The organism is Agromyces ramosus, from assembly GCF_030817175.1.
Taxonomy (GTDB): Bacteria; Actinomycetota; Actinomycetes; order Actinomycetales; family Microbacteriaceae; genus Agromyces; species Agromyces ramosus_A.
Genome location: NZ_JAUSYY010000001.1, coordinates 1,750,302 through 1,805,730 on the forward strand (window position 1 = coordinate 1,750,302; position 55,429 = coordinate 1,805,730).

The window sequence follows — 55,429 nt, forward strand, 5'->3', positions numbered from 1 at the left end:
TTCTCAGCCCATCGAGCGCCTCATGTTTCACGTGAAACATCGGCGACGTATGGGTGCCAACCGGCCAGCATCACGCGCACGTTGAGCGCGTCGTGCCGAACTCAGTCGACGGTCGCGCGGAAGACCCTGGTGACCTCTGACAGGATGCCCTCGCCGAGCACGAGCACCTCGATGTCGTGCACGTGATGCTTGCGGAGGACCTTCTCCGCAGCGTCGACCTCGCGCTCGACGCTGGCGCCCTTCATGAGCACCAGCTCGCCAGCGGGGCGGAGCAGGGGAGCGGTCAGGGGAATCAACGTGCGAAGAGCGCTCACCGCTCGTGCCGTCACCTGGTCGAGCGAGTCGAAGAGCTTCGAGTCCTCAGCCCTGGCCCGCACCACCGTCACGTTCGAGAGCTCGAGTTCGGCCGCCTGTCGCTCGAGCCATGCGACTCGGCGTTCCATCGGCTCGATCAGCGTGAACGAGACATCCGGCCGGATGATCGCGAGTACGAGTCCCGGCAACCCGGCACCTGAGCCGACGTCGCCCACGCGGCCCGGACGGAGGAGTGGTGCGACGAGTGCGCTGTTCAGCACGTGTCGCGTCCAGAGGCGCGGGAGCTCGAGCGGACCGATCAGGCCCAGCTCCTCACCGTGCCGTGCGAGGGCGGCGGTGAAGGCGCGCCCCGCATCGAGGTGGTCACCGAAGAGCTGTGCCGCGGCGGCCGGCTCGGGCTCGAGTCCGTCGGTCATCGTCTCAGGTGACGGGTCAGCCGCGGGTGATGACCGTGTGACGGTCAGCACCTTCGCCGCGAGACTCCGAGTGGAAGCCGTGTTCGGCGACGAGGTCGTGCACGAGCTTGCGTTCGTACGACGACATCGGCGGCAGGGATGCTTCGGCGGCGCCGCCCTCGATGCGCTCGACCGCGCGGGTCACGAGACCCGCGAGCTCATTGCGCCGGGTGTCGCGCGAACCCCCGATGTCGAGGATCAGGCGGGAGAACACGCCCGTCTTCGTCTGCACCGCGAGGCGAGTGAGCTCCTGAAGCGCGCTGACCGTCTCGGGCTTGGAGAGCAGGTTCAGGTTTGCGCCGTCGCCGGCGTTCACCGATACATACGCGCGACCGTTGCGGGCGTCGATGTCGATGTCACCATCGAGATCGGTGATGTCGAGCAGCTCCTCGATGTAGTCGGCGGCGATATCGCCCTCCTCCTCGAGTTGGGCGTTCGATCGGAGCTCTGGTTCGTGCTGCACGTCGGTCATGGTCTACTTCCCGCTCTGCTTCTTCGCGCGCGCCTTGCTGACAGGCTGCTGGCGCTGGGTCTTCTTGGGTTCTTCGACAGCGACGGCGCTGTCCTGCTTCTCGTCGACGACGAGCTTGCCCTTCTTCGCGAGGCGGGCCTCGCGGGCCTTCGCAGCCTCACTCCCGGGAGTCGGCATGTTGCGGATCACGACGAACTGCTGCCCCATGGTCCAGAAGTTCGAAACGAGCCAGTAGAACATCACGCCGATCGGGAAGGCGACACCCGAGAACGCGAAGACGAGCGGGAGCAGGTAGAGGAGGATGCGCTGCTGACGGAACATCGGGCTCGCCTTGGTCTCGGGCGACATGTTCTTCGAGACGATCTGCAGCTGAGTGATGAACTGCGATGCCGTCATCAGCACGATCATGACCGATGCGACGACCATGGTCTGCCACGGCTGTCCGCCGTTGTTCCACGCCTCGATGAAGGTGGAGCTCAGTGGTGCTCCGAGGAACACCGCATGCGCGAACGAGTCGGCGAGTTCCTGGCTGAGCGCGCCCACGCCGGGCTTGTCGTGCACTGAGGCGTCGTTGAGCACCGAGAACAGGCCGAAGAAGATCGGCATCTGCAACAGCAGCGGCAGGCACGAGGAGAGTGGGTTCGTGCCGGTCTTCTTGTAGAGCTCCATCGTCTCGCGAGACATCGCCTCGCGAGAGAACTGGTCCTTCTTGCCCTTGTACTTGTCCTGGATCTTCTTGAGCTGCGGCGCCACCTCGAGCATGCGGCGCTGGTTCTTGATCTGGCGAACGAAGATCGGGATGAGCGCCGCGCGCACCACGATCACGAGGCCGACGATCGAGAGGACCCACGTGATGCCCGAGTCGGGATCGAGCCCGACGAACGTCCACAGCGAGTGGAAGGCGACGAGGATCAGTTCGATGACCCACTTGATGGGCCAGAGGAGCGTGCCGATGAGATCCATTGGGGCGGGTCAGTCCTTTCGGGACACGGTGGGGGAGGAGAACGTGAGCACCGCGTCGTCGCGGTGCGAGCTTGCGGGGGATGATGCGGCGGTGGCATCCGCGGCTCGAAGGCCGGCGGGAACGACCCAGCCGAATGGGGTGACGCGGTAGCGGTTGTGCTTCGGTGCACGAACCTCGTCGATGCCGCCCGCCGACCATGGGTTGCACCGAAGGATGCGCCAGGCGGTGAGCAGTGCGCCGACCAGCAGCCCGCGTTGCTGCACGGAGCCGAGGCCGTATGCCGAGCACGACGGGTGATAGCGGCAGACGTCGCCATAGAGGGGAGAGATCACGCTGCGATAGCCGCGGATGACCAGGACTCCGAGATTGCGGGGGATGAGCGCGATGAACAGCAGGGAGCCGAGCACGTCAGGCGCCCTTCGTCGCGGCGGGCGAGTCGGGTGAATACGCGTCTGCCGCGCCCGGCGCCTTCGACCGCCGGTGCAGCACAGCACCCAGCACGTCGGCACGGAGCGCCGGCCAGTCGGCGATCGCCGCTGACGGCAGTGCTCGCACGACCACGTCGACCCCGCCGACGCCTTCGCCGAGCGCCTCATGGCACGCGGCCTTGAGTCGACGTCGAACCAGGTTGCGGCGCACGGCGCCACCGACCTTCTTCGAAACGATGAAGCCGAAGCGTGCCTCGGAACCCGACTCCCGTGAACGCAGATAGCTCACGGTGTGGGCACCGACGACCTTCGCACCTCGGCGCACGATGACTCGATAGTCGTCGGCGCTCGTGATGCGATTCGCTTTGGCGAGCACCGAGAGACTATGCGGAGAGTTCGGTGCGACCCTTGCCGCGACGTGCCGACAGGATGGCGCGGCCCGCGCGAGTACGCATGCGAAGGCGGAAGCCGTGCTTCTTGGAGCGACGACGGTTGTTCGGCTGGAAGGTGCGCTTGCTCATTCTTCTTCTCCGGCTGTCGGATCTCCTCGGCCGGCTGAAGGTTGCAGCGCGACGTCGGGAAAACTGGGTGCCCGCAAGGGGCTGGGGTCAACTGATTAAAACTACGGCCTCGCGGCCTCCGGGTCAAACCGAACAGGGTCCGGACCCGTCGCAGTCCAAACGACACAGTATCCTCCGAAGCTCGGCGTCCCCTGTGGAACGACACGCCGGCGTCATCGAATCCCCGAATCGGCATTTGTCGGAAGGGCCTTCATTGGATAGCGTTTGAGACCAGTTATCCCCAGCCTCGCTCGCGGAATCTCGGGCCTCTTGCCGAATCTGCCCACAGGGGTGGATAACACTGTGAACTCTCGCCTCGCGCCGCTTGCTCCGTCGATCGGGGGATCGATGAGCGGCAGACCTGGCACCGGATTTGAATCGGGGAACGATGACAGAACAGCCCATATCCGACACGTGGGCGACGATCCTCGATCGACTGTCAGACGACGAAGCGATCACTCCGATGCTCCAGGGGTTCCTGAGCCTGGTCGAGCCGAAGGGCATCGCGGCGGGCACCTTCTACCTCGAGGTCCCGAACGACTTCACTGCGAGCATGCTCAACCAGCGAATGCGGGTCTCGCTGCTCTCCGCGATGAGCGTCGTCGAGGCACCGTCGCCCGTGACCTCCTTCTACGTCGTCGTGAATCCCGAGCTCGAAGAGGCGCGCACGCTCGAACCGCAGGCGGGGTTCGCCGACGGGCTCGACCCGGTCGAGCTGCCGGCCTCTCCACAGTCGGTGTTCGAGAACACGAATCCCGTGGCATCGCGCGATACGCGCCTCAACCCGAAGTACGGCTTCGACAGCTTCGTCATCGGCCAGTCCAACCGCTTCGCGCACGCCGCCGCGGTCGCCGTCGCCGAGGCGCCGGCGAAGGCGTACAACCCCCTCTTCATCTACGGCGACTCCGGCCTCGGCAAGACGCACCTCCTGCACGCCATCGGCCACTACGCCATGAGCCTGTATCCCGGCATCCGGGTGCGGTACGTCTCCTCCGAGGAGTTCACGAACGACTTCATCAACTCGATCGCCAACAACCGCGGCTCGCTCTTCCAGCAGCGCTACCGCAACATCGACATCCTCCTGATCGACGACATCCAGTTCCTGCAGGGCAAGGCCGAGACGCAGGAGGCGTTCTTCCATACCTTCAACACCCTGCACGACCACAACAAGCAGGTCGTGATCACGAGCGACGTGCCGCCGAAGCACCTCACCGGCTTCGAGGACCGCATGCGCAGCCGTTTCGAATGGGGCCTGATCACCGACGTGCAGGCGCCCGACCTCGAGACCCGCATCGCCATCCTCCGTAAGAAGGCGCAATCCGAGCGGCTCCAGGTGCCTGACGAAATCCTCGAGTACATGGCCTCGAAGGTCTCGAGCAACATCCGTGAGCTCGAGGGCACATTGATCCGGGTCACCGCGTTCGCGAGCCTGAACCGCACGCCGGTCGACATGCCGCTCGTGCAGACGGTGCTGAAAGACCTGATCACGGATGACTCCGACAACGTCGTCTCACCCGTCGACATCATCACGGCAACGGCCGACTACTTCAAGCTGACCGTCGACGACCTCTACGGCTCGAGCCGCTCGCAGGCGGTCGCCACGGCCCGCCAGATCGCGATGTACCTCTGCCGTGAGCTGACGAGCCTCTCCCTGCCCAAGATCGGCCAGCTCTTCGGCAACCGCGACCACACCACGGTGATGTACGCCAACAAGAAGATCTCGGAGCTCATGAAGGAACGCCGATCGATCTACAACCAGGTCACCGAGCTCACCGCCCGGATCAAGCAGACGAGCCGCTACCGCTGAGCCGCCACCTTCGCCGGAGCGCGTCTCCGGTCGCATTCACGTGCCCGCGAACGGCCTGCAGCGGCCATGCACGACGATCTCAGGTCGATTCCCACAGTTGTGGAGAACCTGTGGATTGTTAACGAGCAACCAGCCTCTGCCTGTTGAGACGGAGCCCCAGCCTGTGCAGAACGCTGTCAGGTGATCGAGTCGCGCTCGAGGCATCCGACCGCATCCCCACACACTGTGCACAGGTCGGATGCCGCGCCATCGGCGTCGTTCCGCGGATCGCATGACGCCATCCACAGTTTCCACAATGGTTAACACTGTTAAGAGAGAACTGTTTAACTGGGGAATCCAAGAACCTCGACGATCGCAGCGTCTCGGAGGGCCTTCGTGCCACTCGACGAGAGAATCGCTCGTCGCCGGAATCCGCTCTGCGGATAGCATGGGAGCCACCCAGCGACATCCACGACGGGAGAACCGTGAAGTTCCAGGTCAACCGCGACGTTTTCAGCGAGGCTGTTTCCTTCGCCGTGAAGCTGCTACCGCAGCGCACGACCCTTCCCATCCTGTCGGGGGTGCTCATCCGGGCGAACGACGACGGCCTCGTGCTCTCCTCGTTCGACTACGAGGTGTCATCGCAGACCGAGATCCAGGCCGACGTCGAAGAGCCCGGAACGGTCCTCGTGTCGGGGCGCCTCCTCGCCGAGATCGCAGGCCGCCTGCCGAACGCGCCCGTGCGCGTGGCCACCGAAGAGAGCCGCATCTCGGTGACCTGCGGGTCTGCGAGCTTCACGCTCCTCTCGATGCCGGTCGAGGAATACCCGTCGATCCCCGAGATCGGGGCCGAGTCCGGAGTCGTGCCGGCCGAGGAGTTCGCCGCGGCCGTCGCGCAGGTCGCGGTCGCGGCATCCCGCGACGATGTCACCCCGGTCATTACGGGCGTGCAGCTCGAAGTGCGGGAGAACAACCTGAGCCTCGTCGCCACCGACCGTTACCGGGTGGCCGTGCGCGAGCTCGACTGGGACGGCGGCAGCGTCGCGAGTGAAGAGACGATCACCGCACTCGTACCCGCGCGCACGCTGCAGGAGGTCGGCAAGACATTCGGCCACTCCGGCAACATCTCGGTGGCCATCACGAGCCGCGACGACCGCGAGCTCATCGCGTTCAGCGCCGAGAAGAAGACCGTGACGTCGCTGCTCATCAAGGGAAACTTCCCGCCCGTGCGCCGGCTCTTCCCCGAGACCGTCGACAACTACGCGGTGATGAACACGGCCGAGCTCATCGAGGCGACCCGCCGCGTGTCGCTCGTTCTCGAGCGCGAGGCGGCGCTGCGTTACAGCTTCTCGGCCGATGGGCTCATCCTCGAGGCGATCGGCAGCGAGCAGGCCCAGGCATCCGAGACCATCGACGCGATCCTCACGGGCGACGACACGGTCGTCTCGCTGAAGCCGCAGTTCCTCCTCGACGGGCTCGGGGCGGTGCATTCCGAGTTCGTGCGCATCTCGTTCACGAAGACCGAGAACCCGAACAAGCCGGGCCCCGTGCTCATCACGAGTCAGTCGTCGCGAGAGCAGGCGGGAGCCGACAGCTACCGCTACCTGCTGCAGCCCAACCTGCTGCTCCGCTGACTCCGAACCGTCCACGCGCGGTGGTGTTCATCGAGCGGATGCCCCGCACTCGCGAGGCCCGCTGCAAGGTCGGTGGCACGGGGTAGCGTTGATCGGGTTCGAGTGTCGAAGGGAGCCCAGCGTGCACGTCGCCCGCCTCTCGCTCATCGACTATCGCAACTACGAGCGCGCCGACCTCGACCTCGGTCCCGGCGCCACGGTGTTCGTCGGCCGAAACGGCCAGGGCAAGACCAACCTGGTCGAGTCCATCGGCTACCTCGCCACACTCGGCTCCCACCGCGTCACGGGTGATCAGGCGCTGATCCGCGCCGGAGCCGATGCCGCGATCGTGCGCGCACTGCTCTCGCACGGCGACCGTGAGCTGCTCGTGGAGCTCCAGCTCAACCGGCAGGGCGCGAACCGGGCGCAGCTCAACCGTTCACCGGTGAAGACGCGAGAGCTGCCGCGGTATGCGCATAGTGTGCTGTTCGCGCCCGAAGACCTCGCGATCGTGCGCGGCGAGCCATCGGTGCGGCGTCGGATGCTCGACGAACTGCTCGTGCAGCGCACCCCGCGACTCTCGGGGGTCATGGCCGATTACGACCCGCGTGCTTCGGCAACGCAATTCGCTGTTGAAGAGTGCACGTGCTCGAGGGCTCGCCGCCGACAAGCTCTCGACGCTCGACATCTGGGACGAGCGTCTCGTTGCGCTCGGTTCCGAACTCATCGACCAGCGCCTCGCCCTGGTGGCCGAGCTCACCGATCCGCTCGCCGCGGCCTACCGTTCGATCGTCGACGCCGACCACGCCCCGGGGTTGCGGCCGCTGCTCTCCATCGACGGCGCCGACCCCGACGAGGAACCCGGCGGCCCCGTGGCCGCGCAGCGCACCGACGCGGGCGACACCCGTACCCGCTTCATCGAGGCGCTCCGGCAGCTCCGACCGAAAGAGCTCGAGCGCGGCGTCACCCTCGCCGGTCCGCATCGCGACGACGTCGTGCTGCTCCTCAACGGGCTTCCGGCGAAGGGATACGCGAGCCACGGCGAATCCTGGTCGTTCGCACTGGCGCTCCGGCTCGCCTCCGCCGAGCTCCTGCGCCGCGATTCGACCACCGGAGACCCGGTGCTCGTGCTCGACGACGTGTTCGCCGAGCTCGACCGGTTGCGTCGCGAGCGGCTCGCCGTCGCAATCGCCGGCTTCGAGCAGGTGCTCGTCACCGCCGCTGTGCTCGAAGACGTGCCCACGCCGCTCACGGCGCGAGTCGTGCACATCGAGGCGGGCGAGATCGTCGACGGATTGGTCGCTGCGAACGGGGCATCCGATGCCTGAGGCGTCCCGGTCCGAGGCGGCCCGCGTCTACCAGCACTTCCGTGAGATCTTCGGCGGAGAGCCGCGCGTTCGCTCCGGTCGCGCGAGCCGCGTTCGCGCGCGTGAGATCTCGGGGAGCGAGCCGTTCAGCCCCGGGCGTGATCCGAAGCCGCTCGCCGACACGATCGATGTGCTCAGCCACCAGCTCGGCTGGAGCGGCCCGCTCTCGCAGCACGAGGTGCTCGCCTCGTGGGCCGACATCGCCGGCGAGGAGACCGCGAAGCACTCGGAGCCCATCGCCATCGAGGGCGGTGTGCTGCAAGTGCGCTGCGAGTCGACGGCATGGGCGACCCAGCTCCGCATGATGCGGACGCAACTCGTCACCGAGATCACCCTGAGGTTCCCCGGCGCGGCCATCGAGACGATCCGCTTCCAAGGCCCCGACGCTCCCACTTGGAAAAGGGGCCCCAGATCGGTTCCAGGGCGTGGCCCACGCGATACCTACGGTTAACCAGACGAAAACGGTCACTCCCACTGTGTCATCGCCTGAGATCGGCGATTTCCGGCAGAGTCGACCTCCCGGTTTGATAGGATCAAGGGTCGCCAGAATGACGGTCAGGAGCCCGATTCACACATGACAGCGGAACCCACGAAGGCCCAGCAGTCGCCGGCATACGGTGCTGATGAGATCCAAGTACTCGAGGGCCTCGAAGCGGTTCGCAAGCGGCCGGGCATGTACATCGGCTCGACGGGGCCACGAGGCCTCCACCATCTCGTCTACGAGATCGTCGACAACTCCGTCGACGAGGCGCTTGCGGGTCACGCCACCCAGATCGACGTGACGATCCTGCCCGACGGCGGAGTGCGCGTCATCGACGACGGCCGCGGCATCCCTGTCGACATCCACAAGACCGAGGGGCGCTCCACGGTCGAGGTCGTGCTCACCGTGCTGCACGCCGGCGGCAAGTTCGGCGGCGGCGGCTACGCCGTCTCGGGCGGGCTGCACGGCGTCGGGTCATCCGTCGTCAACGCCCTCTCCTCGCGCCTCGATGTCGAGGTCCGACGCCAGGGCTCGGTGTGGACCCAGTCGTACACCGTCGGCGTGCCCGACGCCCCGCTCATCGAGGCGGGCCCGAGCGACGAGACCGGCACGACCATCACGTTCTGGCCGAGCCCCGACGTCTTCGAGACGGTCGAGTTCGACTACGAGACGCTCCGCGCCCGGTTCCAGCAGTACGCGTTCCTCAACAAGGGCCTGCGCATCACGCTCACCGACGAGCGCAGCGGCCACACTGAGATCGATCCCGAAGACACTGCGGCGTCCGAGACCGTTCCTGCCGGACCCCGCACCAATTCCTACCTCTATGAGCGCGGCCTGGTCGACTACGTCGAGTACCTGAACCGCTCGAAGAAGAACGACGTCGTCAACGACGAGATCATCTCCTTCGAAACCGAGGACACCGAGCGCAAGATCGCGCTCGAGGTCGCGATGCAGTGGACGACGTCGTACACCGAATCGGTGCACACCTACGCGAACACGATCAACACGCACGAGGGCGGCACGCACGAAGAGGGCTTCCGCGCCGCGCTCACGACGCTCGTGAACAAGTACGCCCGCGAGAAGGGCATCATCAAGGAGAAAGACGACAACCTCTCGGGCGATGACGTGCGTGAGGGGCTCACCGCCGTCATCTCCGTGAAGCTCGCCGAGCCGCAGTTCGAGGGCCAGACGAAGACGAAGCTCGGCAACACCGAGGCGAAGTCGTTCGTGCAGAAGGTCACCGCCGACCAGCTCGGCGACTGGTTCGCGCGCAACCCCACGCAGGCGCGCGACATCATCCGCAAGGCGATCCAGGCGGCGACGGCCCGCATCGCGGCCCGTAAGGCCCGCGAGGCGACCCGCCGCAAGGGGCTTCTCGAGTCGGGCGGAATGCCCGGCAAGCTCAAGGACTGCTCGTCGAAGGATCCCTCGCTGTCCGAGATCTTCATCGTCGAGGGCGACTCGGCCGGCGGCTCCGCCGTGCAGGGCCGAAACCCCGAGACTCAGGCGATCCTCCCGCTGCGCGGCAAGATCCTGAACGTCGAGAAGGCCCGACTCGACCGTGCACTCGCCAACAACGAGGTCCAGGCCATGATCACGGCGTTCGGTGCCGGCATCGGTGAGGACTTCAACACGGAGAAGGCCAGGTACCACAAGATCGTGCTCATGGCCGACGCCGACGTCGACGGGCAGCACATCACCACGCTCCTGCTCACGCTGCTCTTCCGGTACATGCGGCCGCTCATCGAGCTCGGCTACGTCTACCTCGCGCAGCCGCCGCTGTACCGCCTGAAGTGGTCGAACGCCGATCACGAGTACGTCTACTCCGACAAGGAGCGCGACGCGCTCTACGAAGCCGGAGTCGCGTCGGGCAAGCGAATCCCGAAAGACAACGGCGTGCAGCGCTACAAGGGTCTCGGCGAGATGAACCACCAGGAACTCTGGGAGACCACGATGAACCCCGAGACCCGCACGCTGCTGCAGGTCACCATGGACGATGCGGCAGCCGCCGACGAGATCTTCTCCACCCTGATGGGCGAAGACGTCGAGAGCCGCCGCAACTTCATCCAGAAGAACGCGAAGGACGTGCGTTTCCTTGACATCTGATGTGATCAACCCCGGCGAAGAGGGCTACGAGGGCCCCGGCGTGCACGGCAGGATCGACCAGGTCGACCTGCAGCTCGAGATGCAGCGCTCGTACCTCGACTACGCCATGAGCGTGATCGTGGGCCGTGCCCTGCCCGAGGTGCGCGACGGCCTCAAGCCCGTGCACCGACGCGTGATCTACGCCATGTACGACGGCGGCTACCGGCCCGACAAGGCGTTCTCGAAGTGCGCACGCGTCGTCGGCGACGTCATGGGGCAGTTCCACCCCCACGGAGACACGGCGATCTACGACGCGCTCGTCCGCCTCGTGCAGCCGTGGAGCCTGCGATACCCGCTCGCGCTCGGCCAGGGCAACTTCGGCTCGCCGGGCAACGACGGCGCGGCCGCCCCCCGGTACACCGAGACCAAGATGGCCCCCCTCGCCCTCGAGATGGTCCGTGACATCGATGAAGACACCGTCGACTTCCAGGACAACTACGACGGCCGCACCCGCGAGCCGGCGATCCTGCCGGCGCGGTTCCCGAACCTCCTCGTCAACGGCTCGGTCGGCATCGCCGTGGGCATGGCCACCAACATCCCGCCGCACAATCTCCGCGAAGTGGCATCCGGTGCCCAGTGGTACCTCGAGCACCCCGAGGCCAGCCGCGAAGAGCTGCAAGAGGCTCTCATCCAGCGCATCAAGGGCCCCGACTTCCCGACGGGCGCTCAGATCCTCGGCGTCAAGGGCATCAACGACGCCTACCGCACGGGCCGCGGTTCGATCACGATGCGCGCCGTCGTCGCCGTCGAGGAGCTGCAGGGTCGCACCTGCCTCGTCGTCACCGAACTGCCGTACCAGGTGAACCCCGACAACCTCGCGATCAAGATCGCCGATCTCGTGAAAGACGGGAAGATCGGCGGCATCGCCGACATCCGCGACGAGACTTCCGGTCGCACCGGACAGCGCCTCGTGATCGTGCTGAAGCGCGACGCGGTCGCGAAGGTCGTGCTCAACAACCTCTACAAGCACACACAGCTGCAAGACAACTTCGGCGCGAACATGCTCGCGATCGTCGACGGCATCCCGCGCACCCTCTCGATCGACGGCTTCATCGCGCACTGGGTCGATCACCAGATCGACGTCATCGTGCGACGCACGCAGTTCCGCCTGAAGAAGGCCGAAGAGCGCATGCACATCCTGCGCGGCTACCTCAAGGCGCTCGACGCGCTCGACGAGGTCATCGCGCTCATCCGTGCCTCGGCCACCGTCGACGACGCACGCGACGGCCTCAGGGGGCTCCTCGAGATCGACGACCTGCAGGCCGACGCCATCCTGGCCATGCAGCTGCGCCGCCTCGCTGCGCTCGAGCGACAGAAGATCATCGACGAAGCCCTCGAGCTCGAGTCCCAGATCACCGACTTCCAGGACATCCTCGCGCGCCCCGAGCGCCAGCGCGCGATCGTCTCGGAAGAGCTCGCCGACATCGTCGCGAAGTACGGCGACGAGCGCCGCACCCACATCATGCCCGGCTACGACGGCGACATGGCCGTCGAAGACCTCATCCCCGAAGAGGAGATGGTGGTCACGGTCACGCGCGGCGGCTACGTGAAGCGCACGCGCAGCGACAACTACCGCTCGCAGCACCGCGGTGGCAAGGGCGTGAAGGGTGCGCAGTTGCGCGCCGACGACGTGGTCGAGCACTTCTTCGTCACGACCACCCACCACTGGCTCCTCTTCTTCACGAACATGGGCCGGGTGTACCGCGCGAAGGCGTACGAGATCCAGGAGGCCGGCCGCGACGCGAAGGGCCAGCACGTCGCGAACCTGCTCGAGATGCAACCCGACGAGCAGATCGCCGAGATCCTCGACATCCGCGACTACGGCGTGGCGCAGTACCTCGTGCTCGCCACCCGCGACGGCCTCGTGAAGAAGACCTCGCTCGAGGAGTACGACACCAACCGCTCGCGCGGCGTCATCGCGATCAAGCTCCGCGAGGGCGATGAGCTCGTCTCGGCGATGCTCATCGACGAGCACGATGAGATCCTGCTCGTCTCGAAGAAGGGCATGTCGCTCCGCTTCGAGGCGACGGATGCCGCGTTGCGGCCCATGGGCCGGTCGACGTCGGGTGTCATCGGCATGCATTTCCGTGCGGGCGACGCGCTGCTCGAGGCATCCGTCGTGCCCGGTACCGGTCCCGACGCGGCCGACGCAGCTGAGATCACGACGGACCCCGCGACCGGGGCCGAGGCGGAGGCCGACGACCGGCGCTACGTGTTCGTCGTGACCGAGGGCGGCTACGCCAAGCGCACCGCCGTGGCCCAGTACCGCTTGCAGAACCGCGGCGGCCTCGGCATCAAGGTGGCGAAGCTCAACGAGGATCGTGGCGACCTCGCGGGCGCCCTCATCGTCGGCCACGACGACGAGGTGCTGGTGGTTCTTGCCAGCGGCAAGGTGGTACGCTCTGACGTCGCCGAGGTTCCCGCCAAGGGCAGGGACACGATGGGTGTCGTGTTCGCGAAGTTCGCGGACGACGACCGGATCATCGCCATCGCGAAGAATTCCGAACGGAATCTCGTGGAGGAGGCCGCCGAGAACGAAGCGGCCGAGCCCGCCGGAGAGGAGTAACCGTCTATGAGTAGCGTTGCCGAGAAGCTGGCCCGCAAGTCGAACCGGAAGCCGCCTGCCAAGCAGGTGCGTCTGCGGCTCGTCTACATCGACTTCTGGTCGGCGGTGAAGCTGTCGTTCCTCGTGGCCGTGTGCCTCTCCGTCATCACCATCGTCGCGACGTTCCTGATCTGGACGGTGCTGAATTCCACCGACATCTTCAACCAGCTCAACTCGCTCGTGCGCGACATCGCCGGCACCGGCGGAGACCTCTCCGCGATCCTCTCGCTCGGCAACGTCATGGGCTTCGCGGTCGTATCCGCGCTCCTCAACCTCGTCGTGACGACCGCACTCGGCGCCATCATCGCGGTGCTCTACAACCTCAGCGTGAAGATCACCGGTGGCATCCTCGTCGGCTTCACCAACAACTGAGGTTCAGGGCGGCTCGATTCGGAGAATCGTGCCCGGTCGGGTAGTCTGACTCTCGGCCAAATTCGGGGATATAGCTCAGGCGGTTAGAGCGCTTCGCTGATAACGAAGAGGTCCGAGGTTCAAGTCCTCGTATCCCCACACCGACAACTCCACACAACCAAACGGATGCCCCAGGCATCCGCACGGGGCCTTAGCTCAGTTGGTAGAGCGCCTGCTTTGCAAGCAGGATGTCAGGAGTTCGAATCTCCTAGGCTCCACAGTTCACGGTCCTACGGCGTCTGATCGCCGCACCCGCGCGAGTAAGGTGACGGGATGGATATCCGCATCGGCGCGTACGGGGTGATCATCCGCGAGGGTGAGATCCTGCTGTCCCATTGGAACGAGTACGGGCGCTCCGGCTGGACCCTGCCGGGTGGTGGTATCGAGGGTGCCGAGCACCCGGCGGTCGCCGCGCGACGTGAGATCTTCGAGGAGACCGGATACGAGGCATCCGTCGACCGCCTGCTCGGCATCGACACGATGGTGGTGCCGGCGGCGAAACGGCATACCGGCGCGTCACCGCTCTACGCGATGCGGGTCATCTATCGCGCGAGCGTCGTCGGCGGCGAGCTGCGCAATGAGGTCGGCGGTTCGAGCGACGAGGCGAGGTGGGTGCCGCTCTCAGAGGTGTCGGGGCTCAAGCGAGTGAGCCTGCTCGACATCGCGTTGCGAATGAATGACGCTGAGCCTGCCGACGGCGTGCCCCCCGCGGCGCCCTGACCGAGCGACGGCGGCGTCGACAACGCACCGGCCGCAGTGGCCGGTGCGCTCTCGACGCCGCCGTGCACAGCCGAGGCCTCCGCGGTTCGCTCGCCCATCGTCGACGGGGTCGCGATCCGCGGAGGCTCGGTGATATGGGTGCCCATGCCGATCACACCAGCGGCGTGGCGAGGGCGACGCGTCGCTGCACGTCGTCGCGCGCCAGGGTGGCGAGCTGGGCGGCCTGGCGACGGAGCTGTACCGCCTCTGCGGTGCGTCGTTCGTCTTGACGACGGCTCCACGCGAGGAGCGCGAGGCCGGTGCGCAGCGCCAGACGCTGGCGCAGTTGGCGTGCCTGGGCACTGAGAGCGGTGGCCTGACCCTGTTGAGTCGAGCCGGCGGTGAGCGTACTCGTATTCATTTCACTTGCTTTCATGTGTTGTGTGACGGTGCACCGGGCGGTGCGGGGATGCGCGCACGTCGGCCGTGGCCTGCGGAGCGCGCGGAGGTGAGATGCACGGGGCTCGAGCAGAGGAGTGAGCACCGTTGGTGCGCGACCGAAGCCGCGGGCCGCTGTCGCGTGACCGGTTCATCCGAGCGCCCGCGGGGCGGGTGACGAGGATCGTCGACGGATGTCGCGGCAACTGCCGCAGGGTCACGCCACGAGGGCGACGATGGCCGTCAGACGCGCGAAGGCGTGCGGCCGGGGCGGAGAACTAGCAGGCCCGGGAGGCGAGGAGGATCGCCGACTCGGCTGCAGTGAATGCTGGGACGAAGATGTGCTTCATCATTTGGGGATCAACTCCTCTCTCTGTTTCGGTGGGTTTGACACCGAAAAATGACACTAGCGGTGTTCTCACGTCAACCGCAAGGTGAATTCACAGATTCATCGAAAATCAGTGCGAGCACTGAGTGACGCGACCTTCGCCCGGCTCGATCGACGTCGCCGGAGACGACGAATGGCCCCGCCGTCTGGCGGGGCCATTCGAGAAACCTGAGGATCAGGTCGCAGTCGGTGTTACAGCGGCGGCGTCGTGCCCGCAGTCGTCGACGGCATCGGCTCATCGTCGGCGACCCACAGCTCGTCGTCGGCGCGGAACGTCTGCCACACGGCGTACGCCACGCCGGCTGCAGCGACGACGCCGGCGCCGATCGCCAGATAGGTGCCCACGCCGGGACCCTTCTTGCGCTCGACCACAGCGGCAGCACGCGGCGAGACGCGCTCGACCGCCCGGCGAACGCGCGCGTCGTTGGCGATGTCGCCGATCGACAGCACCGAGCCGAGCACGTTGCCCACCGAGCGCTCGACCGTGTCGCCCGCGCTTCGTGCGAAGCGACCGGCCTGTTCGACCCCAGGTCGTACGTAGCTCTCATAACCCGTGCGAACACGCGGGACGACCTCTTCGCGAGTGAGCTGGCCGAGCTGACGGCTGGCCTCCCGAGCGACAGCGTTTGCATTCTCGAGCACGTGCTGCTGGTTCCCCCAGAGTTCCTCCGCCGCGCTCTGCAGTCGCTTGAGTTCCTTCCGGCGCTTGCGTGACAGACTCATCTCGACCTCCATCGTTGTGCAGCGAACTCCTCCATCTTGCCACCGAACGGGCTGGAAACGGGGTGGGAGTCGGAATCCCGCATGCCGGTTGACGAATCCGCCCGTGACAGAATAAGGACATGCCGATTCACACCGCTGTCGCGACGCTCAACACCAACCACGGCCCGATCAAGGTCGACCTCTACGGGCACCACGCTCCGAAGACCGTGAAGAACTTCGTCGGCCTCGCGACCGGAGAGATCGAGTGGACGCACCCGGCGACCGGCGAGAAGTCGAACGACCCGCTCTACGAGAACATCGTCTTCCACCGCATCATCCCCGGGTTCATGATCCAGGGCGGCGACCCGCTCGGACAGGGCACGGGCGGCCCCGGCTACCAGTTCGACGACGAGATCAACTCCGAGCTCGACTTCACCGAGCCCTACGTGCTCGCCATGGCGAACGCCGGCATCCAGATGGGTCGCGGCACCAACGGATCGCAGTTCTTCATCACCGTGGGCCCCACCACGTGGCTGCAGGGCAAGCACACCATCTTCGGCAAGGTGACGGATGCCGCCAGCCAGGCCGTGGTCGACAAGCTCGCGTCCGTTGCCACCGACGGTCGCGACCGGCCTCTCGAAGACGTCGTCCTCGAGAGCGTCACCGTCGAGCAGGTCTGATCCGTCGGTGAGCGACGCCGGGCCTGATCGCGCGAACTTCTGCTACCGGCATCCCGATCGGCAGAGCTTCATCCTGTGCCAGCGGTGCGGGCGCACGGTCTGCCCCGAGTGCCAAACCCAGGCACCCGTCGGGGTCATCTGCCCCGAGTGCATGCGTGAGCAGCGGGCCTCGGCGCCGCGTACCAAGCCGGCCGTCGTCACGCGCATGCGGTCGGCGACCGAGCGCGGCGCGCCGGTGGTGACGTATTCCCTCATCGGCATCACCGTGTTCGTCTACCTGCTGCAGTGGGTCATCCCAGGCCAGGTGGTCACCAATGAGCTGTTCTTCAGCCCGGTCTTCATGACCGAGCTGGCGTTCGAGCCCTGGCGCGCCCTCACGTCGGTGTTCCTCCACTCGACGTCGCTGATCTTCCACATCCTGCTGAACATGTACACGCTGTGGATATTCGGGCGACTGCTCGAGCCGATGCTCGGTCGCGCCCGATTCGTCGCGCTGTACCTGATCAGCGGGCTCGCGGGCTCGGTGGGCGTCGTGGCCTTCGCCGTGCCCAACTCGCCGGTGCTCGGGGCATCCGGTGCCATCTTCGGCCTCATGGGCGCGTTCGTGGTGATCCAGCGGCGACTCGGTGGCAACATGACGCAGCTGTACATCCTGCTCGCCATCAACCTCGCCATCGGGTTCATCCCGAACGCGAACATCTCGTGGCAGGCGCACCTCGGCGGCCTCATCGGCGGCGCGCTCGTGGGCCTCATCCTCGTCGAGACGCGCGAGCGTTCGCGGCGGGGCGTGCAGATCGGCCTGCTCATCGGGCTGACCATCGCGCTCATCGCCATCGGCATCTTCGTCGCACGCTGGAAGATCGGTGCGTTCTGAGTTATCCACAGGACTCTCCACAGCTGGGGAGAGTTACACGCCTGTAGTTGTGGCCAGTTCAGGGGACACGGGCCGCAGCTGATTGTCGACACCTGTGGAAAACCGCGCGTCGAACGCGGCGCCAGCGCCGGACATGCGAATGGGCGGATGCCGCAGCATCCGCCCATTCGTGCGTGTCAACCGGAGTCGGTCAGCGCCAGCGGGTGGTCATGAGGAAGCCGATGAAGGCGATGCCGAAGCCGATGAGGATGTTCCACGAGCCGAGATCGGCGATGGGGAAGCGACCCTGGCTCACGTAGAAGACGATGATCCAGGCGAGTCCGAGCAGCATGAAGCCGAACATGACGGGCTTGAACCACACGGGGTTCGGGGCCTCTTCGCCGCTCACCTGTTCTGCGCGCGCGGGCTTCGATGATTTCGTACGTGCCATGCGGGCGATTCTATCCGAGTGCGGCGGGCTCGCACACCGCGGCCGAAGATGCGCCGAGTAGAATCGCGGATATGTCCGAGTCGCTGCCCGAAGCCCACCGCGCGCGCGGTCGCGGGCCGAGGGCGCCGCACGAACCAGGTGAGCACCCGCGAGTGAGTGTGGTGGGAGTGCTGGGCGAGCTGCTGCTCACGGCCGGCGTGCTCATCCTGCTGTTCCTCGGCTGGCAGCTCTGGTGGAACGACGCCATCATGGCCGGGCAGCAATCGAGCGCGGCATCCGACCTCAGCGCGAAGTGGACGGAAGAGGAGCGGGCCGCTCGCGGCGACGCGCCGCCCCCGGCGCCGGCCGATTACGGCGAACCACTCGTCGACACGACCCGGTACGACAACGGCGACGCGTTCGCCGTCATGTACGTGCCACGCTTCGGCGAAGACAGCCAACGGAACATCGCCGAAGGCTACGGTCTCGACGTGCTCAACAGCTTCGACCTCGGCGTGGGTCACTACCCCGACACGCAGATGCCGGGCGAGGTCGGCAACTTCGCCATCGCAGCGCACCGCAGCGCGTACGGCGGCGGCATGCACGAGATCGAGCAGCTGCAGCTCGGCGACGCGATCTACATCCAGACGAGGGACGGCTGGTACACCTACCGGTTCCGCGACTTCGAGTACGTCACGCCCGACACGGTCGATGTGCTCGCGGCAGTGCCTCACCATCCCGAATTACAGCCCACCGATCGCATCGTGACGCTCACGAGCTGCAACCCCCTGTATTCGACGGCCGAGCGCATCATCGCCTACGGCGTGCTCGAGTCGTGGCAGCCGATCGCCGCGGGCCCGCCGGCCGAGATCGCCCCCATCGTCGCAACCTGGGAGAGCTGACATGTACGGTGCCCTCTGGCGTGTACTGCCGGGCCCGGTGTGGCTGCGCATCATCCTGCTGTTGCTGCTCATCGCTGCCATGGTCTTCGCGCTGTTCACCTGGGTGTTCCCTTGGGTCGACGGCGTCCTCAATCCGATCAACGTCACGGTGGAGTGAATGACCCGCGTCCTCGTCATCGACAACTACGACAGCTTCGTCTACACCCTGAACGGCTACCTCCAGGAACTCGGCGCTGAGACCGAGGTCGTGCGCAACGATGCGATCGCGGTTGCCGACGTGCCGTCGCGCATCGGCGAGTACGACGCGGTGCTCATCTCGCCCGGACCCGGCAAGCCGGCCGACGCGGGCGTCTCGATCCCCGTCGTGGAGGCGGCGCTCGCATCGGGCCAGCCGATCCTCGGCGTGTGCCTCGGGCATCAGGCGATCGCCGAGGCGTTCGGCGCCGTGGTCACCAACGCCGATGAGCTCATGCACGGCAAGACCTCGAGCATCACGCACGACCAGAGCGCGTTCTACGACGGCGTGCCGCAGCCGTTCACCGCGACCAGGTACCACTCGCTCGCGGTGGTCGACGGCACCGTGCCGTCGGAGCTGGTCATCACGAGCCGAACGCAGGGCGGCGTGATCATGGGCCTCCGACACGAGCGCGCGCCCATCTACGGGGTGCAGTTCCATCCCGAGTCCGTGCTCACCGAGGGGGGCTACCGCATGCTCGGCAACTGGCTGGCGGTCGCCGGCCTGCCTGAAGCCCGCGAACGGGCGATGCACCTGAACCCGCTCGTGCGCACGACTCAGCCGGCGCAGTAACTCAGCTCGACCTCGGACCGCTGCGGCACGTCGCCGGGTGCCAGCGACTGCCGGATGACCGGAGAGCCCTGTTGCGCCTTGCACGAGGCGTCGGGCTTCGGAATCGCGGTCAGCTGCAGGTTCTCGGCGGAGAGGTACGACGTCGCCGCCGCCAGCGTCTGGCCGGTGAGGTCGGGCAGCGTGACCTTTCCGCTGGAGATCAGGAAGTCGACCGTGGAGCCCACGGGCACCGAGGCGCTCGCCTCAGGCGTGGTCGTGAGCACGGTGTCAGCCGGGACGGTGGGCGAGTTCTCGCGGGTCTCGAGACCTGGCACCAATCCGACCGCCTCGAGATCGGCCTTCGCCTGGTCGAGGGCCTTGTTGCGCACGTCGGGCACGACGACCGGCTGGCGGCCGGTGGAGACGTAGACGCTCACCGTGGTGCCGACGTCGACGATCTCGGCCGCGGGCGGATCGGTGCGGATGACCTCGCCGCTCGGCACGGTGTCGTCGGTCGCCTCGATCGGCGTGGCAGGCAGCCCGAGCTCTTGGAGCTGCCCCGCGGCCTGCTCGTAGGTGAGTCCGGTCAGGGTCGGGATCTCGCGTGCATTCGACGGGAGGTCATCGCTCGGCTGCAGGTTGAACGCCCAGTACATGACCGCGATGACGATGACGATGACGGCGACGATGCCTGACCAGATCCAGATGGCCGGCGGGCGGCGCTGGGTGCGGGTCATGGTCTCGTCTTCGGTGAGCTGGCGAAGTGCGAGCTCCGAGGTCGAGATCGAACCGGTCGGGGTGCCGAAGAGCAGGGTGGCCTGGTCTGGTTCGCGCCGGGCCGGGATGCGACCGGATGCCGCGGTGTCCACGTCGCCGCGGAACTCCGCCGCGGTCTGGTACCGCTGGTTGCGGTCCTTCGCGAGGGCATGCAGCACGACCGAGTCGAGTGCGGGCGAGACCTTCGGGTTGATGACGCTCGGCTTGACCGGGCGCTCGCTCACGTGCTGGTAGGCCACGGCGACCGGCGTCTCGCCGCGGAACGGCGGCCGGCCGGTGAGCATCTCGAACAGCACGACCCCGGTGGAGTAGAGGTCGGTGCGGGCGTCGACGGTCTCGCCCTTCGCCTGCTCGGGCGAGAAGTACGAGGCGGTGCCGAGGATGGCGGTGGTCTGCGCCACTGTCGTCGACGAGTCTGAAACCGCCCGCGCGATGCCGAAGTCCATGACCTTCACCTGCCCGGTGGTGGTGATCATGATGTTGCCCGGCTTGATGTCGCGGTGGACGACACCGGCGCGGTGCGAGTACTCGAGTGCCGTGAGCACGCCGTCGATGACGCGCACGGCGGCCGCCGCCTCGAGCGGACCGTCATGGATGATGTCCTTGAGGAGACGGCCCTCGACGTGCTCCATGACGATGAAGGGCAGTTGCACCTCTTGACCGGCGGGATCGATGACGGTCTCTTCGCCCGCGTCGAAGACCCGCACGATGGTGGGATGCGCCATGCGCGCGGCCGACTGCGCCTCTTGACGGAAGCGCATGCGGAACGCAGGATCGGTCGCCAGTTGCGGCTTCAGCAGCTTTATCGCGACCTGGCGGCCGAGGCGGGTGTCGGAGCCGAGGTGAACGTCGGACATCCCGCCGCGCCCGATGAGCGCGCCCACGCGGTACCGTCCGGCGAGCACGCGTCCTTCATCGGTCACTGCAGCTCCGTCCTCATGGTCGTCTCGTCTCAGCTCCGCCCCGTGCTCACTGTTCGATGGTCACCGAAGCGGCGGGCGAGAACGGTGAGTCGAATGGGCCGCAGAAGTAGCGGTACGTGACGTCGAACGGCTGCGTCCCCGCCTGCACGTTCACCGTCGTCGTTCCGGCCCCGACTGGGCTAGGCGGCGTGGCATCGCCGGTGACCGCCACCTCGTAGCCCGTGACCGACAGGCCTGAGGGGCAGCTCGCCGCCGGCCAGCTCACCTTGACGAGACCACCGGCAGCGACCTCGGCCGGGTCGACCGTGGGCGCTGCACCCGGCGCACTCGGAGGGATGGGCGCGCCGAGATAGGTCAGCTCGATCGTCGTGCCCGGAGGAACGGGGCCGCTCGGGTTGACGTCGGAGACGGTGTTCGCGAGGGCCGGCTCGGTCGCGGCGGCACCCTCGACGCGGGTCGTGGGCAGGCCGAGGGCCTCGATCGCCGCGGCCGCTTCGTCGACGTTCATGCCGATGTACGTATTGCGGTCGATCTGGATCGTCTCGGGTGCGTCGCTCGTGGGGGCGACGCTCGGCGACGAGGGCGGCGGGCTAGCGGGAGTCGACCGAGTCGCCGGCGAGCCCGCTGACGACGATGGCGACCCGTTGTTGCCCGAGTTCAGCGCGAGCGCGATGATCGTGCCGATGAGCACGATCGCCAGGATCGCGATGAGCACGATCAGCGGCCACGTCCACGGGCTGCGCTTCTTCGGCTCGGGCTCGTCGACGACCGTCTCGGTCGTCATGCCCCCCGCCGATGGCAACACCGTGGTCGCGGCGGTGGCACCCTGCTGCGGCATGAGCATCGTCGCGGCGGTGGCGCCGGCCGCGCCCAGGACGGCGGGCACGGCAGCGGCAGCGGCCTGCACGTCGCCGCGACGCAGGGCCGTTGCGGCTCGGGCGAGGTGCGCTGCCGAGGGCGGACGGTCGGCAGGGTTCTTCGCGATGCACGCGTACACGAGGTTGCGCACGGGCTCGGAAACGGTGACCGGGAGATCGGGCGGCGTCTCGTTGATCTGGGCCATCGCGATGGCGACCTGCGACTCACCCGTGAAGGGGCGGCGGCCGGCGAGCGCCTCGTAGGCGACGATGCCGAGGGAGTAGATGTCGGTCGTCGGCGACGCGGGGTGGCCCGAGGCCTGCTCGGGTGAGAGGTACTGCACCGTGCCCATCACCTGGCCGGTTGCCGTGAGGGGTACCTGGTCGGCGATGCGTGCGATGCCGAAGTCGGTGATCTTCACCCGCCCGTCGGGGGTGATGAGGAGGTTGCCGGGCTTGATGTCGCGGTGCACGAGGCCTGCGGCGTGCGCCGCCTGCAGGGCCGCGGCGGTCTGCGCGACGATGTCGAGGACCTTGTCGGTCGAGAGCACGTGCTCGCGCTCGAGGATCGTCGAGAGCGCTTCGCCGGGCACGAGCTCCATGACGAGATAGGCGCTGCCCTCCTCCTCGCCGTAGTCGAAGACGTTGGCGATGCCCTCGTGGTTCACGAGGGCGGCATGGCGCGCTTCGGCGCGGAAGCGCTCGAGGAAGCCGGGGTCGCCGAGGTACTCGTCTTTCAAGATCTTGATGGCGACCTGTCGGCCGATCACGAGGTCGGTGGCTGCCCACACCTCGCCCATCCCGCCGATCGCGATGCGGGATTGCAGTTCGTAGCGCCCCCCGAAGGTGAGCCCTGCGCTCGGTCTCATTTGTTCAGCACCGCCTCTAGTACCTGCTTTGCGACGGGTGCGGCGATGAGATTGCCGTACCCCTCCTGACCAAGTCCCCCGCCGTCTTCCACGAGTACCGTGATTGCATACTGAGGGTCGTCGGCGGGGGCAAAACCTGTGAACCAGAGAGTGTACGGGTCACTCTCGCCGTTCTCTGCTGTACCCGTCTTACCGGCCACGCTGACGCCGTCTATTCTTGCATTACTCGCGGCCCCGTTTTCGACGCCGTTGACCATCATCTGCACCATCGTGTTCGCCGTCTCCTCGCTGATCGCGCGGCCGAACTCCCTCGGCTCGAACTCCTGCAACGGAGCGAAGTCGGGGGCCGTGATCTCGTCGACGAGATTCGGGTGGAGCACGATGCCGCCGTTCGCGATCGCCGCCGACACCATGGCCATCTGCATCGGTGTGGCGCGAAGCCCCTCGCCCTGGCCGAAGGCGCTGAGCCCGGTCTGCGGCTCGTCGAGCACGCGCGGGTAGGTGCTCACCTCGGTGGCGGTGGGGATCTCGAACTCGGAGTTGAACCCGAACTTCTCCGCCTGCTCGCGGATCGCCGTGTCACCGAGCTCCATGCCCAGCTCGGCCATCGGGATGTTGCACGAGAGTCGCAGGGCGTCGGCGAGCGTCACCACGGCGCCCGGCCCGCACGTGCCGCCGCCGGAATTGCGAACGATCGTGTCGGTGCCGGGCAGCTGGAGGGTCGGCGGATTCGGGAACGTCGACTCGGGAGTGTACCGGCCGGACTCGAGCGCCGCCGCGACGACGACGAGCTTGAAGGTGGATCCGGGCGGATTCATGTCGCCACCGGTCGCCCGGTTGAACAGCGGGTCCGTCGGATCAGCGAGGAGCCCCTCGTACGTCGCCTGCACCTGGGCGCTGTCGTGCACCACGAGTGCGTTGGGGTCGTAGGTGGGCTTCGTGACCATCGCGAGAATGCGTCCGGTCGACGGCTCGCTGACGTAGACCGCGCCGGCGTAGTCGCCGAGCGCGTCCCACGCGGCTTGCTGGAGCACCGGGTCGATGGCGACGTCGACGGATGCCCCCATCGGGTCCTGCCCGGAGATCAGCCGGTTGATCTGGTCGAAGAACTGGCTCGAGGACTGCCCGCTCAGGTAGTCGTTCAAGGATCGCTCGAGCCCGGTCGCCTCGCCGTTCACGGGGATGTAGCCCGTGAGCCCCGCGTAGAGCGGGCCATTCGCGTAGATGCGCTGGAATTTGTAGTTGTCGTCGGACGGCTGGGAGTAGGCGATCGGCTCGCCGCCGACGAGGATCGGTCCCCGCTCCACCGAGTAGCTCTCGAAGAGCGTGCGGGAGTTGCGAGGATCGGCCGACAGCGCCTCGGCCTGCACGTACTGGATGATCGTCGACGAGACGAACAGGGTGACGAACATGAGGAGCGCGAGGATCGAGACCCGCTTGAGTTCACGATTCATCCGTCGATCACCAGCCTCGGATGGTTGCGGACGGTATCGGACAGGCGCAGCAGCAACGCCACGATGATCCAGTTCGCCACGAGCGACGAGCCGCCCGCGGCGAGGAACGGGGTGGTGAGGCCGGTGAGCGGGATGACCCGCGTCACGCCGCCGACCACGATGAACACCTGCAGTGCCACGACGAAGGCGAGGCCCACGCCGAGGAGCTTGCCGAAGTCGTCCTGGCCCGCGAATCCGATGCGGAATCCCCGCGCGACGAACAGCAGGTAGAGCGCGAGGATCGCGAAGATGCCGGCGAGCCCGAGTTCTTCGCCGAGACTCGCGATGATGTAGTCGCTCTGCGGTACGGGAGTGATGTCCGGCCGCCCCTGCCCCCAGCCCGTGCCGATGAGCCCGCCGTTGGCGAGCCCGAAGAGACCCTGCACGACCTGGTAGCTGCCGCCGAACTCCTGGTCGAACCGCTCGGCGTTGAAGGGGTCGAGCCAGTTCGCGAAGCGATTGCCCACGTAGTCGAGGGTCTGGCTCGCGATGATGGCACCGCCGAGGAACAGGCTCAGGCCGAGCACGACCCACGAGAGCCGGCTCGTTGCCACGTAGAGCATCACGAGGAAGAGCCCGAAGTACAGGAGTGCGGTGCCGAGGTCCCGCTGGAACACGATGACGGCCATCGACAACGCCCAGACCACGACCAGCGGGCCGAGGTCGCGGGCCCGGGGGAACTGCATGCCGAGGAACTTCGTGCCGACCATCGACAGGGAGTCGCGGTTGCGCACGAGGTAGCCCGCGAAGAACACGGCGAGGGCGATCTTCGCGATCTCGCCGGGCTGGAAGGTGGCGATATCGCCGAATCCGATCCACACGCGGGCACCGCCCAGCTCGCGGCCGATGCCGGGCACGAGGGGGAGCAGCAGCAGCACGATCGCCACGAGACCCGCGAGGTAGGTGTAGCGGAACAGCACGCGGTGGTTGCGGATGACGACGATCGTCGCGATCGCGCAGATGATCGCGATGGCGCTCCACGCGATCTGCCGAACCGCGGCGCTCTCCCAGCCGACGTCGCCCTCGGCGATGTCGATGCGGTAGATCATCGCGATGCCGAGCCCGTTGAGCACGGTGGCGATGGGCAGCAGGAACGGGTCGGCGTCGCGGGCGACGAAGCGCATGGCGATGTGCAGGCCATAGACGAGCGCCGAGAGGCCGGCGCCGAGCAGCACGAGCTGCGTGTCGACGCGTCCGAGTGCCCCGAGCTGCACGAGCACGATCGCGCCGGCGTTGATGAAGCAGGCCACGAGCAGCAGCCAGAACTCGAGATTGCGCAGCCGCTGCGGCATCCGGATGCGTCGGACGCCGGTTGGGGGCGTGCCGGTGGCGACCGGCGTGCCGGTCAGGTCACTCAAGGGAGTCCTCCAGTCGTTGCACGATGCGGTAGGCCTCGGAGAACGATCCCGCGCTGATCGTCTGCTCCACCCGCTGCTGGTCGTACGTGCGGAGGTCGGCCACGTCGACGTCGGTCTCGGTGTGCAGTTCGTGCAGCGACATCGGGCCCAGGTTCTGCTGGATGCCCTGGAAGATGGCGACTCGCCCGTTCGACTCGCCGACGTAGTAGCGGGTCTGCGTCCACTGGTAGCCGAGCACGAACACGGCGACGATGGCCGCGATGAGCAGCACGATCCAGAACGTCCACACGAAGCGGCGCCGTCGGCGTCGGCGCGCGTCCTCTTCGATCAGCTCGTCGAAGTAGTCGGCCGAGTCGGGCTCGAAATGCGTCTCCTGCACGGGGTGCGGCCGGAAGGGGGTGAGGCGGATGCCGCGGGCGCGCACCGGCTCGAGCTGGCCGATCGCGAGCGGCGCCGCCGCGGAGCCGACGATCAGCGGCGGCGTCGCCGGTGCCGGCGGCTCGCCGATGTCGACGACGACCACGGTCACGTTGTCGGGGGCGCCGCCGTCGAGCGACGCCTTCACGAGCCGGTCGGCCACCTGCTTCGCGCCGGCGTCGGCCGACATGAGCTCGAGGATCTCGTCGAACGCGACGACCCCGGAGAGCCCGTCGGAACAGAGCATCCAGCGATCGCCCGCTCGGGTGTCGAGCACCATCGAGTCGATCTCGGGCGACGCCTCGACATCGCCCAGGACTCGCATCAGCACCGAGCGCCGGGGGTGCACCATCGCCTCCTCGGCGGTGATGCGTCCGGCGTCGACGAGTCGCTGCACGAAGGTGTGGTCGGTCGAGATTTGGCTCAACTCGCCCGAGCGAAGCAGGTAGATGCGCGAATCGCCGATGTGCGAGATGACCACGCGGTCGCCCTGCAGGATCATCGCGCTCACCGTGGTGCCCATGCCGGTGAGCTCGGAGTGGTCGGCGACGGTCGCCGCGAGCTGGCGGTTCGCCGCGACGAGTGCGCCCTCGAGAGCGGCGGCCGCCTCGGTCGTGCTGTCGTAGTCGGAGTCGGCCTCGGCGATGCGGCGGGTCGCTATCGCACTCGCGACATCGCCGCCGGCGTGGCCGCCCATGCCGTCGGCGACGAGGAACAACGTGCGGCCGGCATAACCGGAATCCTGGTTGTTCGAGCGGATCCGGCCGACGTGCGAGACCGCGGCGCTCGCCTTGACAGTCGCCACCGGGCTACCGTCGCAGCTCGAACGTGGTCGCCCCGACCTTGACGGTGGCTCCGAGCGGGATGGGGGTCGGCACGGTCACTCGGGAGCCGTTGAGGAAGGTGCCGTTCGTCGAGTCGAGGTCTTGGATCATCCAGCGCCCGTTCCACAGCATGAGACGGGCGTGGTGCGTCGACGTGTAATCGTCTCGGATGATGATGGCCGAGTCGCTCGACCGGCCGATCGTGATCTCATCGTGGCCGAGCGGGAACTCCGCCCCGGCCTTGGTGCCGCTCGTGATGACGAGCCGGGTGGCATTCTCGGTGGAGGCGAGCTCGCCGGTTCCGCCGCCGTGCGAGGCCGCCGGGCGCGCGACGGGCGCGGTCGGCGGCGCAGGCGAGGCCGCGGCCGGGGAGGCGGGGAACGCGGATGCCGGGACCTGCGCCGCGGCCGGGGCATCCGGCTGCAGCTTGCGGACGCGCTGGCCGAACAAGTCGCTGCGGAGCGCGTACACGATGGCGAATATGAAGACCCAGAGCAGCAGCAGGAAGCCGATCTGGAGGGCGAGCAGCGTGAGCTCGGATGGGGTCGTCATTCGGCCGGCCCCCAGAATCCACCCATGTCGTGGCGCTCGGTGGCTGGGTCGACGCGTCGGGGCGACTCGCCGGCCGGGGCCTGCGCGAGCACGCGGAACACGATGCGCGAGCGGCCGATGGTGATGACCGAGTCGGGTTCGAGGACGGCCTCCTTCACGGGGGCGCCGTTCAACTGGGTGCCGTTCGTGGAACCGAGGTCGCGCACGCGCGCCCGGCTGCCGTCCCACTGCACCTCGGCGTGGCGACGTGAGGCGCCCGTGTCGTCGAGCGTGACGTCGGCCTCGCTGCCACGGCCGAGGACCGTGCGGCCCTTGAGGATCGGGTACCGCTTGCCGTTCACGTCGAGCACCGGGGTCCAGGCGACCTGGCCCTTGACGTTGCGCGAATCGACCTGCACTATGCCCACCGTGAGCGCGGGGTCGGCCTGCAGGTCGATGGTGATGCCGCCGGCGAACTGGAAGCGCTGGCTCGCCGCATGCTTCTGCACGAGGTCGACGAGCTCGTCGATCAGGGCCGGGCCGAGGCTCGCCATGCGATCGTGGTCGGCCGGCGCCATGCGCACCCTGAACGTGTTCGGCACCAGCACGCGGTCGCGTGAGACGACCGCCGCCTTGGTGTCGATCTCGCGCTTCAGGGCCGCAGTGATCTCGACGGGCTGCAGCCCCGAGCGAAAGGTCTTGGCGAAAGCGCCGTTGACGGCACGTTCGAGACCTTTCTCGAAGTTGTCCAGTAGGCCCACAGGTCTCCCGCTCCGGTTCTTGACTGTGTGACATGGTAGCCCGAAGGCCTGAAAAGACTCGTGATCAGTCGATGGGGATCGCCGAATCGGCTTCGTCGACATCGAGCGACAGTGTCGGGATCGACGCGGTGAGCAGCGTGCCATCGGCTCGCCTCGATCCCGTGACGTCGCGCATCGTCGGCGACCCGTAGAGGCGCGGCCCCTGGCCGTCGAGCGGAACGGACACCGGGGATGCCGACGTCACGACGACCTCGACGCCCCGCACCCGCACCCTCGCTTCGGCACCCGCCTCGACCGTGAAGGTGATCGACACGGCGTCGACGACGACACGCAGCCGCGTGCCGCGCAGCGTGATGCGGAAGGTGAGGCGATCCCAGCCGTCGGGCAGCCGCGGGTCGAAGCTGAAGACGCCGTTGTGGTCGCGGAAGCCGCCGAAGCCCGACACCAGCGAGCTCCACACCCCGCCCGTCGACGCGACGTGCACGCCGTCGGCGGCATTGTGGTGCAGGTCGGCGAGGTCGACGAACAGGGCAGAGCGGAAGTACCGCATCGCGAGCTCGTGATAGCCGACCTCGGCCGCGACGATCGACTGCACGACCGCCGAGAGCGTCGAGTCGCCGGTCGTCAGCGGGTCGTAGTACTCGAAGTTCGCCCGCTTCTCTTCGGTGGTGAACCGGTCGCCCTGCAGGTACAGCGCGAGCACCACGTCGGCCTGCTTCAGCACCTGGAAGCGGTAGATCACGAGCGGGTGGTAGTGCAGCAGCAGCGGCCGTCGGTCTTCGGGCGTGTTCTCGAGGTCCCACAGCTCCTTCTGCAGGAACGCCGAGTCCTGGGGGTGGATGCCGAGCTGCTCGTCGAACGGGATGTGCATGTGCGCGGCCGCGCGCCGCCAGCTCGCGACCTCGGCGGGCGTGACGCCGAGGCGCTCGACGAGCCGGTGGTAGCCGATCGGATCGAGCACCTGCAGGTTGTCGACGGCGGATGCCGCAGCCGCGAGGTTCGCCCGTGCCATCACGTTCGTGTACAGGTTGTCGTTCACGACCGTCGTGTACTCGTCGGGGCCGGTGACACCATGGATGTGGAACACGTCGTCGGCGTTCGACCGCCAGAACCCGAGGTCCTCCCACATGCGTGCGGTCTCGACGAGGATGTCGATCGCGCCGCGGCCCAGGAAGTCCTCATCGCCCGTGGCGGCCACGTACTGGCACAGCGCGTAGGAGATGTCGGCGTCGATGTGGTACTGCGCGGTGCCCGCGGCGTAGTACGCCGATGACTCCTGTCCGTTGATGGTGCGCCACGGGAACAGGGCCCCGTGCTGGTTGAGTTCGAGCGCCCGGGCGCGGGCGGCGCCGAGCATCCGCTGCCTGAATCGCAGCACGTTGCGAGCGACGATCGGCGCCGTGTAACTGAGGTGCGGAAGGACGTAGACCTCGCTGTCCCAGAAGTAGTGGCCGCCGTAGCCCGAGCCGGAGACGCCCTTCGCGGCGACGCCGCCGCCGTCGGTGCGGGCGGTGGCCTGTGCGAGCTGGAACAGGTTCCAGCGGGTGGCCTGCTGGATCGCCGCCTGCCCCGAGACCTCGACGTCGGAGCGGGTCCAGAAGTCGTCGAGCCAGGCGCGCTGCTGCGCGAACAGCTCGCCCACGCCCACCTCCACCGCGCGATCGAGGGTGCGGTCGCTGCGATCGGCCAGCTCCCGCGCCGGGACCTTGCGGGCCGTGTGGTAGCTGACCATCTTCGTGAGCCTGATGGGCTGGCCCTGCTTGGCGTGCACGCGGTAGGCGTGCTTCGCGAGGTCGTCTTCGACGGAACCCGACTCGGTGAACTCGTTGTCGGTGGTGATCATGTGCTGGGCCGCGATGGCGATGGCCATGCCCGAGTTGGTGGTCTGGTAGCCGAGCAGGTACCGGCTGTCGTTGCGCCGCTTCACGCGGGGCTGGAGGACCCGTTCGTTGAACTGCTCCGCCTTGCGGGGGTCGAAGGCTCCGGGGGCCTCGAGCACGCCGGCGCGGTACTCGTCGCGCCCGTCTTGACGGTTCAGGATCTGGCTCGAGATGGTCACCGCGGCATCGGAGTCGAGCATCTCGACCTCGTAGTCGATGACCGCGAGGTGCCGGTCGGTGAAGCTCACCATGCGGCGGCTCGTGATGAGCACGCGCTTGCCCGAAGGGGTGCGCCACACGATCGAGCGGCTGAGGGCTCCGAGGCGGAAGTCGAGCCGGCGCTCATAGGAGAGGAGTTCGGCCTCGGTGAGCACGAGCGGCTCGTCGTCGACGTACAGGCGGATGATCTTGGCGTCAGGCGCGTTGACGATCGTCTGCCCGACGCGCGCGAACCCGAACGCCTCTTCAGCGTGCCGGATCGGCCAGGTCTCGTGGAAGCCGTTCACGAACGTGCCGTGCATATGGCCGTCGCGACCCTCTTCGACGTTGCCACGGAGGCCGAGATACCCGTTGCCGACGGCGAAGAGCGTCTCGGTCCGGCCCATGTCGTCGACGCCGAACTCGTTCTCGACGAGCGCCCACTCGTCGATGGGGAATCGGCTGCGGTTCAGCGGGTCGTGGTCGGCGAACCTCATTCGGGTTCCTCTCGGGTGGTGCTCGGGTCGTTGGTGGGGGTGGCGTCGTTCGTGGGGAATTCGATATCGGATGCCCCGGCTGCGCGCTGCACCGCCGGGATGAGCTCGTCGAGCTCGTCGACGATGACATCGGCGCCGAGTTCTTCGAGGGCGGCGCGACCGACCCCGCGATCGACCCCGATGACGATACCGAACTCTCCTGCGGCTCCCGCCTTGACGCCCGACTCCGCGTCTTCGACGACGGCGCAGGCCATGGTCGGCAGGCCGATGAGCTCGGCGGCTCGCTCGAACGTGTCGGGCTCGGGCTTTCCGGGCAGGCCGTCGCGGGCCGCGACCGCGCCGTCGACGACCACGTCGAAGCGGTCGGCGAGCCCAGCTGCGGCGAGCACCGCCGGCGCGTTCTTCGAGCTCGAGACGACGGCGACCTTCGCGCCCGCCCGCTCGACGGCGTCGAGGAACGCGACGCTCGCGGGATACGCCGTCACTCCCTCTTCGGCGAGCGTGATGTTGAAGGCCTCGTTCTTGCGATTGCCGAGGCCGTGCACGGTGTCGAGCGCCGGGGCATCCGTCACCTCGCCCTCGGGCACGACGATGCCCCGGCTCTCGAGCAGGCTGCGCACCCCGTCGTAGCGGGGCTTGCCGTCGATGTAGGCGAAGTAGTCGTCGTCGGTGTACGGCTCGGCATCGTGCTGCTCGAGGAACGGCCTGAACAGGCGCGCCCACGCGTGCATGTGCACGACGGCGGTCGGCGTCAGCACGCCGTCGAGGTCGAAGAGGTAGCCGCGGATGCCGCGGAGGTCGACGTCGTCGTGCATGGGGTTGCGCGTGGAGCCGTCATCGGCCGAGGAGGCATCGGTAGGCGAGGTCACGGGCGGTCCTTTCGTCGCGTCGGTCGGGGCACCGGAACCCGCTGATCGATGCTATTCCCGTGCGGCTCGCCAGCGCGAGGCAGAACGCAGACTCCAAGGAATCACTGAGGGTCGGGGCCGCGCCTTCGGGCCGCACTCGAATGGCTTTGCCGCCCACGAGATGTTAGTCTCTCGTGGTTGGACGCACTTCGGTGCTCCACGCGTGCGCGAGTGGCGGAATTGGCAGACGCGCTGGCTTCAGGTGCCAGTACTCGCAAGGGTGTGGGGGTTCAAGTCCCCCCTCGCGCACCAGAATCGGCCCGGACCTCGATGAGGTTCCGGGCCGTTGTCGTTCGGCGGCCCGCCAGTCGGTGTGCATCGCCCTGCGGCCGATGGCTTGCCTCGAGCGTGCGGGTGATGCGCGCGGCTCCACGTTCAGTCGGCACGACCCCTTGACGCTCGCAGCGACGAGGACCAGCATGGCCGCATGGCTGACGTGTTGCTCCTTCACCATGCGCTGGGCCAGACGCCCTCGTTCCATGCCTTCGCCGACGAGTTGCGGGCCGCCGGCCACAACGTGGTGGCGCCCGACGCCTTCGACGGGCGCACCTTCGGCGACCTCGACGAGGGCCTCGCGTACGCGCGAGAGATCGGCTTCGACCAGGTGCGCGAGCGAGGCGTGCGTGCCGCCGACGGGCTGCCCGACTGGCTCGTGTACATCGGCATCTCGATGGGAGCGATGGCGGCGCAGCAGCTCGCGCAGACGCGGCCGGGCGCCGCGGGCGCCGTGCTCGTCAGCTCGGCCATTCCGCTCGGGGAGTTCGCCGAGACGTGGCCCGACGCGGTGCCCCTGCAGATCCACGGCACCGACGCCGACCCGTTCTTCGTGGGCGAGGGTGACATCGAGGCGGCGCACGAACTCGTTGCGGGGGCGGATGACGCGGAGCTGTTCATGTACCCGGGCGACTCGCACCTGCTCGTCGAGGTCGACCCGAACCCGGATGACCCGAACATCAGGCTGGTCACCGACCGAGTGCTCGAATTCCTGCGGCGAGTCTGACGGCGCACGGCGCGACCGCCGCGACCGGCGTCAGATGAATGGCGCGAACGTCGTCGCTGAGATGAGCCGGTCGCGCTCGTGGAGCGCCGTTCTCGCCTCGGCCTGCAGCCGCGCCTGATCGGCGCGCCGAAGGCTGCGCGGGAGTGCACGCCTGCGGCCCCACGTTTCGAGGGCGCGGCCGATGCGGATGGCCGCCACCGCGGTGACGGGTGCGGGTCGTGACAGTGCTGCGCTCATTGCTCTTGCTCCGTTCGGTCGTCTCGGTCGTCTGCGCCTTCGGCCGGGGTGGGGTCGCCCCTGACGAGCGGGAAGGCGTTGAGGTGGATCTGCACCGGCCTGGATCCCGGCGACGGGTCCGCCTTGTAGCGGTCGATGAACGGCTGGATCGCAGCGTCGACCGCGGTGACGAGCGCGCGGAGTTCGTCGGGTGTGAGCCGCAGATTCGAGGTGTGGCTCGCCGCCGCGTCGATCCACTCGGGCTCGAACGCCGCTTCGCCTTCGACGAGGAACTCGTGGTAGTTCTGCTGGCGCCCACGCACCCATTCGTTCGTGATGAGTTGCGTCGCGAGCCGCTCGGCGCTGCCCGGCGCGAAGACGCGGGCGTCGGGCGTCGAAATTCCGCCAGGCCGCCGCTCCCACCATCGTTCCCGGGCGGTGCCGCGGGCGGTGACCTCGCGCACCAGCTCGTGCTTCTCCAGCTGCCGGAGGTGGTAGCTCATGACCCCGCTCGACTCGCCCAGCCGCGCGGCGAGCCCGGTGGCGGTGAGCGGGCCGTAGGCCGAGAGCTCATCGAGGATGCGGATGCGCAGCGGGTGGGCGAGCGCACGCAGCGCGGCCCCGCCGAGCGTGGCATCGGATTGCGCCTCGGGAGTCTCGTCTTCGCTCATAATGCAAAGATACCCTTGCAAAGACACTTATGCAAGTGCTTCTTTGCAAGGGAACCTTTGCACGGAGCTCAGTTCACGCGAGAATCTTCTGCAGCGTCTTCTGCAGTTCCTCGCTCGTGTGCACTTCCTGGTCGAGATTCGCCTGCAGCAGGCTCACCACGTCGCTCATGCCCATCGACGACGTCGGCACGATGAGGGACTGGTACGCCGAGATCTCGTAGTGCTCGTTGCCGAGCGCACAGGAGAGGGCGACCTGGTCGCGAAGCTTCGGCGCGCTGCGCTCGATGAGCGACGCCGCTTGCTTGGAGATGCCCTTCGTGCTGGGCGACGGCGCCGTCGACTCCTTGAACTCGAGGAGGCGGAAGACCTGCTGCAGATTCGCGATCTGCTCCTTCGTCTCGTCGGCGTGATGACGGAAGAGCTGCTTGATCTCCGCGGTCTTGGCCGCCTTCTGCAGTTCACCCAGCGCCGCGAGCGAATCGTTCTCCATCGTCATCGCGGTACGGAGCTGGAAGTGGAGCAGGTCGTTGGGGCTCTTCAGCGTCTGCTGGACCATGTCGGTGTCCTTTCGGTCGACCCGTTCGCGCCGCGGCCCCCGGTGTGCCGGGCGGGTCTCCCTCATGGTCGCCCGTCGGCACCGTCACGGAACAGGGGTTGCCAGCGGCGCCGCGTTGCGGGTACGGACCTGCAGGTGACCGATCAGTCGAGCGGCTCGATGAGCGCCGGGTCTTCGGGATCGACGGTGCGCGAGTTGTTGACGCGACGGTCGACCTCGTAGTTCGTGATGGTGGCGGCGACCTTCTCGGACTCCGCATTGAGCAGCGAGACCATCTGTTCCTTGCCGGCGTCGTCGAGCTTCACCGGGGCCAGGTAGTCGTCCCAGACTTCGCGGTCGAGGAACACCGGCATGCGGTCGTGCACCTCGCCCGAGGCATCCCGAGCCTCACGGGTGATGATCGACGTCGACACCTCCCACTCGTCGCCGACCTTGCGGGCGGTGTAGATGCCGGCCGCGGCGAGCAGCGGCTGGGGGCCGTGCAGGAAGAACGCCCGCTTGCTGCCCGGCTCGCCGGTCCACTCGTAGTAGCCGTGCATCGGCACGAGGCAGCGAGAGGACGCGAACGCGCCCTTCCAGAGGCCGTTGGTCGCGACCGTCTCGATGCGAGTGTTGAACTGGGGCCGCTTCGCCTCTTTCATGAAGGAGGGATGGAAATTCCACACGGCCGGGTCGATCGACCGGGTGATCTCGCCGGTCTCCTTGTTCTGCCGCTCACGCACGATCGGCACCACTTCGGTGGGTGCGATCGAGTACTGCGGCCTCCAGTCGCGGTAGTCGTTGCCCTGTGCGACGAACTCCTGGATGAGTTCATCGACCTTGGCGTCATTCGCGAAGCGTCCGCACATGATGCAAGTCTGCACCCGTCCGCCGACACTGCGCAGCGGATGCCTCGACGGCTAGTCGGTGCCCGCCGCGGGCTCCTCGCCCTCGGTCTGCGCAGCCGCGGCCTTCTCGGCCGCCGCCTTCTTCTCGGCGCGGGCTTGCTCGCGCTCAGCGTCCTGCTCGCGTTCGGCATCCATCGCCTTCGCGTACCAGTCCTCGGCGAAGGCGTCGGTGGCACTGCGCTTGTCGCGGTCGTAGGCCAGGGGCTCTTCGAGCGGGTCGACGAAATCGGTCATGTGCTGCTCCTTACGTCTGGTTCGACGGTACTCCCGCTCGGGGCGGAGCGACAGTGCGGCTGCGCCGGGCGGGGCACCGGCGAGGGCGAGTCGCTCACGGCGTGTTCGGAGCCTGCCCGATGCCCAGCCACTCGTCGGGACCGCCGCGACGGCGCTCGGGTCCCCGATCGACCGTCGTGCTGGTGTCGCCCTGCTTCATGGATGCCAGTTGACGATCGACGTCGGCTTTCGCCGAGAGTGCAGCCAGCTGACGCTCGATGTCTGCATCCGGGGCCGCGGTGAGGTCTTTGAGAGCCCCGCTGGCGAGCAGTTCGTCGGTGGCGGCGGCTCGTGCCTGCATCTGGGCGACCCGGTCGCGCGCGCGCTCGAGGCTCGTGCCGACGTCGTTCATGTTCGAGCCGATGCCCGCCACTGCCTCGTTCGCACGCACCTGTGCTTCGGAGGCGGTGTAGGTCGCCTTGATGGTCTCCTTCTCGACGCGGAATGCGGCGACCTGCTCGGCGAGACGACGCTCGCGTTCCTGCAGTTGCGCCGTCTGGTTCTGCAGCGCGGTGTACTGCTCCTGCAGCTTGGCGACCTGGTTCTCGAGCAGAGCGCGGCGTTCGAGTGCCGCGCGAGCGAGGTCCTCGCGGCCTTGAGCCAATGCCTCACGGGCCTGGTCACCCAGCCGCTGGTAGCGGGTGCCCATCTCCTGCCCCTGCAGGTCGATGCGCTTCTTCGCCGTCGCCACCTCGGCGACCGCCTGGCGCACCTGCTGCAAGAGCTTCACCTGTTGCTCGTAGCTGTCGTCGAGGGTCTCTCTCGGGTCTTCGACCTTGTTGAGGACCTTGGTGGTCTTGCTCCGGAAGATGGTTCGGATGCGCGAGGTGTTGTCGCTCATGGTCGGATCCCCTTGTCTCGAACGACGGCGGCGGTCGCCGACGGCGGCCGGGTCGGCTCGAAGCGTTCGTCTCGCCGATTGAGCCGGTGCAGTTCCTGCACGCCGGCATGCAGTGCGGCGACCTCGCGGTCGACGTCGGAGTGCAGCGTGGTGAGGGAGTCGTCGGTTGAGCCGGCGAGGCCCGACGCGACCGCCGAACGCAGTCGACGCACCAGTGCGGCGACCTGGTCGACGCGGCGGCCGGCGGCGGGCAGTTCCGCGGCCAGCACGGCGGAGTCCGTCTCGCTCTCCAGCAGTCGCAGCTGCAGATCCAGCGCGACGCTCTCCTCCTGGATGCGGCGGAAGAGTCGCGGGAGCTCGCCGCGCGGGCCTTCGCTGTGGCCTGCGAGCTCGACCGCGGCCTGCCCGCTGTCAAGGGTCTCCGCGAGTCGCACCCGCAGGAACAGGACCTTCCGCTGCGGACCGCGACTGAAGCCGGCCCGAGTTCGCAACGCCGTACCTGCGAGCGCCCGGTTGCGGCGGAGCCGTCGGTAGAGCGCTCGCCCGATGAGGACGACTGCCGCGACCACGGCGACGACGAAGATCAGGAACGTGACGAACATCCACATGAGGACTTCCACAGCCTCCACCTCTCGTCGTGCCACAGCCGAGTCGCAAACGCGATATAACGCAATCTACGCTTGCCGCGGCAGAAGCGTTAGCGCTCTCTGCGAATTCGAAGTGTCGGCGTCCCGGCTCGCCGCTCGAGAATCGAGCTCCGGGGTCGTGCCTACGATGGCCCCATGCCCATCACGATCGACCTGCTGCCCGAGGCATCCGCCGCCGATGATGCTCTCGTCGAACGGCTCGCCGGTCTCGTGAACTCCGTGTACGAGACGAGCGAGGCGGGGCTCTGGGTCGCCGACGCCCGGCGAACGAACGAGCGCGACCTCGCTGAGCTCATCCGACGCGGTCAGGTCGGTGCGGCGACCACTGACGGGGTCATCGTCGGTGCCGTGCAGGTCAGGCAATTCGACGACACGACGGGACTCTTCGGGATGCTCGTGGCTGATCCCGAACGGCGAGGCGAAGGCATCGGCCGCGAGCTCGTCGCGTTCACCGAGCGCTGGGCACGGGAACGAGGACTGACGGCGATGCAGCTCGAGCTGCTCGTGCCGCGAGCGTGGTCGCATCCGTCGAAGCAGTTCCTGCAGGGCTGGTACGAACGCATCGGCTACCGCGTCGTGCGCACGACCAGCCTCGACGAGCGGTATCCCGAGCTGGCGCCCCAGTTGGCCACCGAGTGCGACCTCCTCATCTACCGCAAGGATCTCCCGGGGTAGCCCGGTAGGGCCGAAGCCGCCTGCGTCAGTCGCGCCGCGGGCGGCCCCCGCACGGCCTGGACCACCCCGGCGAATTGGATAGGCTCGGCGGCGATGACTCTCGCGCATGACCTCGACGGTGACGGCCCCGCCGTCGTCCTGCTCCATTCCTCAGTCTGCGATCGGCGCATGTGGCAGCGGCAGTCGGCGCTCCTCGTCGAAGCCGGCTACCGCGTGCTCCGCCCCGACTTCCAGGGCTTCGGCGAGAGCCCCGCGCCGTCGGCGGCCTATGAGGAGGTCGCCGACGTGCGCGAGCTGCTCGACTCGCTCGGGATCGATCGCGCGGTGGTCGTCGGATCGTCGATGGGCGGTCGTGTCGCGCAGGAGTTCGCGTCGCGCTGGCCGTCGCGCGTCGCCGGGCTGCTCCTGGTGTGCGCGGCGACGCGCCTGCTCGCGCCGACCCCCGACGTGCGCGCGTTCGGTGCCGAGGAGGACGCGCTGCTCGAAGCGGGCGACGTCGACGGCGCGGTCGCGCTGAACGTACGCACCTGGGTCGGGCCAGCGGCCACGGCCGAGACCCGCGAGTTCGTCGCGGCCATGCAGCGCCGGGCCTTCGAGGTGCAGCTCGCGGCTGGCGACGTCGCCGCCGAGCGCGAGGACTTCGACCTCGCCGACGTGACTGCCCCGACCCTCGTGGTCTCCGGCGCCCACGACCTCGACTACTTCCACCGGATCGCCGCCCTGCTGGCAGACCGCATCCCGGGCGCCGAGTCGCGTGAGCTCGACTGGGCCGGCCACCTGCCGAACCTCGAAGACCCCCAGCGGTTCGACCCGCTGTTGCTCGAGTTCGTGCGCGGCGTTCACGGCTGAGGCAGCGCCGGCAGCGCCGGCAGCGCCGGCCCCGGGGCGCCTGCCTCAGGCGGCGGCGAGCGGGTCGGCGAGCAGTGCAGCGAATGCGATCTCGGCCGCCCCGATCATGAGGCGGTCTTCGCCGAGCTCGGCCACGCGGATCGCGAGGTCCTCTGCCGCAGCAGGGAGCGCCTGGGCGGCAACCGCTCGCTCGAGCGCGCCCAGGTCCCGCTCGGCGATCGTGGCGAGGAATCCGCCGAGCACGACGAGCGACGGGTTCAGCACGTTGACCGCGTTGCTGAGCGCCGTCGCGAGGATGCGCCGCTGGCGTGCCAGCTCGTCGTCGACCGGCCGGGTGCCGGCCGACGAGAGCGCGGCGGCAAGGGTCGGCTCGTCGGCGTGCTCGAGGCCGGCCACCGCGAGCAGACGCGAGCGGCTGACCTCGTCTTCGAGCACGCCGTCGGCGGCGCGGCGGTCGCCGTCGGCCGCGATGCCCGGGCGGTTCTGGCCGAACTCGCCCGCGTAGCCGCCGGCGCCGCCCACAGGCATCCCGTGCACGATGAGGCCGCCGCCGATGCCGCTCGCGCCGCCGTTGAGGTAGACGAGGTCGTCGATGCCGCGCCCTGCGCCGAAGAGGTGCTCGGCGATCGCGCCGAGGCTCGCGTCGTTGGCGACGGCGGCCGGGAGGCCCGTGGCGTCTTCGACGAGGGTTCGGAGCGGGACATCCGTCCACTGGAGGTGCGGCGCCCAGCGCACGAGCCCGTCGGTCGCGCGCACGAGCCCGGGGACCGCGAGCCCGACACCGACGAACCGGCCTTCGCGCAGCGGGCCCGCGGACCAGCGATCGCGAACGGATGCCACCAGCGCTGCGGTCTCCTCGGGCGTGGGCAGCCGCTCGACCTCGATGCGCTCGCGCACGGGAATGCGGCCGTCGATGCCCACGGCGGCGATCGTGATCGCGTCGACCTCGGGGTTCACCGCGATGGCCAGCACGTTCGAATCGGCCGCGACGACGGGAGAGGGCCGTCCGACGCGGTTCGTGGGGTCGGGCGCCTGCTCGACGGCGAGGCCGAGCGACACGAGCTCGGCGACGAGTGACGCGACCGTCGATCGGTTGAGCCCGGTCGAAACCGTCAGGCGTGCGCGGGACAGGGGTCCTTCGAGGTGCACGAGACCGAGCACTTTCGAGAGGTTTCGACGGTGGACGCCGTCGAAGGTGCCCGCCCGGTCTGTCACGCGTCCACTCTAGGCGGGTCACAGGGTGATAACGGAGTGGCGCGCAGGATTTGTTGTGCTTGACCCCAAATCTGTACCGCCGTATATTCAAGACGTCCACACCACTTTCGACGTTGACGTCGAAACTTTCGAGAGGTTCAATGATGAACAGACGCAGCATCACGCGGCTCGTCACGCTGGGAGCCGTGGCCGCACTGGCCGTCAGCACCCTCGCCGGGTGCGGTGCCGGGGGCGGTGACTCGGCTGACGGCTCGGTCAACCTGACCTTCTGGCACAACTCCACCACCGGCGACGGCAAGGCCTACTGGCAGCAGACGGCCGACGACTTCGAGGCGGAGCACCCCGGCGTGACCATCGAGATCCAGGCCATCCAGAACGAGGACATGGACGGCAAGCTCCAGACCGCCCTGAACTCCGGCGACGCGCCCGACATCTTCATGGCCCGCGGCGGCGGCAAGCTCGCGGCTGTGGTCGAGGCCGGTCAGGTGCAAGACCTCACCGATGCCCTCTCCGACGACACCAAGGCCGCGCTCGGCGAGGCATCACTTGCCGCGCTCTCCGTCGACGACAAGGTCTACGGCGTGCCGTCCTCCGTGCTGCCGGGCGGCATCTACTACAGCAAGGACCTCTTCGCCCAGGCAGGCATCACCGAGACGCCGACGACGTTCGACGAGTTGAGCGACGGTGTCGACAAGCTCAAGGCTGCGGGCATCGCCCCGATTGCGCTCGGTGCCAAAGACGCCTGGCCGGCAGCGCACTGGTACTACTTCTTCGTGTTGCGGGAGTGCTCGCAAGACGTCGTGGCCGCGCTCGCGACCGACCCGAGCTTCTCCGACGAGTGCTTCCTGCGCGCCGGCGAGGACCTCGCGGACTTCGCCGCCACCGAGCCGTACAACAACGGCTTCCTCACCACCACCGCTCAGCAGGGAGCCGGCTCTTCCGCGGGCCTGGTCGCCAACCACAAGGCCGCCATGGAGCTCATGGGCGCGTGGGACCCCGGAGTGATCGCCTCGCTCACGCCCGACGAGCAGCCGCTGGCCGACCTCGGCTGGTTCCCCTTCCCCGCCGTCGACGGCGGTGACGGTGACGCCGGCGCGATGATGGGCGGCGTCGACGGGTACAGCTGCCACGTCGATGCACCGAAGGAATGCGCCGAGTTCCTCGAGTTCGCCTCGCAGAAGCAGCAGCAGGAGGCCTACGCCCAGGCGTTCGTCACGCTTCCCGCCAACAAGGATGCCCAAGGCGTCGTCACCGACCCCGCACTGCAGGAAGTGCTCGCCTCGTACAACGACGCGCCGTACGTCTCGGTGTGGCTCGACACGCTGCTCGGCCAGAACGTCGGCAATGCGCTCAACGTCGGCGTCGTCGACCTGCTCGCGGGCAAGGGCGACGCGCAGGGCATCGTCGACGCCGTCGAAGACGCCATCAAGAAGGGCTGAGAGGCCCTCGCGACATGAGCGTTCGCACCAGCACTCCCGCACCGAGGCGAGCGCCGGCGGACGACGTGGGGGCCGGGGACGAGTCGTCCCCGGCCCTGCGTCGGGCCGGCGACCCGGCGCCATCGGCGCCGGGTCCGCGCAGCGGCCGGCGCGACTGGCGGAAGGCCCTCGAGATCACGGTGCTCGTCGGCCCGGCCCTCGTCGTCTTCCTCGGTTTCGTCATCTTCCCGGTCGTCATGGCCGGGTACTACGGATTCTTCCGGTGGAAGGGCTACGGCCCCCCGACTGACTTCATCGGCCTGCAGAACTACGCCACGATCTTCCAGGACCCGACCTTCCATGAGGCCCTCTGGCACAACGTCGTCATCGTCGTGATGTCGCTCGTGCTGCAGGGGCCGATCGCGCTGCTGCTGGCGCTGCTGCTGAACCGCCCGATGCGGGGGCAGTCGGCGATCCGCGTGCTCATCTTCGTGCCGTACGTCATCGCCGAGGTCGTCGTCGGCACCGGCTGGAGCCTCATGCTGCAGAGCGACGGCGCGCTCAACGGGCTGCTCGAGAAGGTCGGGCTCGGCGCCCTCGCCGAAGACTGGCTCTCGAACCCTGCCCTGGCGATCTGGACCCTGCTCGCGATCATCACCTGGAAGTACATCGGCTTTGCCGTCATCCTCTTCCTCGCCGGACTCCAGGGCATCCCGCAGGAGCTCACCGAGGCCGCCCAGATCGACGGCGCCTCATACTGGCAGATCCAGCGCCGGATCACGCTGCCGCTGCTGGGACCGACCCTGCGCATCTGGGCGTTCCTGTCGATCATCGGATCGCTGCAGCTGTTCGACCTCGTCTACATCATCTGGGGCCAGTACATCGCCTCGACCGCGGGTACCTCGACGATGGCGACGTACATGGTCGCCAACGGCCGCAATGCCGGCAACTACGGGTACGGCAACGCCGTGGCGGTGGTGCTGTTCGTCATCTCGCTCGTGGTCGCCCTCGTCTACCAGCGCTACGTGCTGCGTCGCGACACAGCCGGCGCCCTCACTGAACGGAGCGAGCGATGACCGCCTCGACCATCGCCATCCCGCAGGCCAGGCGGCCGCGCGGCAATGGCCGGTTGCCGTGGGGGAGCCCCGGCATCTACCTCGGCGCCGTCGTCGTGGTCGCGCTCATGCTCGCGCCGATCTTGTACATCATCATCGGCGGCTTCCGCACGAACGCGCAGATCACCGCCGATGCGTCGGGCCTGCCCTCGCCGTGGGTGACGAAGAACTACGCCGAGGTGCTCGGCAGCACGACCTTCTGGGGCGAGGTGGCGAACTCCACGGTCGCCGCGGTCGTCACCACGCTCGGGGTCGTCGCGCTCGGCCTCATGGCCAGCTACGTGCTCGCGCGCTACCGGTTCCGGACGCGCGGGCTGCTGTACGCGGTCTTCGCCGCCGGCCTGATGTTCCCGATGACGGTCGCGATCACGCCCCTCTATCTCGTCGTGCGCAACCTCGGCCTGATGAACTCTATGGCCGGGATCATCCTGCCGCAGATCGCCTTCGCCCTGCCGGCGACGATCATCATCCTCGTGCCGTTCCTCCGCGCCATCCCCGATGAGATCGAGGAGGCCGCCTCGATCGACGGATGCTCGCGCCTCGGCTTCTTCTGGAGGATGGTGGTGCCGTTGGCGTTGCCCGGCGTCATCACCGTGGGCATCCTCGCCTTCATCGCGAGCTGGAACAGCTACATCCTGCCGCTGTTCATCCTGAACAACGAGGCTGCCTTCACCCTGCCGCTCGGCGTGCAGGCCTTCGCCTCGCAATACTCGGTGGACACGGCCAAGGTGCTCGCCTTCACCTCGCTGTCGATGATTCCCGCCCTCATCTTCTTCAGCATCTTCGAGCGCCGCATCGTCGGCGGCCTGACCGGGGCGGTGAAGGGATGAGCGGGCCGGTGACGGATGCCCCCTGGCGCGACGCGTCGCGGCCGGTCACGGAGCGCGTCGAAGCGCTCGTCGCCGCGATGTCCCTCGATGAGAAGCTCGCCCAGCTCTACGGCGTGTGGGTCGGGGCATCCGACGAGGGTGGCGACGTCGCGCCGCACCAGCACGACCTCGACGACGACGTCGACCTCGACGAGCTTCTGCCGCACGGCCTCGGGCAGCTCACGCGCCCGTTCGGCACCGCGCCGATCGACGCGGCCGTGGGCGCGCTCTCCCTGATGCGCACGCAGGAGCGCATCGTCGCTGCGAACCGCTTCGGCATACCGGCGATCGCACACGAGGAGTGCCTCGCCGGCTTCGCCGCCTGGGGGGCCGCCGCATACCCGGTGCCCCTGTCGTGGGGTGCGACCTTCGACCCCGAGATCGTCGAGCGGATGTCCCGTCGTATCGGCGACGACCTGCGCCGGGTCGGTGTGCACCAGGGTCTCGCGCCCGTGCTCGACGTCGTGCGCGACGCGCGCTGGGGACGCGTCGAGGAGACCATCGGCGAGGATCCGTTCCTCGTCGCCACGATCGGCACCGCCTACGTGCGCGGCCTCGAGTCGGCCGGGGTCGTCGCGACCCTCAAGCACTTCGTCGGCTACTCGGCGTCGAAGGCAGGGCGCAACCTCGCTCCGGTCTCGGTCGGCACCCGTGAGCTGGCCGACGTGCTCCTGCCGCCGTTCGAGATGGCGCTCCGCGACGGCGGCGCGCGCAGCGTCATGAACGCGTACACCGACCTCGACGGGGTTCCGTCGGCGGGTGACCGCGAACTGCTGACCGGACTCCTGCGTGAGACGTGGGGGTTCGAGGGCACGGTCGTGGCCGACTACTTCGCGGTCGCCTTCCTGAAGCTCCTCCATGGCATCGCCGGAACCTGGGGCGAGGCGGCCGGGGCCGCCCTCGAGGCGGGCATCGACGTCGAGCTGCCGACGGTGAAGGCGTTCGGCGAGCCGCTGCGGCTGGCCGTGGAATCGGGAGTCGTCGACCCTGCGCTCGTCGACACGGCGCTGCGGCGCGTGCTCACGCAGAAGGCGGAGCTCGGGCTGCTCGATGCCGGCTGGTCGCCAGTGCCGCCGGCGCTCGTCGGCGTCGACCTCGACTCGACGGAGTCGCTCCGCGGCACCGTCGACCTCGACACCGCGGGGCACCGCGCGCTCGCCGCCGAGCTCGCGGAGCGCGCGCTCGTGCTGCTGCGCAACGACGGCACGCTACCGCTCGGGTCGCCGTCGACCATCGCGGTGATCGGCCCCAACGCCGACGACCCGTACGCGATGCTCGGCTGCTACTCGTTTCCGGCGCATGTCGTCGTGCAGCACCCCAGTGTCGCGATGGGCATCGAGATCCCGTCGCTCCTCGACGCGCTCCGCGCCGAGTTCCCCGGCAGCGACGTGCGGTACGCGCAGGGCACGAGCGTCGACGGGGGCGAGACGACGACGATTCCGGATGCCGCGGCGCTCGCGGCATCCGCCGACGTCGTGGTGCTCGCCCTGGGCGACCGGGCCGGCCTGTTCGGGCGGGGCACGAGCGGCGAGGGCTGCGACGCGGAATCACTCGCGTTGCCCGGCGCGCAGCAGGAGCTTCTCGACGCGGTGCTCGCCACTGGAACGCCGACCGTCGTGACGCTCCTCACCGGCCGGCCGTATGCGCTCGGCCGCGCCGCGACGGACGCGGCAGCGATCGTGCAGGCGTTCTTCGCGGGCGAGGAGGGCGCCCACGCGATCGCGGGAGTCGTGAGCGGGCGGGTCAATCCGAGCGGACGCCTGCCCGTGAGTGTGCCGGCGACGCCGGGAACGCAGCCGAACACGTATCTCGCGCCGCCGCTGGCCCGGGCGAACGACGTGTCGAACGTCGACCCCACCGCGGCCTTCCCGTTCGGGCACGGGCTCGGCTATGCCGCGTTCGAGTGGACCTCGTTCTCGGGCGACGGGACCGAGATCGGCGTCGACGGCGAGGTGACGGTGCGACTGCGGCTGCGGAACGTCGGCGACCGCGCCGGAGCCGACGTCGTGCAGCTCTACCTCCACGACCCGGTCGCGTCCGTGGTGCGCCCGGTGCAGCGACTCGTGGGGTACGCGCGCGTGGAGCTCCCGCCCGGCGAGGAGGCGGAGGTGCGGATGACCGTTCCTGCCGATCTCGCGTCGTTCACGGGCCGAGCGGGCGACCGCATCGTAGAACCCGGGGAGCTCGTGCTCAGCGCAGGGCGCTCGAGCGCCGACCTGCCGTTCTCGCACTCGCTTCGCCTCGTCGGCGCGACGCGAGTCGTGGACCACACCCGGCGCTTGCAACCGACGGTGGAGGTGGAGCGCATCACGTCGGGCGCGACCGCCGCGCTCGCCGACGCCGGCTGATGGGGCGCTACCGAAACCCGGTGCTGCCCGGTTGTCATCCCGACCCGAGCATCTGCCGCGTCGGCGACGAGTTCTTCCTCGTGACGTCGACATTCGAGTACTTCCCGGGCCTGCCGATCCACCGATCGCGAAACCTCGTCGACTGGGAGCTCATCGGTCACGCAGTTCACCGCCCCGATCAGCTCGACCTGTCGACCGTGCCGTCGTCGGGCGGCCTCTTCGCGCCGACGATCCGGTATCACGACGGGCGGTTCCACGTGGTGTGCACGCTCGTGCACGGCGAGGGACGCCAGGGGCACTTCCTCGTGACGGCCACCAACCCCGCCGGCCCATGGTCGACCCCGGTCTGGTTCGACGGCGTGCCCGGAATCGACCCTTCGCTCACCTTCGACGCGGGTCGGGTCTGGCTCTGCGGCACGCGGCTCGCCGATCCGGGGGAGTGGGAGGGGCAGACGGATGTCTGGCTGCGCGAACTCGATCCGGTCACGTTCGCGCCGATCGGGGCGGAGCGGCTCATCTGGCGCGGCGCGCTCGTCGGAGCCCGATGGACAGAGGGACCGCACCTGTACCGTCGCGACGGACGCTGGCTGCTCCTGGCAGCAGAGGGCGGCACCGAGCGCGATCACGCGGTCTGCGTCGCGTACGCCGACGAGATCACGGGCCCGTACACCGGCGACCCGGGCAACCCGCGCCTCACGCATCGCGACCTGGGCTCGCGGGCGGACGTGGTGAACGTCGGCCACGCCGATCTCGTCGACGCGCCCGACGGCCGCTCCTGGGCGGTGCTCCTCGCCACGCGCACCGTCGACGGCGCCGGCAGTCTCCTCGGCCGGGAGACCCAACCTCGTGCCTGTCGACTGGGACGCGGGGCGTCCGCTGTTCACGCCGGGCGCCGGCCGTGTCGAAGCCGTGGTGGACGCCGAGGGGGTACCCGACCAGGCGCCGGCGATCGCGCTCGCGCGCGACGACTTCGACCGCCCGGCACTCGATCCCGAATGGAACACCCTCCGCACGGACGGCCGCGACCGGATGTCGCTGACCGCGCGCCCCGGGCACCTTCGGCTCCGGCTCGGCGCGACCGGCCCGACCGAGATCGGCCCGGTCTCGTTCGCCGGGCGTCGGCTCGCGTCGATGCGGGCACGCATCTCGGCCCTGGTCGAACTCGAGGCGCCGACCGCGAGCGAGGAAGCCGGCCTCCTGCTGCGGCAGTCGGAGGACGCGCACCTCGCGCTCGTCGTGCGCGGCGACGCCGTGGGCGGTCGCGTCGTCGCGGCGAGCCTCACGACGGGTGGCGTACGTCGAACGCTCGGCGAGGCATCCGTCGCTCCCAACGGTCCGCTCGAGCTCGAGCTGGAGCTCGACGGATTCGCGGTGCAGGCGACGGTCCGCGGCCTGGGCGGCGACCCGACGCGCGTCGCACTGGCGGATGCCGCACCGCTCGCGTCGGAGTTGGCCGGCGGGTTCCTCGGGGTCTGGGTGGGCCTCGTCGCCGTTGGCAGGGGTGTCGGCCATGCCGACTTCGACTGGTTCGAGCTCGAGTCGCGCGACTGACGCGGCCGCCGCCGCTCAGGCCGACGCCGGCGGCGCGGTGCTCTCGCGCACCACGAGGCTCGTCGCGAGGTCCATTCGGGGAGTCGTCGCCGGCTGCTCGTCACTCAACCGGATGACGAGCCGAGCGGCCTCCTCGCCCATGCGCTTCAGCGGTTGGTGCACCGTCGTGAGCCGGGGCGTCACCCAACGCGCGAGCGGGATGTCGTCGTAGCCGACAATCGAGACGTCTTCGGGCACCCGGAGCCCGAACGCGCGAGCGGCGTCGAGCGCCCCGAGCGCCTGCAGGTCGCTGCCCGCGAAGATGGCCGTCGGCGGCGCGTCGAGCGCGAGGAGCTCGCCGGCGCGGTCGCGGCCGCCGCTGACGTGGAAGTCGCCGAAGCGCACGTACGCCGGATCGATCGAGAGGCCGGCGGAGTTCATCGCCGAGCGGTAGCCGTCGAGCCGGGCGAGGGAGCACATCATGTCTTCGGGGCCCGTGATCGCGGCGATGCGGCGGTGGCCGAGCTCGATGAGGTGCCGGGTGGCCATGAGCCCGCCAGACCAGTTCGCCGATCCGACCGAGGGCGCGTCGGGCGACGGGTCGCCGGCCGGGTCGACGATCACGAAGGGGATCGCGCGGGAACGCAGCCGCTCGCGGTACTCGGGTGCCAGGTCGGAGAAGACGAGCACGACACCGACAGGGCGGCGCCGCATGACCCCCTCGATCCAGTCGGGATCGGGGGAGTGGCGACTGCCGCTCACCGTGAGCACGACGCTCAGCCCGTGCTCCTTCGCGACCGTCTCGACGCCGGCGATCAGCTCCATCGACCAGATGCTGTCGAGCTCGTGGAAGACGAGCTCGATGAGCTCGGCCTTCGGTGCCGCACGGCCGCCGCGTCGTTCGTAGCCACGCGCCGCGAGCAGGGTCTCGACGCGCGCCCGGGTCGCGGCCGAGACATCCGTGCGTCCGTTCAGGACCTTCGAGATCGTCGAGAGCGAGACGCCGGCCTCTTCGGCGACGAGCGCGAGCGTGACGCGTTCGGCAGCGGCATCCGTCTCCATGTTTCGATCGTAGCGCCGGGACTTGCGGTCACGACTCCTGGTCGGCCCGCGGAACCACCGCGCCCTCCCGCACCCACAGCGGCACGGTGTCGAAGCCGTGCACCTCCCGCCGCCAGCCGCCGCCGTCGACGACCTCGTTCGTGAACCAGTTCGTCCAGCGCCCCGCCGGGAGGTAGTACTCGACCTCGCCGTCGGCGCTGAACACCGGCGCGACGAGCAGGCTCGGGCCGAGCAGGTACTGCCGATCGAGGTAGGCGACCGCCGGATCGTCGGGAAACTCGAGCTGCATGGGCCGCATGACCGGTCGCCCGGTGCGATGCGCCTCCTCGCCCGCAGCGACGAGGTACGGCAGCAGCGACTGCTTGAGCTTCGCGAACCGCCGCGCCACCTCGACCGCGCTCTGGCCCGGTGCCTCGTCGCCGCGATCGAAGGCCCACGGCACGCGGTAGCTCGTGGACCCGTGCAATCGCGAGTGGCTCGAGAGCAGCCCGAACGCGAGCCAGCGCTTGAACACCGCGGGGTCGGGGTCGCCCTCGAACCCGCCGATGTCGTGACTCCAGTACCCGAACCCGCTCAGCGCGAGCGAGAGCCCGCCGCGCAGGCTCTCGGCCATCGACGCGAACGACGAGGAGTTGTCGCCACCCCAGTGCACGGGCATCTGCTGTCCGCCGGCGGTCGCCGAGCGCGCGAACAGCACGGCCTCGCCAGGCCCCCGCACCTCTTCGAGCACCTCGAACACCGCGCGGTTGTAGAGCTCGGTGTACCGGTGGTGCATCGCCTCGGGCTCGCTGCCGTCGTGCCAGACCACGTCGATCGGGATACGCTCGCCGAAGTCGGTCTTGATCGCGTCGACGCCCTGGTCGAGCAGGCGGCGGAGGTGACCCTGGAACCACGCCGTGGCATCCGGGTTCGTGAAGTCGACGAGCGCCATGCCGGCCTGCCAGAGGTCCCACTGCCAGACGCTGCCGTCGGCACGTCGCACGAGGTAGCCGGCCTCGACGCCCTCGCGGAACAGCTTCGACCGCTGCGCGATGTAGGGGTTCAGCCAGGCGCTGACCTTGAGGCCGCGGTCATGCAGGCGGGCGAGCATGCCCTCGGGGTCGGGGAAGACCCTCGGGTCCCACTCGAAGTCGGTCCAGTGGAACTCGCGCATCCAGAAGCAGTCGAAGTGGAACACGCTGAGCGGGATGTCGCGTTCGGCCATGCCGTCGATGAACGCGTTGACCGTCTGCTCGTCGTAGTCGGTCGTGAAGCTCGTCGAGAGCCACAGCCCGTACGACCATTCGGGCACGAGCGCGGGCCGGCCGGTGAGCCGCGTGTACCGGTCGAGCACCTCGGCCGGCGTCGGTCCCGCGATCACGAAGTACTCGAGCACCTCGCCCGCGACCGAGAACTGCACCTGTTCGACCGCCTCGGACCCGACCTCGAACGAGACGTGCCCGGCATGGTTCACGAGCACGCCGTATCCGCGGTTCGTGAGGTAGAACGGCACGTTCTTGTAGGCCTGCTCACTCGAGGTGCCGCCGTCGGTGTTCCAGATGTCGACGGTCTGCCCGTTCTTGACGAGCGGCCCGAACCGTTCGCCGAGCCCGTAGACGAGCTCGCCGACCCCGAGCGAGAGCTGGGTGTGCAGGTACGCCGGTGCGGGGGCGAGGCCCGTGGTCGTGACACCCGCCACGCCCGTGGGCTCGGCGGCGATCGGGGCATCCGGCGCCAGCTTCAGGTATCCCACCGACTTGTGGCCGCTCGACGTGTAGGTGCCGCCATCGTGCTCGAACGCGAGATCCCATGGCGCCCCGCGGCCGATGCGCGCACGAAGGGAGCCCGCGTCGACGACGCCCTCGACCTCGTCGAGCCGGAGCTCGGGGTGGAACGCGGCATCCGTCTCGATCGCGAAGCCGGGGTCGCGCCGCGCGCCGCGATGGTGCTCGACCCGGACCCGGATGACACCCTCCGCCGGGCTCGCGATCGAGACCGTGAGCATCGGACGGTTGAGGGTGTCGCCGCGCGTGGCGATGACCTTCGTCGGGGCGGCGACCACGAGCTCGTCGCCCTCGACGGCGAGGTCGTACGCCTCCTGCGCGTAGAACGCCTCGACGCCCGGTCGAACCTGCCAGAACCCATCGGTGAACTTCATGGTTACTTGACTGCTCCTGCGGTGATGCCCCTGGTGAGGGTGCGTTGGAAGATGAGGAAGAAGACGAGGGTCGGGATGAGCCCGAGCAGGGCGGATGCACTCGTGGTCGTGACATCCATGAGCCGATCGCCCTGCAGCACCGTGATCGCGACCGGGACGGTCTGCGTCGCGTTCGAGACCAGGAAGGTGAGTGGGATCAGGAACTCGTTCCACGTCCAGATGAAGAAGAAGATGAGCAGCACCGACAGTGTCGGCCGCGAGATCGGGTACACCACGCGCCAGAGGATCTGCCATCGGCTCGCCCCGTCGAGCGACGCGGCCTCGAGCATCTCCTTCGGGAACGTGCTGTAGACCGACGCCAGCAGGTAGGTGCCGAACGCCGACTGGATGACCGTGAAGATGATGATGACGGCCCACTGGTTGTCGTAGAGGCCGACCTCCTTGAACATGAAGTACAGCGGGTAGAGGAGCACCTCCTGCGGCAGCATGTTCGCGAGCAGGATCAGGACGACGATCCAGAGCCGGCCCCTCACGCGGCCGATGCCGAGGGCGAACGCGTTGAACATCGAGAGCACCACGGCGAAGACCGCGACGAGCCCCGAGATGAAGACGCTGTTCCAGAACTTCTCGGGGAAGTTCACTCGCTCCCAGAATGCGACGATGCCGTCGAAGTACAGCGAGGTCGGCAGTGTGAGCGGTCCGGAGGAGTTGTAGTCGGCCGGCGACTTGAACGAGTTGATGAGGATCATGAGGAACGGCACGGCGATGAAGAAGCCGAGCACGACCGCCACGGCGAGCACCACCCAGTCGCCCGGCTTGCGGCCCTTGCGCACGCCGGCGCTCCGGGTCGCCGGCCGCTTCGCCGGCCGAGCGGATGTCACGACGGTCTCGGCCGTTTCGTCGAGCACGGTGCTCATCGTTCCTCTTCCTGACGCTCGTAGCGGTTCTGCACGAGGATGAACGCGACGCTCACGGCGGCGATGACGATCGTGAGCGCGGTGGCGATCGTGGCGCCGTACCCGACCTGCTGCGACTGGAAGAACTCGCTGTAGGCGTAGTACGCGGGGACGATCGTCGCGGTGCCCGGCCCGCCGCCGGTGAGTGCGTAGACGGGCCCGAACACCTTGAGCGCGGCGATGGTGCAGGTGAGGGTCACCACGAAGATCTCGGGGCGGATGATGCCGACCGTGATCGCGCGGAAGCGCTGGTACCAGTTGGCACCGTCGAGCTCGGCGGCCTCGTACAGCTCGGGATCGACCCGCTGCAGGGCGGCCATGAAGATGACGATCGGGTAGCCGAGCTGCACCCAGACCATGATGACCATGATGCTCGGCAGCGCGGTGTCGGGGCTGCCGAGCCAGTTGTGCTGGAGCGCCCCCAGCCCGACCGCCTCGAGCACCTGGTTGAGCGCGCCGTTCTGCGGCCGGAGGATCCAGCCGATCACGATCGCTGCGATGACGGCGGGGAGGATCTGCGGCAGGTAGTAGGTGGCACGGAGGAAGCTCGCGAGCCGCGCGCCGAACTTCTTGCCGATGAGGTCGAAGAGCATCGCGGCGAGGAGTAGGCCGAGGAGGGTCGGCACGACGACCATTGCGACGATCATCGCGATCGAGTTGGCGAACGAGGTCCAGAAGACGGAATCGCCGGCCAGCTCGATCCAGTTGTCGAGGCCGATCCACTCGGGCGGGCGGATGCCGCGGTAGTCGGTGAACGTCAGGTACACGTTCCAGACGAGCGGTACGACGACGATGATCGTGAGCAGCGCGAGGCCGGGCACGAGGTAGAGCCAGTAGGCGTTGCGGCTCGAGCCGGGGATCAGGCTCGACGGCGGCCTCAACGCGGCGCGCGCGGCGCCGCCGGGCTTCGCTGCCTCCAGCGGGGCGGGGGCGATGGACATGATGGGACCTTCCGGTTGGACGGATGCCGCGGGCGCGGCGCACACTCCGGCCCGCGGCATCCGCGCGGCGTCAGCCGACGATGTCGTCGACGCCGGCCTGGTACTGCTCGCCGAGCTGCTGCTGCACCTCGGCGGGCGACTTCGTGCCGTTGACGAGCTCCTGCAGGCCCGCGTTCAGCTCGTCGTAGAACGTCGCGGTGGGCCAGTCGGGGTAGTACGCGATGCCGTCGCGCTCGGTCAGCGTGTTGAAGTTCGCGATGAGCTCGGCGCTCTTCTCGTCGGTGATGTCGGCCTCTTCGGCGGCCACGGGGACGCCGCCGTTGTTGCCGAGGATCGCCTGGATCTCGGGGCGCATCGTGATGTCGATGAACTCGTAGGCGAGCTCCTTGTTGGCTGCCCGCTCAGGGACGGCCCACATGTTCCCGGCCGATCCGGGCGAGAGCTCCGCCTCGGGGAACAGGAACGTGCCCCACTCGAAATCGGTGATCTCGTTCACGAAGCGGCCGTACCACCAGCTGCCGGAGAAGAAGATCGGGTAGTCGCCGCCGATGAACCCGACGCCGGCGTCTTCGGCCTTCAGGCCGCTGGCATCCGTCGAGAGGTACCCCTTGTCGGTCCAGTCCTTCACCGTCTCGGTGGCGAACGTGAGCTCTTCGCCCGTCCAGTCGACGGGGTTCTCGTAGAGCTGGTAGTCGTTCACGAACTGCCGGTCGGCCTTCGTGAGGGCGAGCTGGTACCAGAGCTGGCCGAGCGGGTATTCCGCGGCCGACTCGGCGAGCGGCGTGACGCCCTGCGCGGCGAAGGCCGCGAGCACGTCTTCGAACTCCGCGAGGGTGGTGGGCACCTCGAGGCCTGCGGCGGCGAATGCGTCCTTGTTGTAGTAGACCTCGACGAACTCGCCGTAGTTGGGCACGCCGAACCAGCTGCCCGATCCCATGACGCCGTTCTCGTCGTACTTCGCGGTGGTCTGCAGCGACGGCGCGAGCTGGTCGTCCCAGCCGTACTCCTCGACCGCGTCGTCGAGCGGGGTGAGCAGGCCCTGGCTCGAGAGCAGGCCCGCCGTCGCATTGCCCTTGTTGTACTCGAGCAGGTCGGGTGCCTCGTCGGAGTTGAGCACCTGGCTCGCGGTCGAGCGGATCTGCTCGAAGCTCTTCTCCTCGAACTCGACGGTCGCTCCGGTCTCCTCCTCGAAGATCTTGATCGCCTCGGCCCAGGCGATGCCCATGGCGCTGTCGGCGCCCTCGTAGTGCCAGAGGCGGAGGACGTTGTCATCGGTCTGGCTGGAGCCGCTGCATCCGGTGAGGACGAGCGCCGCGGCGGCGAGTGCCGCGGCGGCTCCGACGGTTCTGGTGTGCTTCATTGCATTCTCCTTGGTGGGGCCTCAGGGGTCGTTCGGGGTGGTGCGGCTGGATTATCGAAGCGCTTCGATGATGCGGGAATGGATAGGTGTTCCTCTCGTGGGGTGGCCGACCGGGCGGTCAGCGTGGGGCGTCTGGCTGGACGACCGAGCCGTGGTCGCGGTACTCGGGCGCGATGAGGTAGACGCCGGCCGCGGGTGCGGACTCGGACAGCATCTGCATCGCGAGGTCGACGGCGCGGTCGCACGAGGCCTGCGGCACGAGCGGGACGACGTCGAGCGGCGGGTGCATCGCGGTGGTGTCGAAGGTCGAGCCGACCGAGATCACGGCCACGTCGGCGGGTATGCCGAGGCCGCGCGCGGCGAGCTCGTCGAGCACGGCGTGGTGGGCCGCGTCGTCGCAGTGGAGCACGAGCGCGGTGACTCCGCGGTCGAGCAGCGCGCCGACCGCCGCGCGCACCGCGACGCCGCGGCTGCCGTTGCCGCCGGGCTCAGGAAGCTCCACGGCCGGGTCGAGTCCGCGTTCGCGGGCCCGTCGCTCGAACCCGGCGCGGATGCGCGGCGGGAAGTTCGATCGGAGGTAGGCCGACGGCGGATGGCCGAGGAGGCCGATCGAGCGGTGACCCGCGTCCGCCAGGCGATCGACGGCGAGCCCGGCCGCCGCCTCGAAGTCGAGGTCGACGCAGACGAGTCCGTCATGGTCGTCGGGCACCCCGACGAAGACCGACGGGATGCCGAGCTGCCGGGCGACACCGACCCGCTCGTCGTCGGGTGCCACGTCGAGCACGAGGACGGCGTCGCAGAGGCCGCTCGTGGCGACCCGGCGCATGCCGGCCGAGGCCTCCTCCTCGGTGAGCAGCAGCACGTCGTAGTCGTGGCGCCGCGCGGCGATCGAGGTCGCGAGCACGAAGGCCATGTGGGCGGGCGCATAGGTGTCGGCGCGGAACGGCTCGGTGAGCGCGAAGATGTTCGTGCGACGGCCGGCGAGCATGCGGGCGCCGGCGTTGGGGCGGTAGTCGAGCTCTCGCACGGCGCGTTCGATGCGCTGCCGGGTCTCGGCGGAGATCGTGCGCTTGCCGCTCAGGGCGTACGACACGGTGCTGATCGACACGCCGGCGGCCTTCGCCACCTCGTGAATCTTCGCCATGCCGGACTCCATCGTCTAAACGTTTCGATTGATCGTTCGTCGGGCACTGTACGCACATCGAGCGGGGGCGCGCAAGCAGTTTGTGGAATTTGAGAACAAATGGCCGGCGGCCGCTCTCCGCTTGCGAACGGTGACCGCGACGTTTATGTTGGAACTCGCAACAAATCACCGACGACGCTGAGAGGCGGATCCCCATGGCCAGCGCGCCAACCCGCGACGACAAGTTCTCCTTCGGCCTCTGGACCGTTGGCTACAACGGCACCGACCCGTTCGGCGGCCCCACGAGGCATCCGCTCGATGTCGTGCACGTCGTCGAGAAGCTCGACGAGCTCGGCGCCTACGGCCTCACGTTCCACGACGACGACCTGTTCGCGTTCGGTTCGACGGATGCCGAGCGCCAGACCCAGATCGACCGCCTCAAGGGCGCGCTCGAGGCCACCGGCATCATCGTGCCGATGGTGACGACGAACCTCTTCAGCGCCCCCGTCTTCAAAGACGGCGGCTTCACCTCGAACGACCGCCAGGTGCGCCGCTTCGCGCTCCGCAAGGTGCTGCGCAACATCGACCTCGCCGCCGAGCTCGGCGCGAAGACGTTCGTGATGTGGGGCGGGCGAGAGGGCGCCGAGTACGACGCGGCGAAAGACATCCGCAGCGCCCTTGAGCGCTACCGCGAGGCGGTCAACCTGCTCGGCGACTACGTCACCGACAAGGGCTACGACCTGCGCTTCGCGATCGAGCCCAAGCCGAACGAGCCCCGTGGCGACATCCTGCTGCCCACGCTCGGGCACGCGCTCGCCTTCATCGAGACCCTCGAGCGCCCAGAGCTCGTCGGCATCAACCCCGAGGTCGGGCACGAGCAGATGGCGGGCCTCAACTTCGCCGCCGGCATCGCCCAGGCGCTCTACCAGGGCAAGCTGTTCCACATCGACCTCAACGGCCAGCGCG

At 68.4% G+C, this 55,429-nt stretch carries 53 protein-coding genes, 3 tRNA genes and 2 pseudogenes (1 of these 58 running past the window's edge); 26 read left to right on the forward strand and 32 right to left on the reverse strand.

Annotated features, from left to right (window positions below; all coding sequences use genetic code 11):
• Positions 1–101: 101 nt before the first annotated feature.
• From rsmG to rpmH, 6 genes are read right to left on the reverse strand one after another with little or no spacing between them, the layout of a single operon-like run.
• On the reverse strand, positions 102–731 hold the full coding sequence (rsmG, locus tag QFZ26_RS08215; RefSeq protein WP_307041023.1) for a 16S rRNA (guanine(527)-N(7))-methyltransferase RsmG: 630 nt from the start codon (positions 729–731) through the stop codon (positions 102–104).
• A gap of 16 nt (positions 732–747) precedes the next feature.
• Complete coding sequence (locus QFZ26_RS08220; RefSeq protein ID WP_307041025.1) at positions 748–1,242, reverse strand: Jag family protein; 495 nt, start codon at positions 1,240–1,242, stop codon at positions 748–750.
• Positions 1,243–1,245: 3 nt separating this feature from the next.
• The gene (gene yidC, locus QFZ26_RS08225; RefSeq protein WP_307041027.1) at positions 1,246–2,205 is read right to left on the reverse strand and encodes a membrane protein insertase YidC; all 960 of its coding nucleotides are present in this window, start codon (positions 2,203–2,205) and stop codon (positions 1,246–1,248) included.
• Positions 2,206–2,214: 9 nt separating this feature from the next.
• On the reverse strand, positions 2,215–2,613 hold the full coding sequence (gene yidD / locus QFZ26_RS08230; RefSeq protein WP_307041029.1) for a membrane protein insertion efficiency factor YidD: 399 nt from the start codon (positions 2,611–2,613) through the stop codon (positions 2,215–2,217).
• 1 nt (position 2,614) lies between these two features.
• Positions 2,615–3,010, reverse strand: a complete 396-nt coding sequence (gene rnpA, locus QFZ26_RS08235; protein WP_307041031.1) for a ribonuclease P protein component — start codon at positions 3,008–3,010, stop codon at positions 2,615–2,617.
• Positions 3,011–3,017: 7 nt separating this feature from the next.
• Positions 3,018–3,155, reverse strand: a complete 138-nt coding sequence (gene rpmH / locus QFZ26_RS08240; RefSeq protein ID WP_075972541.1) for a 50S ribosomal protein L34 — start codon at positions 3,153–3,155, stop codon at positions 3,018–3,020.
• 427 nt (positions 3,156–3,582) lie between these two features.
• Here rpmH and dnaA point away from each other — a divergent pair, with 427 nt between their 5' ends.
• The 10 genes and pseudogenes from dnaA to QFZ26_RS08290 all read left to right on the forward strand — a co-directional run bounded on the left by dnaA (position 3,583) and on the right by QFZ26_RS08290 (position 14,322).
• Entirely contained in the window at positions 3,583–5,001 is a 1,419-nt protein-coding gene (dnaA, locus tag QFZ26_RS08245; RefSeq protein WP_307041043.1) for a chromosomal replication initiator protein DnaA, read from the forward strand.
• A 464-nt stretch (positions 5,002–5,465) separates the two neighbouring features.
• The gene (dnaN, locus tag QFZ26_RS08250; RefSeq protein ID WP_307041045.1) at positions 5,466–6,614 is read left to right on the forward strand and encodes a DNA polymerase III subunit beta; all 1,149 of its coding nucleotides are present in this window, start codon (positions 5,466–5,468) and stop codon (positions 6,612–6,614) included.
• 121 nt (positions 6,615–6,735) lie between these two features.
• Positions 6,736–7,921: pseudogene (recF, locus tag QFZ26_RS08255) on the forward strand (DNA replication/repair protein RecF).
• Positions 7,914–8,411, forward strand: coding sequence for a DUF721 domain-containing protein (locus tag QFZ26_RS08260; protein ID WP_307041047.1), 498 nt, complete (start codon positions 7,914–7,916; stop codon positions 8,409–8,411). Before recF ends, QFZ26_RS08260 begins: the two are co-directional and overlap by 8 nt.
• A gap of 123 nt (positions 8,412–8,534) precedes the next feature.
• Complete coding sequence (gyrB, locus tag QFZ26_RS08265) at positions 8,535–10,547, forward strand: DNA topoisomerase (ATP-hydrolyzing) subunit B (protein WP_307041049.1); 2,013 nt, start codon at positions 8,535–8,537, stop codon at positions 10,545–10,547.
• Positions 10,548–10,626: 79 nt separating this feature from the next.
• On the forward strand, positions 10,627–13,152 hold the full coding sequence (gene gyrA, locus QFZ26_RS08270) for a DNA gyrase subunit A (RefSeq protein WP_373460754.1): 2,526 nt from the start codon (positions 10,627–10,629) through the stop codon (positions 13,150–13,152).
• Between the two features lie 6 nt (positions 13,153–13,158).
• Positions 13,159–13,563, forward strand: coding sequence for a DUF3566 domain-containing protein (locus QFZ26_RS08275; RefSeq protein WP_307041053.1), 405 nt, complete (start codon positions 13,159–13,161; stop codon positions 13,561–13,563).
• A gap of 64 nt (positions 13,564–13,627) precedes the next feature.
• Positions 13,628–13,701: transfer RNA gene (locus QFZ26_RS08280), tRNA-Ile, on the forward strand.
• A 46-nt stretch (positions 13,702–13,747) separates the two neighbouring features.
• Positions 13,748–13,820, forward strand: a tRNA-Ala gene (locus QFZ26_RS08285).
• 55 nt (positions 13,821–13,875) lie between these two features.
• Positions 13,876–14,322, forward strand: a complete 447-nt coding sequence (locus QFZ26_RS08290) for an NUDIX hydrolase (RefSeq protein WP_307041055.1) — start codon at positions 13,876–13,878, stop codon at positions 14,320–14,322.
• A gap of 151 nt (positions 14,323–14,473) precedes the next feature.
• Here the strand turns inward: QFZ26_RS08290 and QFZ26_RS08295 are convergent, their stop codons facing one another.
• Both QFZ26_RS08295 and QFZ26_RS08300 read right to left on the reverse strand, forming a co-directional pair.
• Positions 14,474–14,722: a hypothetical protein gene (locus tag QFZ26_RS08295; protein ID WP_307041056.1), complete on the reverse strand. Its 249-nt coding sequence runs from the start codon at positions 14,720–14,722 to the stop codon at positions 14,474–14,476.
• 597 nt (positions 14,723–15,319) lie between these two features.
• Entirely contained in the window at positions 15,320–15,850 is a 531-nt protein-coding gene (locus tag QFZ26_RS08300; RefSeq protein WP_307041058.1) for a hypothetical protein, read from the reverse strand.
• A gap of 119 nt (positions 15,851–15,969) precedes the next feature.
• Between QFZ26_RS08300 and QFZ26_RS08305 the strand changes: the two genes are divergently transcribed.
• Both QFZ26_RS08305 and QFZ26_RS08310 read left to right on the forward strand, forming a co-directional pair.
• Entirely contained in the window at positions 15,970–16,509 is a 540-nt protein-coding gene (locus QFZ26_RS08305; RefSeq protein ID WP_307041060.1) for a peptidylprolyl isomerase, read from the forward strand.
• Between the two features lie 7 nt (positions 16,510–16,516).
• Positions 16,517–17,383 carry a rhomboid family intramembrane serine protease gene (locus tag QFZ26_RS08310; RefSeq protein ID WP_307041062.1) on the forward strand — a complete coding sequence of 289 codons (867 nt, stop codon included), beginning with the start codon at positions 16,517–16,519 and terminating at the stop codon, positions 17,381–17,383.
• A gap of 190 nt (positions 17,384–17,573) precedes the next feature.
• Here the strand turns inward: QFZ26_RS08310 and QFZ26_RS08315 are convergent, their stop codons facing one another.
• A complete protein-coding gene (locus QFZ26_RS08315) occupies positions 17,574–17,813 on the reverse strand; it encodes a cell division protein CrgA (RefSeq protein WP_307041064.1) in 240 nt (79 codons plus the stop codon).
• A 71-nt stretch (positions 17,814–17,884) separates the two neighbouring features.
• On the opposite strand from QFZ26_RS08315, the gene QFZ26_RS08320 reads away from it, so the two are divergent.
• The 3 genes from QFZ26_RS08320 to QFZ26_RS08330 are packed head-to-tail and all read left to right on the forward strand — an operon-like array spanning position 17,885 to position 19,502.
• Positions 17,885–18,694 carry a class E sortase gene (locus QFZ26_RS08320; protein WP_307041065.1) on the forward strand — a complete coding sequence of 270 codons (810 nt, stop codon included), beginning with the start codon at positions 17,885–17,887 and terminating at the stop codon, positions 18,692–18,694.
• A gap of 1 nt (position 18,695) precedes the next feature.
• Entirely contained in the window at positions 18,696–18,851 is a 156-nt protein-coding gene (locus QFZ26_RS08325; RefSeq protein WP_307041067.1) for a hypothetical protein, read from the forward strand.
• Positions 18,852–19,502, forward strand: coding sequence for an anthranilate synthase component II (locus QFZ26_RS08330; RefSeq protein WP_307041069.1), 651 nt, complete (start codon positions 18,852–18,854; stop codon positions 19,500–19,502).
• On the opposite strand, the gene pknB is transcribed toward QFZ26_RS08330, so the two are convergent.
• The 9 genes from pknB to QFZ26_RS08375 form a co-directional block, all read right to left on the reverse strand.
• A complete protein-coding gene (gene pknB, locus QFZ26_RS08335; protein WP_307041071.1) occupies positions 19,487–21,181 on the reverse strand; it encodes a Stk1 family PASTA domain-containing Ser/Thr kinase in 1,695 nt (564 codons plus the stop codon). The genes QFZ26_RS08330 and pknB overlap by 16 nt on opposite strands.
• Before the next feature lie 46 nt (positions 21,182–21,227).
• Positions 21,228–22,907 carry a protein kinase domain-containing protein gene (locus QFZ26_RS08340; RefSeq protein ID WP_307041073.1) on the reverse strand — a complete coding sequence of 560 codons (1,680 nt, stop codon included), beginning with the start codon at positions 22,905–22,907 and terminating at the stop codon, positions 21,228–21,230.
• Complete coding sequence (locus tag QFZ26_RS08345) at positions 22,904–24,361, reverse strand: peptidoglycan D,D-transpeptidase FtsI family protein (RefSeq protein WP_307041074.1); 1,458 nt, start codon at positions 24,359–24,361, stop codon at positions 22,904–22,906. Before QFZ26_RS08345 ends, QFZ26_RS08340 begins: the two co-directional genes overlap by 4 nt.
• Positions 24,358–25,692: an FtsW/RodA/SpoVE family cell cycle protein gene (locus QFZ26_RS08350; RefSeq protein ID WP_307044999.1), complete on the reverse strand. Its 1,335-nt coding sequence runs from the start codon at positions 25,690–25,692 to the stop codon at positions 24,358–24,360. The genes QFZ26_RS08345 and QFZ26_RS08350 overlap by 4 nt, the downstream gene beginning before the upstream one ends.
• 58 nt (positions 25,693–25,750) lie before the next feature.
• Entirely contained in the window at positions 25,751–26,980 is a 1,230-nt protein-coding gene (locus QFZ26_RS08355; RefSeq protein WP_307041076.1) for a PP2C family protein-serine/threonine phosphatase, read from the reverse strand.
• Between the two features lie 4 nt (positions 26,981–26,984).
• Entirely contained in the window at positions 26,985–27,551 is a 567-nt protein-coding gene (locus QFZ26_RS08360; protein ID WP_307041077.1) for an FHA domain-containing protein FhaB/FipA, read from the reverse strand.
• A complete protein-coding gene (locus QFZ26_RS08365; protein WP_307041079.1) occupies positions 27,548–28,291 on the reverse strand; it encodes an FhaA domain-containing protein in 744 nt (247 codons plus the stop codon). Before QFZ26_RS08365 ends, QFZ26_RS08360 begins: the two co-directional genes overlap by 4 nt.
• Before the next feature lie 64 nt (positions 28,292–28,355).
• Positions 28,356–30,866, reverse strand: coding sequence for a glycoside hydrolase family 65 protein (locus QFZ26_RS08370; RefSeq protein WP_307041082.1), 2,511 nt, complete (start codon positions 30,864–30,866; stop codon positions 28,356–28,358).
• Positions 30,863–31,681 carry an HAD family hydrolase gene (locus QFZ26_RS08375; protein WP_307045001.1) on the reverse strand — a complete coding sequence of 273 codons (819 nt, stop codon included), beginning with the start codon at positions 31,679–31,681 and terminating at the stop codon, positions 30,863–30,865. The genes QFZ26_RS08370 and QFZ26_RS08375 overlap by 4 nt, the downstream gene beginning before the upstream one ends.
• Positions 31,682–31,939: 258 nt before the next feature.
• Here QFZ26_RS08375 and QFZ26_RS08380 point away from each other — a divergent pair.
• A tRNA-Leu gene (locus tag QFZ26_RS08380) sits at positions 31,940–32,026 on the forward strand.
• A 175-nt stretch (positions 32,027–32,201) separates the two neighbouring features.
• Positions 32,202–32,774: a dienelactone hydrolase family protein gene (locus tag QFZ26_RS08385; RefSeq protein WP_307041084.1), complete on the forward strand. Its 573-nt coding sequence runs from the start codon at positions 32,202–32,204 to the stop codon at positions 32,772–32,774.
• A 30-nt stretch (positions 32,775–32,804) separates the two neighbouring features.
• Here QFZ26_RS08385 and QFZ26_RS08390 read toward each other — a convergent pair whose 3' ends face one another.
• From QFZ26_RS08390 to QFZ26_RS08420, 7 genes are all read right to left on the reverse strand, one after another.
• Positions 32,805–33,011, reverse strand: a complete 207-nt coding sequence (locus QFZ26_RS08390; protein ID WP_307041086.1) for a hypothetical protein — start codon at positions 33,009–33,011, stop codon at positions 32,805–32,807.
• Positions 33,008–33,661 carry a winged helix-turn-helix domain-containing protein gene (locus QFZ26_RS08395; protein WP_307041088.1) on the reverse strand — a complete coding sequence of 218 codons (654 nt, stop codon included), beginning with the start codon at positions 33,659–33,661 and terminating at the stop codon, positions 33,008–33,010. Before QFZ26_RS08395 ends, QFZ26_RS08390 begins: the two co-directional genes overlap by 4 nt.
• Positions 33,662–33,734: 73 nt before the next feature.
• Positions 33,735–34,217 (reverse strand): YciE/YciF ferroxidase family protein, encoded by a 483-nt coding sequence (locus QFZ26_RS08400; protein WP_307041090.1) that lies wholly within the window; start codon positions 34,215–34,217, stop codon positions 33,735–33,737.
• A gap of 143 nt (positions 34,218–34,360) precedes the next feature.
• Positions 34,361–35,065 carry an SOS response-associated peptidase gene (locus QFZ26_RS08405; RefSeq protein WP_307041091.1) on the reverse strand — a complete coding sequence of 235 codons (705 nt, stop codon included), beginning with the start codon at positions 35,063–35,065 and terminating at the stop codon, positions 34,361–34,363.
• 51 nt (positions 35,066–35,116) lie between these two features.
• Positions 35,117–35,338 carry a hypothetical protein gene (locus QFZ26_RS08410; protein ID WP_307041093.1) on the reverse strand — a complete coding sequence of 74 codons (222 nt, stop codon included), beginning with the start codon at positions 35,336–35,338 and terminating at the stop codon, positions 35,117–35,119.
• 94 nt (positions 35,339–35,432) lie between these two features.
• Complete coding sequence (locus QFZ26_RS08415) at positions 35,433–36,218, reverse strand: PspA/IM30 family protein (RefSeq protein WP_307041095.1); 786 nt, start codon at positions 36,216–36,218, stop codon at positions 35,433–35,435.
• Positions 36,215–36,838 carry a hypothetical protein gene (locus QFZ26_RS08420; protein WP_307041097.1) on the reverse strand — a complete coding sequence of 208 codons (624 nt, stop codon included), beginning with the start codon at positions 36,836–36,838 and terminating at the stop codon, positions 36,215–36,217. Before QFZ26_RS08420 ends, QFZ26_RS08415 begins: the two co-directional genes overlap by 4 nt.
• Before the next feature lie 162 nt (positions 36,839–37,000).
• Between QFZ26_RS08420 and QFZ26_RS08425 the strand changes: the two genes are divergently transcribed.
• Positions 37,001–37,540, forward strand: a complete 540-nt coding sequence (locus tag QFZ26_RS08425) for a GNAT family N-acetyltransferase (RefSeq protein WP_307041099.1) — start codon at positions 37,001–37,003, stop codon at positions 37,538–37,540.
• 93 nt (positions 37,541–37,633) lie between these two features.
• Entirely contained in the window at positions 37,634–38,389 is a 756-nt protein-coding gene (locus tag QFZ26_RS08430; protein ID WP_307041101.1) for an alpha/beta fold hydrolase, read from the forward strand.
• Positions 38,390–38,434: 45 nt separating this feature from the next.
• Here QFZ26_RS08430 and QFZ26_RS08435 read toward each other — a convergent pair whose 3' ends face one another.
• Positions 38,435–39,604 carry an ROK family transcriptional regulator gene (locus QFZ26_RS08435; protein ID WP_307041103.1) on the reverse strand — a complete coding sequence of 390 codons (1,170 nt, stop codon included), beginning with the start codon at positions 39,602–39,604 and terminating at the stop codon, positions 38,435–38,437.
• Between the two features lie 140 nt (positions 39,605–39,744).
• Here QFZ26_RS08435 and QFZ26_RS08440 point away from each other — a divergent pair, with 140 nt between their 5' ends.
• From QFZ26_RS08440 to QFZ26_RS08460, 6 genes and pseudogenes are all read left to right on the forward strand, one after another.
• A complete protein-coding gene (locus QFZ26_RS08440) occupies positions 39,745–41,043 on the forward strand; it encodes an extracellular solute-binding protein (protein WP_307041105.1) in 1,299 nt (432 codons plus the stop codon).
• 14 nt (positions 41,044–41,057) lie between these two features.
• Positions 41,058–42,098: a carbohydrate ABC transporter permease gene (locus tag QFZ26_RS08445; RefSeq protein WP_307041107.1), complete on the forward strand. Its 1,041-nt coding sequence runs from the start codon at positions 41,058–41,060 to the stop codon at positions 42,096–42,098.
• Positions 42,095–42,967, forward strand: a complete 873-nt coding sequence (locus QFZ26_RS08450; protein ID WP_307041109.1) for a carbohydrate ABC transporter permease — start codon at positions 42,095–42,097, stop codon at positions 42,965–42,967. Before QFZ26_RS08445 ends, QFZ26_RS08450 begins: the two co-directional genes overlap by 4 nt.
• Positions 42,964–45,354 carry a beta-xylosidase/alpha-l-arabinosidase gene (locus QFZ26_RS08455; protein WP_373460700.1) on the forward strand — a complete coding sequence of 797 codons (2,391 nt, stop codon included), beginning with the start codon at positions 42,964–42,966 and terminating at the stop codon, positions 45,352–45,354. The genes QFZ26_RS08450 and QFZ26_RS08455 overlap by 4 nt, the downstream gene beginning before the upstream one ends.
• Positions 45,354–46,133 (forward strand): annotated as a pseudogene (locus QFZ26_RS18855) (glycoside hydrolase family 43 protein); the annotation flags it as partial. The gene QFZ26_RS08455 and the pseudogene QFZ26_RS18855, both read left to right, overlap by 1 nt.
• A 67-nt stretch (positions 46,134–46,200) precedes the next feature.
• On the forward strand, positions 46,201–46,905 hold the full coding sequence (locus QFZ26_RS08460; RefSeq protein ID WP_307041112.1) for a hypothetical protein: 705 nt from the start codon (positions 46,201–46,203) through the stop codon (positions 46,903–46,905).
• A gap of 15 nt (positions 46,906–46,920) precedes the next feature.
• Here QFZ26_RS08460 and QFZ26_RS08465 read toward each other — a convergent pair whose 3' ends face one another.
• From QFZ26_RS08465 to QFZ26_RS08490, 6 genes are all read right to left on the reverse strand, one after another.
• Complete coding sequence (locus QFZ26_RS08465) at positions 46,921–47,946, reverse strand: LacI family DNA-binding transcriptional regulator (protein WP_307041114.1); 1,026 nt, start codon at positions 47,944–47,946, stop codon at positions 46,921–46,923.
• Between the two features lie 28 nt (positions 47,947–47,974).
• Complete coding sequence (gene yicI / locus QFZ26_RS08470; protein ID WP_307041116.1) at positions 47,975–50,083, reverse strand: alpha-xylosidase; 2,109 nt, start codon at positions 50,081–50,083, stop codon at positions 47,975–47,977.
• Positions 50,084–50,085: 2 nt separating this feature from the next.
• Positions 50,086–51,000, reverse strand: a complete 915-nt coding sequence (locus QFZ26_RS08475; protein WP_307041118.1) for a carbohydrate ABC transporter permease — start codon at positions 50,998–51,000, stop codon at positions 50,086–50,088.
• On the reverse strand, positions 50,997–51,980 hold the full coding sequence (locus QFZ26_RS08480; RefSeq protein ID WP_307041120.1) for a carbohydrate ABC transporter permease: 984 nt from the start codon (positions 51,978–51,980) through the stop codon (positions 50,997–50,999). Before QFZ26_RS08480 ends, QFZ26_RS08475 begins: the two co-directional genes overlap by 4 nt.
• 70 nt (positions 51,981–52,050) lie before the next feature.
• A complete protein-coding gene (locus tag QFZ26_RS08485; protein WP_307041122.1) occupies positions 52,051–53,340 on the reverse strand; it encodes an ABC transporter substrate-binding protein in 1,290 nt (429 codons plus the stop codon).
• A 118-nt stretch (positions 53,341–53,458) separates the two neighbouring features.
• Positions 53,459–54,484, reverse strand: coding sequence for a LacI family DNA-binding transcriptional regulator (locus QFZ26_RS08490; RefSeq protein ID WP_307041124.1), 1,026 nt, complete (start codon positions 54,482–54,484; stop codon positions 53,459–53,461).
• Positions 54,485–54,678: 194 nt separating this feature from the next.
• On the opposite strand from QFZ26_RS08490, the gene xylA reads away from it, so the two are divergent.
• Positions 54,679–55,429, forward strand: partial view of a xylose isomerase gene (gene xylA, locus QFZ26_RS08495; RefSeq protein ID WP_307041126.1) — the 5' portion only. Its footprint extends 443 nt past the window's final position; 751 of the gene's 1,194 nt are visible here — the first part of the coding sequence; it begins with the start codon at positions 54,679–54,681; the stop codon falls past the right edge of the window.

What these genes read in the sequence shown, in the direction of transcription:
- QFZ26_RS08450 (WP_307041109.1), top strand. Translation starts at nt 42,095, where the DNA reads ATGACCGCCTCGACCATCGCCATCCCGCAGGCCAGGCGGCCGCGCGGC.
- QFZ26_RS08455 (WP_373460700.1), top strand. Translation starts at nt 42,964, where the DNA reads ATGAGCGGGCCGGTGACGGATGCCCCCTGGCGCGACGCGTCGCGGCCG.
- gyrB (WP_307041049.1), top strand. Translation starts at nt 8,535, where the DNA reads ATGACAGCGGAACCCACGAAGGCCCAGCAGTCGCCGGCATACGGTGCT.
- QFZ26_RS08390 (WP_307041086.1), bottom strand. Translation starts at nt 33,011, where the DNA reads ATGAGCGCAGCACTGTCACGACCCGCACCCGTCACCGCGGTGGCGGCC.
- QFZ26_RS08260 (WP_307041047.1), top strand. Translation starts at nt 7,914, where the DNA reads ATGCCTGAGGCGTCCCGGTCCGAGGCGGCCCGCGTCTACCAGCACTTC.
- dnaA (WP_307041043.1), top strand. Translation starts at nt 3,583, where the DNA reads ATGACAGAACAGCCCATATCCGACACGTGGGCGACGATCCTCGATCGA.
- QFZ26_RS08315 (WP_307041064.1), bottom strand. Translation starts at nt 17,813, where the DNA reads ATGGCACGTACGAAATCATCGAAGCCCGCGCGCGCAGAACAGGTGAGC.
- QFZ26_RS08410 (WP_307041093.1), bottom strand. Translation starts at nt 35,338, where the DNA reads ATGACCGATTTCGTCGACCCGCTCGAAGAGCCCCTGGCCTACGACCGC.
- QFZ26_RS08370 (WP_307041082.1), bottom strand. Translation starts at nt 30,866, where the DNA reads ATGAGGTTCGCCGACCACGACCCGCTGAACCGCAGCCGATTCCCCATC.
- QFZ26_RS08275 (WP_307041053.1), top strand. Translation starts at nt 13,159, where the DNA reads ATGAGTAGCGTTGCCGAGAAGCTGGCCCGCAAGTCGAACCGGAAGCCG.
- QFZ26_RS08445 (WP_307041107.1), top strand. Translation starts at nt 41,058, where the DNA reads ATGAGCGTTCGCACCAGCACTCCCGCACCGAGGCGAGCGCCGGCGGAC.
- QFZ26_RS08300 (WP_307041058.1), bottom strand. Translation starts at nt 15,850, where the DNA reads ATGAGTCTGTCACGCAAGCGCCGGAAGGAACTCAAGCGACTGCAGAGC.
- QFZ26_RS08405 (WP_307041091.1), bottom strand. Translation starts at nt 35,065, where the DNA reads ATGTGCGGACGCTTCGCGAATGACGCCAAGGTCGATGAACTCATCCAG.
- QFZ26_RS08375 (WP_307045001.1), bottom strand. Translation starts at nt 31,681, where the DNA reads ATGCACGACGACGTCGACCTCCGCGGCATCCGCGGCTACCTCTTCGAC.
- QFZ26_RS08385 (WP_307041084.1), top strand. Translation starts at nt 32,202, where the DNA reads ATGGCTGACGTGTTGCTCCTTCACCATGCGCTGGGCCAGACGCCCTCG.
- QFZ26_RS08330 (WP_307041069.1), top strand. Translation starts at nt 18,852, where the DNA reads ATGACCCGCGTCCTCGTCATCGACAACTACGACAGCTTCGTCTACACC.
- QFZ26_RS08360 (WP_307041077.1), bottom strand. Translation starts at nt 27,551, where the DNA reads ATGACGACCCCATCCGAGCTCACGCTGCTCGCCCTCCAGATCGGCTTC.
- QFZ26_RS08295 (WP_307041056.1), bottom strand. Translation starts at nt 14,722, where the DNA reads ATGAATACGAGTACGCTCACCGCCGGCTCGACTCAACAGGGTCAGGCC.
- QFZ26_RS08320 (WP_307041065.1), top strand. Translation starts at nt 17,885, where the DNA reads ATGTCCGAGTCGCTGCCCGAAGCCCACCGCGCGCGCGGTCGCGGGCCG.
- QFZ26_RS08430 (WP_307041101.1), top strand. Translation starts at nt 37,634, where the DNA reads ATGACTCTCGCGCATGACCTCGACGGTGACGGCCCCGCCGTCGTCCTG.
- QFZ26_RS08490 (WP_307041124.1), bottom strand. Translation starts at nt 54,484, where the DNA reads ATGGCGAAGATTCACGAGGTGGCGAAGGCCGCCGGCGTGTCGATCAGC.
- QFZ26_RS08475 (WP_307041118.1), bottom strand. Translation starts at nt 51,000, where the DNA reads ATGAGCACCGTGCTCGACGAAACGGCCGAGACCGTCGTGACATCCGCT.
- QFZ26_RS08465 (WP_307041114.1), bottom strand. Translation starts at nt 47,946, where the DNA reads ATGGAGACGGATGCCGCTGCCGAACGCGTCACGCTCGCGCTCGTCGCC.
- QFZ26_RS08400 (WP_307041090.1), bottom strand. Translation starts at nt 34,217, where the DNA reads ATGGTCCAGCAGACGCTGAAGAGCCCCAACGACCTGCTCCACTTCCAG.
- QFZ26_RS08340 (WP_307041073.1), bottom strand. Translation starts at nt 22,907, where the DNA reads ATGAGACCGAGCGCAGGGCTCACCTTCGGGGGGCGCTACGAACTGCAA.
- rpmH (WP_075972541.1), bottom strand. Translation starts at nt 3,155, where the DNA reads ATGAGCAAGCGCACCTTCCAGCCGAACAACCGTCGTCGCTCCAAGAAG.
- QFZ26_RS08305 (WP_307041060.1), top strand. Translation starts at nt 15,970, where the DNA reads ATGCCGATTCACACCGCTGTCGCGACGCTCAACACCAACCACGGCCCG.
- QFZ26_RS08440 (WP_307041105.1), top strand. Translation starts at nt 39,745, where the DNA reads ATGATGAACAGACGCAGCATCACGCGGCTCGTCACGCTGGGAGCCGTG.
- QFZ26_RS08290 (WP_307041055.1), top strand. Translation starts at nt 13,876, where the DNA reads ATGGATATCCGCATCGGCGCGTACGGGGTGATCATCCGCGAGGGTGAG.
- QFZ26_RS08485 (WP_307041122.1), bottom strand. Translation starts at nt 53,340, where the DNA reads ATGAAGCACACCAGAACCGTCGGAGCCGCCGCGGCACTCGCCGCCGCG.
- QFZ26_RS08345 (WP_307041074.1), bottom strand. Translation starts at nt 24,361, where the DNA reads ATGAATCGTGAACTCAAGCGGGTCTCGATCCTCGCGCTCCTCATGTTC.
- yicI (WP_307041116.1), bottom strand. Translation starts at nt 50,083, where the DNA reads ATGAAGTTCACCGATGGGTTCTGGCAGGTTCGACCGGGCGTCGAGGCG.
- rsmG (WP_307041023.1), bottom strand. Translation starts at nt 731, where the DNA reads ATGACCGACGGACTCGAGCCCGAGCCGGCCGCCGCGGCACAGCTCTTC.
- QFZ26_RS08325 (WP_307041067.1), top strand. Translation starts at nt 18,696, where the DNA reads ATGTACGGTGCCCTCTGGCGTGTACTGCCGGGCCCGGTGTGGCTGCGC.
- QFZ26_RS08395 (WP_307041088.1), bottom strand. Translation starts at nt 33,661, where the DNA reads ATGAGCGAAGACGAGACTCCCGAGGCGCAATCCGATGCCACGCTCGGC.
- yidC (WP_307041027.1), bottom strand. Translation starts at nt 2,205, where the DNA reads ATGGATCTCATCGGCACGCTCCTCTGGCCCATCAAGTGGGTCATCGAA.
- QFZ26_RS08425 (WP_307041099.1), top strand. Translation starts at nt 37,001, where the DNA reads ATGCCCATCACGATCGACCTGCTGCCCGAGGCATCCGCCGCCGATGAT.
- QFZ26_RS08415 (WP_307041095.1), bottom strand. Translation starts at nt 36,218, where the DNA reads ATGAGCGACAACACCTCGCGCATCCGAACCATCTTCCGGAGCAAGACC.
- gyrA (WP_373460754.1), top strand. Translation starts at nt 10,627, where the DNA reads ATGCAGCGCTCGTACCTCGACTACGCCATGAGCGTGATCGTGGGCCGT.
- QFZ26_RS08220 (WP_307041025.1), bottom strand. Translation starts at nt 1,242, where the DNA reads ATGACCGACGTGCAGCACGAACCAGAGCTCCGATCGAACGCCCAACTC.
- QFZ26_RS08480 (WP_307041120.1), bottom strand. Translation starts at nt 51,980, where the DNA reads ATGTCCATCGCCCCCGCCCCGCTGGAGGCAGCGAAGCCCGGCGGCGCC.
- QFZ26_RS08350 (WP_307044999.1), bottom strand. Translation starts at nt 25,692, where the DNA reads ATGCCGCAGCGGCTGCGCAATCTCGAGTTCTGGCTGCTGCTCGTGGCC.